This is a genomic window from Bacillus sp. NPDC057893, from assembly GCF_042796455.1.
In the GTDB taxonomy this organism is placed as follows: Bacteria; Bacillota; Bacilli; order Bacillales; family Bacillaceae_G; genus Bacillus_A.
Map to the genome: position 1 here is coordinate 1,125,342 of NZ_JBHVNG010000001.1, position 43,184 is coordinate 1,168,525.

The window sequence follows — 43,184 nt, forward strand, 5'->3', positions numbered from 1 at the left end:
GTTGCAATCGCTAATGTTTTTTTGTTACCTGTTTTCCAAAAATCGTTCCACATCGTTTCCATAAATGTAGAAACATTTAGGTGAGGGAGAAGGTGAAATAGCCTTTGTGATCTTTTTACACTTTGTTCATATAGCAAAAATTGAGGATATACATCTTGGAAAATGAGCCAATTTCCTCTTTCTAAGAAAGAAAAAAATGTAATTTGATCTTTCTCAGATAAAATTCTCGTATATAAATCTCCCTTTAAATCGGTCATATTCCAACCACCGTTACGTGATACCATATGCCCAAGTAGTGCCCAATGTATTTCTGGATATTGAATGTAAAATTGGTAGTATGCACGTGTTCTTGTTACATTATTTTTATTTAGTTGTTTTGTTTGTGCTTTTATGTTGTCGATGATGAGTTGCTCTTCTTTCGTTAATTTACACATTGTATCAGAATGGATGAGGTCGCTTTTTTGTATTAACTCATTTTTCACGTCGAATAGGGAGAGAGGGAGTACTTTGGAAGGTTCGTTATTTGTGTTGCTTGAATTGCTTCGGTACATTCCATTACCTCCCTTTGCCATGAATTTAAATGTGGTATTGGTTATGAATCATTCCATTTATTTTATTACGAGTATGAGAAATAAATGAACGGTGTTTTTTAAACAAGTATTATAGTTATGATTCAAACAGTATAAAGAAAATCGTATCGTTAAGAAGTAAGATAAAAAAACAGAAACTATGTTTAATAGTTTCTGTTTTTTTATTTTGTCAATTTAATGTAACAAACGACGATTATGATTTGAATCAATTGAAAATAATTCAATAGCTTTGGTAAGTACAATTTTTATTGAAATATATGGTAGGAGGAAAAGGAATGCTTAATAAAATAATTTTAATTACTGGTGGCACAGGTTCGTGGGGACATGAACTTATAAAACAACTATTAGAAAAATCGCCGAAAGAAATTAGGGTTTTTTCAAGGAATGAAACAGTTCAGTTTGAAATGCAGCAACAGTTTATAAATGACGATAGATTAAAATTTATTATTGGAGATATTCGTGATAAAGACCAACTAGTCTATGCTTGCCAAGGTGTACATTATGTATTCCATCTTGCAGCTTTAAAACATGTTCCAGTATGTGAGTATTATCCTTATGAAGCTATAAAAACAAATATACATGGTACGCAAAATGTGATTGAAGCATCAATCCAGAAGCAAGTTGAGAAAGTTATATATGTTTCAACTGATAAAGCGGCCGACCCATCAAATACGTATGGGATGACAAAAGCAATTGGTGAAAAGTTAATGGTTCATGCGAATGTGCAAACAAAGAAAACAAAATTCATTTGTGTTCGTGGTGGAAATGTTTTAGGGACGAGTGGAAGTGTGGTACCGCTTTTTAAAAAGCAAATTAAAAAGTCTTCACAGGTAGGGATTACTGATGAAAATATGACTAGATTTTTCTTAACAATTGAAGATGCTGTTGGATTGTTATTTAAAGCAGCATCTGAAGGAAGAGGAGGGGAGATCTTTGTTATGAAAATGCCAGCGTGTAAAATAACGGATTTAGCAAAAGTGTTGATTGAAGATTCGAAAAAAGAAAACGTGAAGATAAAAGAGGTAGGGATAAGACCTGGTGAAAAATTAAGTGAAATGCTTTTATCTGAGGTAGAGAGTAAAACAAGTATAAGTTTTGATCAAAATTATTTTGTGGTACTACCGACTATTCCCATAGAAGGACTTCAAGAATATTATGCTAGTTATCCGCTTGTGGATGTGAAGAGTTTTAGTTCTCAACAAGACTTACTTGCAAAACATGAGGTGAAACAAATGTTAGAAAAAGGAGGATTTTTACTATGAAAAAAAATGCGAGCCTTTTAATAACTGGTGCAAATGGCTTTACAGGACGCCATGCTTGCCAATATTTTTTAGACAAGGGCTTTCATGTAATTCCCATGTTTCAAAATCGTTCACATAGAGAAAAATGCAGGAATGGAATTACTTGTAATTTAACTAATAAGAGCGAAGTAATGAAGGTAATTAAACAAATAAAGCCAGACTATGTATTGCATTTAGCAGGAAGGAATTCGGTCATAGAGTCTTGGACAGCTGCTCTTGAATACATGGAGATTAATGTAATAGGGACGTTATATTTATTAGAAGCAATTAAGCAAGAAGCACCACATTGTAGAACATTAGTTATAGGATCTGCATTGCAAGCAGATAGTATGAACAACATAAAAGTTTCAAATCCATATAGTTTAAGTAAAACTATGCAAGTAATCGTCGCAGAGGCTTGGGGTGGATTAATGAATTCAAATATTATCATTGCAAAGCCCTCGAACTTAATTGGTCCAGGAGTATCGAATGGTATTTGTTCTATTCTTGCAAAAAAAATGATAGATATAGAGTCGGGTAAAAGTGAACCAATTATTGAAGTAAACAGTTTGAAAGATAGTAGGGACTTTCTAGATGTACGTGATGCAGTTATAGCGTATCATGTGTTATTGCGTGATGGTATAAATGGAAAAGAATATAATATTGGGTCAGGAGTAAAACGATCTTTATTAGATGTATTAGAACAATATAAAGGATTAACACAGCAGAACTTTACTATAAAAGAAACAGAGAATTTTGAGGATGACTCAAATAAAAGTTTAGTGTTAGAGGATATAAAAAAGTTAGGTTGGGTCCCAAAAATCCAATTTCATCAATCATTAAAAGATGTACTTGAGTATGCGAAGCGCAGTGACATCTGCATTCAATGAAAAATAAAAAAGGGTGTAAGAAGTATATGAATGGTTATGAAGCAATAGATAATCAAAATACGCTATTACTTTCGATTGTTGATACGCTGGATTGGAAAGATGAAGAAGCGCATGTGTTGCACCTCTATGAGGCAATAAATCAATATCGAGCGTATGTGGAAGGAAAAAAGGTTGATCGAATAAAGCCAGCACTAGAGACAAGAACTAGGCATGTGATTCAAGTTTTTGCTCAGTATGAGTGTAGTGAGTATGGAAATGATTTTTATGAACTCATCAAAGATCTTTTACAAGATATAGGACTTGAGTTGAAGATATATATAAATAATAGTAAGCATATTTACATTTGAAAGATTAATATAAAGCTAGATTTTTAATGATAAAGGTGGATATAGGTTATGAGCAAAACGATTCTTTTTACTGGGGGCGGTACAGCCGGACACGTTATGATTAACATTGTATTGATTCCTAAATTTATAGAAAAGGGATGGAGAGTCGAGTATACTGGATCTCAAAATGGGATTGAAAAATTATTAGTTCAAAATGTTAAGTATAATAGTATTTCAACCGGGAAGCTTAGGAGATATTGGGATTGGGAGAACTTTAAAGATCCTTTCAAAATTATACAAGGTTGTTTACAAAGTTATAAATTAATTAAGAAAATGAAGCCTGACGTTATCTTTTCTGCAGGAGGATTTGTTTCAGTTCCTGTAGTTATAGGGGCATGGTTAAATCGTGTACCTATAATAATACGTGAACCAGATAGTACGTTAGGGTTGGCAAATAAAATAGCATTACCTTTTTCTAAAAAACTATGTACAACATTTCCTCAAACAGGGGGTAATGTAAGTAATGAGAAGAAGGTTTATGTAGGGCCAATTGTAAGGGAAGAAATTGAGAGAGGTAACGTATTACGAGGAAGAGGCTATTGTAAATTTCAGCAAAATAAACCGGTATTGTTAATAATGGGTGGGAGTCAAGGTGCTAAGTGGATAAATGATATGGTAAGGAAAAGTTTAGATACATTAATATTAAATTTTAATATTGTTCATATGTGTGGTAAAGGGAAGGTGGACTCAGCTATTGGAATGGAAGGTTATATGCAATTTGAATATATAGGGGAAGAGTTACCGCATATACTGAATATGGCAAGTGTTGTAGTTTCCAGAGCGGGTTCTACTGCTATTTCTGAATTGTTATTTTTGAAGAAACCGATGTTGCTTATTCCTTTAACTAATGGTTCCAGTAGAGGGGATCAAGTTTTAAATGCTGACCATTTTTCTAGGCAAGGATATGCGGAAGTTTTACTTCAAGATAGAGTAAACACTAGTACATTTACACATGCAGTAAACCAGCTATATGCAAATAAGGAGAAATATGTTCAAAACATGAATGGATATAAGAAAACAAATGATGAGGGGATTCATCAATTAATAGATTTAATAAATGAAGTGGTGAAATAATAGGGGGTTAAATGGAAAAACAAAAGGAAAGAAGGTATCTTCTTTCCTTTTGTTTTTCAAATTTATTATTATGTAGCCTATTATATTCTGTATAGAGCTATATACTATGGACGAATACCGTTTTCTAGCAGCTTAGTAAATGCATTTGTATAAATAGGTTTACTGTAATAATAACCTTGAATAAACTGACATTTATTTTTTTGAAGGAAATTCACGTGTTCTTTCGTTTCTACACCTTCAGCAATGACAGACATTCCTAATGTATGTGCTAATGTGATGATCGTTTTAATGATTTCCATTCCATCTTCACACGTTTCAGACATTGTAATAAATTCTCTCGGGATTTTTAACGTATCGATGGGATATAAAGGTAAGTAGGCTAGCGAAGAATAGCCTGTACCAAAGTCGTCGATTGAAATGTAAATCCCTAAGTTTTTTAGTGTACGCAGTTTTATCAATGTTTCTCGCTCATCCATCATTGCAATTCGTTCTGTTAATTCAAGATCGAGAGAACTTGCTGGTAAACCTGTAGTTGCTAAAGTAGAAGAAATAGACTTTACAAAACCTTCTTGTTCAAATTCTTTAGCAGATAAATTTACTCCTATTTTTAAATGTGAATATCCGAGTGCGTGCCAACGTTTCATTTGCTGACAGGCTTGCTGTAATGTCCATTTTCCTATTGGAATAATTTGTAGTGTTTCCTCGGCAATCGGAATAAATTCATATGGAGAAATAACACCTAATTCGGGATGGTTCCATCTGATTAAAGCTTCAGCACCGATAATTTTATTAGATTCACTATCAACCTGAGGTTGATATAAAAGGAATAATTCTTCATTTTGAATTGCATTTGGTAAATCTTTCTCTAATTTTAATCGTCTTTCAATTTTTTTAGCGATTACATCGTCATAAATAGAGACAGAGTTAAGCTCTTTTTCCTTAGCATCATACATTGCAACATTAGCGTTTTTTAAGAGTGTAGCAGTATCGATTCCACCAGATGGATATATAGCAATCCCGATACTAAGTGATAAAGTTAATTTATGCTCATGTATGACAAACGGTTTTTTCATGCTTTCAAATAGTTTGTTACATAAATGTAATAAGGAATCTTGGTCTATATAGTTTTCGATTAAAATTGTAAATTCATCGCCACCGATTCTTGACACATGAGTATGTGATGGAAGACATGATTGGAAACGTTTTGCTACTTCTTCTAATATGTAATCACCTGACGAATGTCCTAGTGTATCGTTAATTACTTTAAAGCGGTCTAAATCTAAATATAATAATGCGAACTCACTTTGTGCTGTTTTAGCATTTTTTATAACTTTTCTTAATTTCTTATGGAAAAAGGCACGGTTCCCAATTTTCGTTACCGTATCATGGAATGCTAAATATTTTATTTCTTCTTGTTGTTTTTTGAGCGCAGTAATATCCTTTACCATAATATAGCTTCCTGAAATTTGTCCATCTATCATAATAGGAACGATGGTAACGTATAAAAAATAAGTAAAGCCATCTTTATATTGAGAACTAAGTTGTAAAGATGCTGATTCTTGTTGTTTAACCTTTTCTAATGCAGATGCTAGTTTATGTTTATCTTCTTCTAAAATAATCGAAAAACATGTTTCACCAAGTAACTCGTTCGTTGGTGCTCCAAGTAGTATACTCCCAGCTTTATTTACATTTAAGAATATTCCATTTAAATCAATCGTAAAAATAGGATCAGGGTGATACTCATATAAAGATTTGAATTTTTGTTGTTTTTGAGATAAAGCCTCTGATTTTTGGACTAAATCAGAGGTTCTTAAAGTAACTTTTTCTTCTAGTTGAGCATTAAATGCCTGTAAACGTTTTGTTAGGGAATTATTTTGCATATGTACAATAGAATGACGGATGAGTACGAAAACAAAAGTAATACAATTTCCTGTAATGAGAGTTGAAGATGATGTTTGTTCTTTTAAGGTAAACCAGATTAGTATTGCAACAGCAAGATAGGGAAATACGACTAATACTTTTTTTCCTAGTATAGGGTTTACAATGAAATAATTTTTATGACTATTATAATCTTCTGAAATAGCCCCAGCTATTGCGATAAGTAATATAGGTATTCTATATAAAAGACGTAATGATGTTATCGTGTCAGTTGATAAATGGTTATGTAAGTAAAAATAAATATAGTTAAAAGTTGCAGAACTTATTAATACAAAAATAAAAATATAAATTTTCCGCTTGGACTTAAAAATTGTTGGACGGAAAAAGAGACTAACACCTAGTAGAAGAAATAATAGATCTGCAATTGGATATAGAAATGAAAGGAAAACATCTCCGAGTGAAAGTGAGAATATATTTAAATCTGGCTGATTAAATAAATACCATTCTAATGTGAATATGGAAGTAAGTACTATACATATATCACAAATAAAGAACGCCTTTTCCCATTTATTGCATTCTTTTAAGATTTTATAGCAGAAAGCGATAAGACAGAAGAATAGAAAAAACATGTAAAATACATCAGAAACAGTAAAATGATGTAATGGAAATTCGAAAAAGTTAGCTTGATACGTATATACTATTTTTCCTAATAAAAAACTACCAATTGCTATTGTAATACATATCCAAAAAGGATTTGAACTAACTCTTTTAGAATATATAGAGTATATTAGTGATACAAATGTAATGGCTTCAACGATGAGTGAAGCGAAGCGTACATTGAAATTTGAAAAATGAGTAGGGAACAGAAAGAAAAACATAAAATAGATTGAATAGCATATTAATGTTGTGATTAATATACATAGTTGTAAATTTTTATTTAATTTCAATAAAATCACCTTCTTTAAGTATGTACTATATTCGTAATATCTATACATATTAATATTACTTAAGGATTGTATCAGATTTCCTTATAAAAAACATGATTATAAGGAAAAAATGAAGAGTATGATACTTCTTAAAATTGAAAAAGTATTGAGTTCAATAATTTTTAGTTTATAAGGAATGCAGATAGAATTTGTATATTTAGTCATCCTTTAGATTTTAAAGGTTTTTTAGTGATTTGCAAGCGGAGATGTAAAATTGCATATAAAGTGATGGGAACTTCTCTCTAGATGAGGGGAGTTTTTCGTTATTATAGAGTATTAAGTAAGACCTTTGTATGTACCTATTCTCATACTAATGAGGGATTAAAGAAACGTGTTAATTATATACAATAATATGTAATACAGTAATTAATTTTTAATATGGAGGGAAAATCATCATGAAATGGGTGAAGTTTAGAATAGCACGTCCAACTGATAAATTTGAAGAGGTTATAGCATTCTATGAAAAAGGGTTAGGTTTAAAACGTATAGGTGAATTCTACGATCATGAAGGCTATGATGGGATCATGTTCGGTCTACCAGATGAAGAGTATCATTTAGAATTTACAAGACATATAGATGGGAGCCCTTGTCCGGCTCCAACAAAAGACAATTTACTTGTATTTTACATGCGTGAAGATAGTGAAATGAAAAAATTGAGTAAAAGGCTGCATGCAATGGGATACGATGAAGTAGAACCAGAAAATCCATATTGGAAAGATAAGGGGATAACGATAGAGGATCCGGATGGTTGGAGAATTGTGTTAATGAAAATAGACGAACAGCTTAGCAAAGTTCATAAAATAGTTTAAAAGAAGAATTAATATTTTGATTGTACGCAAGTTTTGAGACGGCAAAGATTAAAATAAGTAATTAACTTATAAATATTTTCAAGGAGGACTTATGAATACATACATCTATATGGTTAGACATGGTGAATCACCAAAATTAGAAGGAAATGAAAGAACACGTGGATTAACTGAGAAGGGAACTTTAGATGCCCATAAAGTAACTGAGATATTAAAAACAGAGGGGATTGATACTTTCATTTCAAGTCCGTATAAGAGGGCTATGTTAACAATAGAAAAGTTAGCTAATTTCCATGAAAAAGAAATAGTAGTATATGAAAATCTCAAAGAGTGTAGGTTTTTAAGTGAGGATAAGATTATATCAGATAAGGAAGTGTATCCACTCGTAAAGAAGATGTTCTCTAATCCAGATTTCACACTAACTGGAGGAGAGTCGTATGTGGATTGTCAGAGAAGAGTAGTGAAAATATTAAAAGAAATATTAATAGATTTTCAAGGACATAAAATTGTAATTGGTACACATGGGCTTGTCATGACATTGATGATGAACTATTTTGATAACCAATATGGGCTTGAATTTTTAATGAATACATCAAAGCCAGACGTATATAAGCTGGAATTTAAAGACGAGCAATTAATAAATATAGAGAGAGTATGGAGAGAGAAATGAAATGGATTATATGGAGTGTGTTTTAAAAATTACTTTTAAAACACACTCTTTTTTTGAAGAGAAATAGTTTTTATCAACTATTTTTAGAATGTTAAATTAATAAGTAATTATTCAGCTTTTGAATAATCCATTGGAAAATTGGTTTAGAGAAACAATTTTAAATGTGACAAAACTCCAAACGCTGGATTTATATTCAATAGGAGAAAAAAATGTAGAATTTTGTCTTACTGTACACGTTTACTTTTCATTTCTTAACATATAGGCTTTGTGGTGTAAGGGGGGACACCGCCTTTACACTAAAATTATAAGGAGGTCATTGTGATGAAAAAAATGAAAAAATTTGCAGGAGTAGCTCTAGCGGGTTCAATTGGATTAAGTGGATTACTTTTTTTAGAACCAAGTGTAAGCGCTGCAGAAACAATGCAAGTGAAAGAGGAGAAGTTCAATGCTATTAATGTAGCGATGAATCAAAGTGAATCTTATTTATTGAGTGGTAGAAGTATTGATATTCTTTCAGGAGATAAAGAAGCGGTACAATTAAGTAATTATACAGTTCAGTTCAATAAACCAGGTAAGTATGTTATTAGAGTAAATGGTTGTATTTATAATGATGTATATACTTTTATTGTGAATGAGTAGTATATGCTCTTGATGTTTAATTAAATATATATTATCGGATGAAAAAAGAAACACCCTATTTGCGGTGGGAATCGTAAATAGGGTGAATTATTTGTAAGAAAGTTAATGAAAAGAGTAATTGGTATTAAGTTATGTTTTATATATTTTCATTAATTTGCTCTTTGTTTTTGCTATGTAAAGTATGTAAGAGTGTTTGAAATACTTTAAATGATTGCTGAAAGATTGGACTTTGAATAAAAGTGTATAGAAAAGTTACGATGAAAACAGGACCTCCTAGCATATATCCAATAACTAGTACAACGCATTCTACAATGATTCGAGCCCGGCTAATAGACAATCCAGTTTTGTCAGAAATAGTAAGCATGAATCCATCGCGTGGTCCAGCACCAATTCCAGCCGCAACGTACATACCGCCCCCAATACCTGTAATTACAATACCAGAAAACAAAATGAATAAATTTATCCATAAATAATCAGTAGCGTTTGGAAGGATGTTTGATTGTAAGAAAAAGTCCATAATAGGGCCGATAAGCATTGCATTTAAAAATGTGCCTACGTTTATATATTTTGGATCTACTAGTAAAGAAATAAGTACGAGGCATAACCCGCATATAACACTCCAAGTACCAAGTGTCCATCCGAATCGTTCATAGAGAGCCATATTTAAAACTTCCCAAGGATGTAACCCGAGGAATTTAACTTTGACTGCAAGAGCATTTCCAAGGCCAAAGAAAATTAATCCTAAGAAAAAAAGAAAATAGCGAAAGAGAGTTAGCCTCATCTTTAAAACCTCCCATATTTTATAATTATGTATGTTACCTGTTAAGGTTTTAATGTACAAATATTATGTCTTTTTATAATTCGTTTAAAATTGTTAACAATGTAAATGAATTATACATCTTCACAGTCAAAAAAGTTAAAATATTTCGTATTAAGGATTATAATGGAGAGAGAAACATAAAAGGGAGTGAACGAACTTGAAACAAGAACTTATTGAAAGATTTACGAGATATGTAAAAATTGATACACAATCAAATGAAGAAAGCCATACAGTGCCAACAACACGAGGACAGATTGAATTTGGTAAGTTATTAGTAGAAGAGTTACAAGAGATTGGATTATCAGAAGTGACGATGGATGACAATGGTTATGTAATGGCGACACTTCCTGCTAATACGGACAAGGATGTTCCTGTAATAGGATTTTTAGCACATTTAGATACAGCGACAGACTTTACAGGGAAAAATGTAAAACCACAAATCCATGAAAATTTTGAGGGTAATGCGATTACGTTAAATGAAGAATTAAATGTTGTGTTAACACCTGAACAGTTCCCAGAATTACCATCATATAAAGGACATACAATTATTACAACTGATGGTACAACACTTCTTGGAGCAGATGATAAAGCTGGTCTTACAGAAATTATGGTGGCAATGAATTATTTAATACATAGTCCGCAAATTAAACACGGGAAAATAAGAGTAGCATTTACGCCGGATGAAGAAATTGGCCGTGGACCATCGCATTTTGATGTAGAAGCGTTTGGTGCATCCTTTGCCTATACGATGGACGGAGGTCCATTAGGTGGTTTAGAATATGAAAGTTTTAATGCTGCAGGTGCTAAGTTAACGTTTAACGGAACGAATACACATCCTGGAACAGCGAAAAATAAAATGCGTAACGCAACTAAACTTGCTATGGAGTTTAATGGACATCTACCGGTGGAAGATGCACCAGAATATACGGAAGGTTATGAAGGATTTTATCATTTACTTTCTTTAAATGGTGATGTTGAGCAAAGTAAAGCGTATTATATTATTCGAGATTTTGATCGTGAAAATTTTGAGGGACGTAAAAATAACGTTGAAAATATTGTGAAGCAAATGCAAGAAAAGTATGGGCAAGATGCGGTCGTTTTAGAAATGAATGATCAATACTATAACATGCTTGAAAAAATTGAACCAGTGAGAGAAATTGTTGATATTGCATATGAAGCGATGAAAAGTTTAAATATCGAACCGAACATTCACCCGATTCGTGGTGGAACAGATGGATCACAATTATCATATATGGGATTACCGACGCCAAATATTTTCACTGGTGGTGAAAACTACCACGGTAAATTTGAGTATGTTTCGGTAGATACTATGGAAAAAGCTGTTCAAGTTATTGTAGAAATCGCAAGACGATTTGAAGAACAAGCCTAAAAAAGAACCGAGTAGTACGAATGTGCTACTCGGTTCTTTTTAATATAGCACGCGCCACAAATAAAAAGTTGCATAAGATTCCCAATTTGTCCAATTTGTCGCAAAGTCTTTTATTTCATTTTTAGTCGGTTTATTTTCGGAACCTTTTATAAATTTAATTGCATTATGTAGACCAACATCATCAATTGGAAAGGCTGAAGGGAAGCGTAAACAGCGCATTAAAACATAGTGGGCAGTCCATGGTCCTATACCATGGATAGCGGTTAATTGTTTTTCAGCAAGCTTTACATCTTGTGTTTGTAGTAATGATTCTTTTGATAGTTTCCCTTCTGTAATAAGCTTCGCAATACCGATTAAATATTCACATTTTTTAGTCGTCATTTTTAATTTTTTAAGATCCTCTACATGTAAATTTGCAATTGTTTCAGGTGATGGAAATATCCTATGTTTTTTATCGTTCCATTTTACGTAACTTCCAAATTGTTCAACCAATCTTCTTTTTAGCGTATAAGCATATGCGAGGTTAATTTGTTGACCGATAATTCCCCAGGAAAGTGCTTCAAATAAATCTGGAATACCTAATGTGCGAAGCCCATAATACTCTTGAATAGGGCCTTGAAGGAGTGGGTCATGTTTAGCTAATGTATAAAAGGGAGCTAAATCGGTAGTTAAATCAAACCACTCTTTTACATAGTTAACTACAGCATCGCATACCCATTTTTCAGAGTTATAGGATTCTTCTAAAAAACGTATTTGAATATTTCCGTCAGTATTTATACTAATTTTAACTAAAGGATTTACATGTTCAACAGGGATGACTTTATAAATTTTGTTATCTTCAATGTGAAACATACATTCATTGTTAGAACGTGATAGATAGCGTAAGTTTTCTTGGAAATTAAATTCTTTTGGAGCTGCTAAAGTCAATGCGCTATTATATTCTGCTGTCATATGAATTCCACCTGTAACTTTTCTAATGTAAGCAATTCCTCCTTCATTTCTAATCCCCCTCTAAAACCAGTTAATTTTCCATCTTTTCCTATAACGCGATGGCAAGGAATTGTAATAAGAAGTGGGTTGGCAGCAATAGCAGAAGCAACGGCGCGTACAGCTGTAGGTTTTTGGGTTTTTTCTGCAATTTCTGAATAAGAATATGTTTTTCCGTAAGGGATTTCACGTATCGTATTCCAAACAGATAATTGAAATTCAGTTCCGTAAGCATCAATAGGCAATGTGAAGGTTTCTCGCTTATTTTCTAAATACTCGATAATTTCTTTCGTATATGTTTGCAGGTAATATGGATTGCGAGTCAATATATGTTGTGGCAGTTTTTTTCTAGCCCACACATTTAGTTCTTCAAAATTTTCGTCTTGAGATCCAATGAAACATAGTCCATTTTCAGTTGCAGCAATATGCAAGCGCCAATTTTCATGTGTAAGTAGCATCCAATATAAAGATTTATTTTTATAGGAATTCATTATTGTATCCCTCTTTCATTTCGTTCTTTTTTCGATATTCAGTAGGAGTAAATCCGGTTTTCTTTTTAAATAAAGTTGCGAAATACTCCGAGTTTTCTATCCCGACAGCAGTACTAATTTTCTTAACAGATTGATTTGTATGTGAAAGATATTCTGCCGCTTTAACAATCCTAAATTGTTGTATATATTCTATTGGACTTATTCCTGTCATTCTTTTGAAAGTGCGTTGTAAATGAAAAGGGCTACCGTGACAAACTTCCGCAAGTATGTCGAGAGTTAGTGCGTTGTCATAATGCTTTTCGATATAGTCTTTAATTTGTTCTACCCACTCCTCATTAGGTAAAATGATCCCATTTGGTTTACAACGTTTGCACGGACGAAAGTGTTCATGTAATGCTTGCTCTGCATTTAGAAAAATTCGTACGTTGTTTTTATTCGGTATTCTTGATTTACACGATGGCCGGCAAAAGATCCCGGTTGATTTCACAGCATAAAAGAATTTGTTATCATATGAAGAATCATTATGAATAATTGCTTGCCAATACTCACTCGTTAGCGTAAATCCTTCATTGTGCAAAGAACATCACCTCTGAAATTAGTATAACCTGAATAAAGTGCGTATGTACGTATTCAAAAATGTAAAAGCAAGATTACAAAGATGAAAATATGCTTGTTTTTCTATTTTGTGATAGCATGAAATTTGGAAGTGAACATCAAGAGGAGGACTATAAGTGAAGTTAATTTCATGGAATGTAAATGGTTTGCGAGCAGTTATCGCAAAAGGTGGATTTTTAGAATATCTAGAAGAATCCAATGCAGATATATTTTGTTTACAAGAGATTAAATTACAAAGTGGACAAATTGATTTAAATCCAGAGGGATACTATACATACTGGAATTACGCTGTGAAAAAAGGCTATTCAGGAACGGCTATTTTTACGAAACAAGAACCAATTTCTGTTACATACGGTTTAGGAATTGAAGAGCATGATCAAGAAGGACGAGTTATTACATTGGAATTCGATGATTTTTATTTGATAACACTGTATACACCAAACTCCAAACGAGGATTAGAACGTTTAGATTACAGAATGAAATGGGAAGACGATTTCCGGGCGCATATTAAGCGATTAGATGAAAAGAAACCGGTTATTTTCTGTGGAGATTTAAACGTTTCTCATAAAGAAATAGATTTGAAAAATCCAAAAAGTAATCGCAAAAACCCTGGATTTTCTGATGAAGAAAGGGAGAAGTTCACACTTGCTTTAGAAGAAGGGTTTGTTGATACGTATCGTTATCTTTATCCTAACCAGGAAGGAGCATACTCTTGGTGGTCATATCGTATGGGAGCAAGAGCGAAAAATATTGGATGGCGTTTAGATTATTTTGTTGTCTCGGAAAGAATAAAAGGTCAAATAATAGATGCGAAAATTAACAGTGAAGTAATGGGATCAGACCATTGTCCAGTTGAATTGCATATAAATTTCTAAAAAAAGAAGTATCTTCCTGATAGCAGGGATACTTCTTTTTTTATTCAATTTGTTAAAACTTTTCAAATCATTCTTGAAATAATTTAATATTAAATATATACTTAGTAACGATAATCATTATCACTGAAAGTGATTATCAACGGATGGGGTGTAAAAAAGAATTATAGTTTAGGGGAAGTGAACGAGAATGAGTTCCGGATAAAATCATTAATCTAATGAAATATATGTATGGGACAAGTTTCATGTAGTTAAGTTTTTATATAAAAATAATCTATTTACAGATTTCGAGAGGAGATATATAAAGATGAACAAGAAATTATTTACATTAGGGATGGTAACAGTTTTAAGTGTAGGTTTAGCAGCATGTAATAGTGCAGATAAAACTTCAGGAGAACAAAAACAACAAACAAAGGCTAGTGAGACGAAAAAAGACGAAAAACGAAAAATTACATATTTAGGTAAAGAATATACAGTGCCAGCAAAAGTAGATAAAATTGCGACAGCTAGTTTAGAGTCAATGGAAGATGCGGCAGTACTTGGAATTAAACCAGTTGGAGCGATTACTGTAGGTGGTAAATTACCAAAGTATCTTGAAAAAGATTTAGAAGGTGCAAAATCTGTAGGAGAGAAAATGGAACCGAATTTCGAAACATTACTTCAATTAAAACCAGATGTTATTACATCAAGTACGAAATTCCCAGCAGAAACAGCTGAGAAGTTTACGAAAGTAGCTCCTACATTCCCGGTATCACACGTTTCAACAAATTGGGAAGATAACTTAAAGTTAATGGGAGAACTAACTGGTAAAAAAGATAAAGCAGAAAAAATTATTAAAGACTATAATGCGGACGCTGAAAAAGCAAAAACAAAACTTGGAGATAAGTTAAAAGATAAAAAAGTACTTGTCATTAGACTAAGAGCAAACGACCTATTCCTATACCCAGAAGGAGTATACTTTAATCCTGTCATTTATAAAGATCTTGGATTAACTGCTCCAGAACAACTTAAAACTGTAAAAGCACAAGAAAAGATTTCTTTAGAAAAACTTGCTGAAGTTAATCCGGATTATATCTTCTTACAATACGAGGCAAGCGAAAATAATAAACCAAAAGTGCTAGAAGACATTGAAAAAAATCCAATTTGGCAAAGTATGAATGCTGCGAAGGAAAAGAAAGTATTTGTAAACGTTGTAGATCCGATGGCGCAAGGTGGTACAGCTTGGAGTAAAACAGCATTCTTAAAAGAAGCAGTAAAAAATTTATCTAAATAATACAATAGGTAAGGTGCGTTGAATGATATGCAGAAAACTAATGCAGTACCAGTAACTATATTATGTATAGCACCCATATTCATCTTATTTACAGTTATACTTTCTATTTTGTATGGGGCAAAAAGTATTGATGTTGAAACAGTGTGGAACGCATTATTTCATTTTGATTCAAGCGATGTAGATCATAATATTATTATTACTTCACGTTTACCAAGGGTAGTTGCAGCTCTTTTAGTCGGAGCATTTCTAGCCATATCAGGAGCACTTATGCAGGGGATGACAAGAAACTATCTTGCATCCCCTTCTATTATGGGTGTGACGGATGGTGCAGCTTTTGTTATTACACTTTGCATGATTTTTCTTCCGGGAATGTCATCGATTGGTATGATTTTATGTTCAATGATTGGTTCTGCACTAGGAGCCGGTATCGTGTTTGGTTTTGGTTCGCTCCTTCAAAATGGCTTATCCCCTGTTAGGTTAGCGATTATAGGAACAGTTATTGGAACATTTTTAAGCAGTGTATCGGCTGCTATGGCCTCATATTTCCAAATCTCTCAAAATGTTAGTTTTTGGTTTAATGCAAAATTAGATCAAGTGGACCCTAATATAATTAAAATCACGATACCTTTTGGGATAATTGGGATAGTTTTAGCGCTGTTAATATCAAAATCTATTACCATTCTTTCTTTAGGAGAAGAGGTTTCTATTAATCTAGGGCAGCGTACAAAATTAGTTAAAGCGATGGCCATTTTATCAGTAATTTTTTTAACAGGAACGGCAGTCGCTTTAGTGGGGAAAGTTGGTTTTGTAGGCTTAATTATTCCACACATTACTCGTTTTATAATTGGGGTAGACTATAAATGGATTTTGCCATGTGCAGGCGTTATTGGTGGAGTTTTCTTAGCATTATGTGATGTTTTAAGTAGGTTTGTAAATTATCCATTTGAAACGCCAATTGGAGTTGTTACATCTTTAATTGGAATTCCTTTCTTCCTTTATTTAATCCGTACAAGAGGAGGAGAGAGACATGCCTAAAAGTTCAAGTAGGCGTTTTGGAATGACGATGGGGATTATTATATTTTTAATTTTTGGTGCTATCTATATTAGTTTAACGAATGGTACGTTCGATATTACGATTACAGATGTATTTAAAACACTTTTTCGAATTGATCCAGTACCAGAACATGATTTAGTTATTTTTGATTTTCGTCTTCCGCGCATTGTAATTGCTGGATTAGTAGGATTAGGCCTCGGCGTTGCGGGTGCTGTAATTCAAGGGATTACGAGAAATGGATTGGCGGACCCAGGTATTTTAGGAGTGAATGCCGGGGCAGGTACAGCAATCGTAATTTTTATGTTTTTCTTTCAAGGGCAATTAAAGAGCACAGACTGGGTTTCTATAATGATGATGCCGATGTTTGGCTTAATAGGTGGATTAGGTGCAGCGATAATAATTTATCTGTTTTCTTGGAAAAACGGTAAGCTAGACTCGCAGCGACTTTTATTAACAGGGATTGCAATTGGATCAGGATTTGGAGCCTTTTCTATGTATTTATCACTCAAAATGAAGTCAACTGATTTCGAGATGGCTGCAGTGTGGGTGTCTGGAAGTATATATAGTGCAAACTGGAAATATATTGTTGCTATGTTGCCGTGGCTTATTATCTTAATTCCTCTTATACAAAGGAAAGCTTATTTATTAGATTTATTCCAATTGGAAGAAACGAGTATTACAAGTTTAGGTGTTTCAGTAGAAAGAGAGAAGTCTGTTTTACTATTAAGTAGTATCGGACTTGTGAGCGCATGTGTTGCTGTTTCAGGAAGTATTGGTTTCATCGGATTAATGGCACCGCATATAGCGAAAAGACTTGTCGGAATTCAGCATAAGCACATAATACCTACGTGCGGAGTAATTGGAATGTTTCTCGTAATTGCTTCAGACTTTATTGCAAAAACAGTTTTCACACCTGTAGAGTTACCAGTTGGAATTGTTATTTCTATTGTCGGTGTACCGTATTTCTTATATTTACTTTATAAGGCGAAAGCGTAAGAGGGGGAATAAAAGTGAGTATTTTAAGTGCAAAAAACTTAGAAGCAAATTATGAAAAACTTACAGTGTTTCGCGATTTAAATGTGGAAATACAAAAAGGAAAAGTAACGACAATTATCGGTCCAAATGGGTGTGGGAAATCAACACTATTAAAAACGATGGGACGAATTTTAAAACAAAAAAGCGGTAAAGTATATTTACAAGGCCAAGATTTAAACACGATTTCAACGAAAGAAATCGCGAAACAGTTAGCTTTACTTCCGCAAAATCCAATTGCCCCGGGAGAGATTAAGGTAGAAGAGTTGGTTTCTTATGGGCGTTACCCACATCGAAATAACGTAAATAAGCTAACAGCAAAAGATAAAGAGATGATTGATTGGGCATTAGATATAACGAAAACATCTGCGTTTCGAACGAGACAAATTGCAAACTTATCAGGTGGACAAAGACAAAAGGTGTGGCTAGCGATGGCTTTAGCACAAGAGACTGAAGTTTTATTATTAGACGAGCCAACGACATACCTTGATATGTCACACCAATTAGATGTACTGCAAATCGTGGAGAAATTAAATAAAGAACATAATTGTACGGTCGTAATGGTACTGCATGATATTAACCATGCAGCGAGATTTTCAGATGAAATTATTGCAATGAAAGAAGGGGAAATTGTTACAACTGGTAGCCCAGAAGAAATAATTACAAATGAAGTATTAAAAGAAGTATTTCATATTGATGCGCGTGTCATGATTGATCCGTATAATGGGTCTCCTGTTTGTTTCGGCTACGATAGCGTTGTATCTCACGAAGAGAAAGTAGAAATATATGTAACAAGTTAACAAAGGGGGATTTACAATGAATACTACTATTGAAAAACAGCAGATTGTTACATCTAATACAGAACAGTGGAAAATGTATTCAAAATTAGAAGGTAAGGAATATCAAATTCATATTTCAAAACCGAAGCAGCCAGCACCGGATTCAGGTTATCCTGTCATATATGTATTAGATGGAAACGCATTTTTTCAAACATTCCACGAAGCGGTTAAAATACAGTCAGTTAGAGCGGAAAAAACAGGTGTTTCACCAGCTATTATAGTAGGTATTGGTTATCCAATTGAAGGGGCATTTTCAGGAGAAGAAAGATGCTATGATTTTACGCCTATTGTAATTTCAAAAGATGCTCCTTTAAAACCGGATGGCAAACCGTGGCCTAAAACAGGAGGGGCACCTAACTTCTTTACATTTATTGAAGAAGAATTGAAACCACAAATTGAAAAAAGTTTTGAGATTGATAAGGGAAAGCAAACGTTATTTGGGCATTCTTTAGGTGGTCTATTTGCTTTACATATACTGTTTACAAACGTAAATGCCTTCCAAAATTATTTTATTAGTAGCCCATCTATTTGGTGGAATAACCAATCCGTGCTTAAAAAAGAAGAGAACCTTATAAATGAATTAAATAATGCTAAGTTTGAAACAGGGGTATTCCTTACAGTTGGATCATTGGAGCGAGAGCATATGGTTGTAGGTGCAAATGAATTATCAGAGCGCCTTCTCCAAGTAAAACACGATCAGTTTAGATTTAAGTTTTATGAAGCTGAAGGGGAGAATCATGCATCTGTTGTGCCGACTTCTTTAAGTAAAGGATTAAGATTTATTAGTCATTTATAGAAGAATTAATAGCATAAAAAAGAATCCCATATTATGTGGGATTCTTTTTGTTATATAGACATATTTAAAGTATTAACCAAAAACATTCAAATAAACATTTGAATGTTTTTGGTTAATAAGGTATACTGTATACATAATCAAATATATACTTGAATAAGAGGTGTTACTTATGAAAGAAGAACATTGTGAACTTTGTTATCACGATGAGCAAAAAGTAAAGCATGCAAGTGACATGTTGGAGAAAGAAAATATAAGTAGTGTAGCGAAAATGTTTAAGGCACTTGCAGATGAAACACGTTTGAAAATTGCTTATGCGCTGTATACGGAAAATGAGCTTTGCGTACGAGATGTCGCAAGTATTATTCATAGCAGTATTGCAACGGCATCGCATCATTTAAGACTGTTACAAACAATAGGATTAGCAAAAAAGCGTAAAGAAGGAAAACTTGTTTTTTATTCATTAGATGATTCTCATGTAAATGGATTAATTGAATTGGCGTTTAGTCATAGTAGTGAAATGAACAAGAAAGAATTCAATAAGTAATCGTGCATTTTCATAAAGATATTTCTTTATGAAAATGCAACTTTAAAAGGAGAGGAGATAATAAGTATGATTAAGCTCGTTTTAATAAGACACGGACAAAGTGAATGGAATGTTGAAAATCGGTTTACAGGCTGGACAGATGTAGACTTATCAAATGCTGGTCTTCGAGAAGCAAGAGAAGCTGGAGAGATTTTGAAAGCCGATGGATTTTCATTCGATATAGCATATACATCTGTTTTAAAAAGAGCGATGCGTACTTTGTGGATTACTCTTGAGGAAATGGATTTGATGTGGATACCTATTCATAAAACCTGGAAATTAAATGAGAGACATTACGGTGCACTTCAAGGATTAAATAAAGAAGAAACAGCGAGAAAATATGGTGATGAGAGAGTAACTTTATGGAGACGTTCAACAAATGTACGCCCACCAGCTCTTACAAAAGATGATGAGAGATATGAAGCGGCACATCCGAAGTATAGAGATTTAAAAGAAAATAAGTTTCCCCTTACAGAAAATCTAGAAGATACAGAAAAACGAGTTGTTTCATATTGGGATGAAGAAATAGCCCCTAATTTAAAAGATGGAAAAAAAGTGATTATTGCAGCGCATGGAAATACAATACGAGCTTTAGTAAAACATTTAGATCAAATTTCAGATGAAGATATAGAATATGTAAACATTCCAACAGGAACACCATTAGTTTATGAATTAGATAACGATTTAAAACCGATATGTCATTATTATTTAAGGGGAAAAGGAGAAGTGATGGAAAGAAAAATAGTGTAAAATAATCATTTTGATATACCCTACCTTAGTATTGTATGAGATTAATGGAGGTAACAAATATTGTTACATTATACTGTTGTAAATAAAGAAACTTGTGAATCATGTGGATTATGCCGCTCTATAGCACCAGATATATATCAATTGGATTGTAAAAGTAAAGCATTTGGTGCATTAGATCACAATGAAGGAATAATTGGAATTCCAACTACATTTTTGAATGCAATGGTGGCAGCATATGAAAGTTGTCCGACAAATTCGATTCGAGTAGGAAAAGAGTCGTTTGAAAATCAAAAATTAGAAAATGGTATGAGAATGGATTAAAGCCGCATTTCTATATTAATAAAAGCAATAGACAGATAGAAGTGGTGAACTTCAGAACAAATGTTAATAGATTAATAAAAGGAGGAATTTATATGGGACATCATCACGGTCACCAACATCATGGGCATTCCCACGGACATCATCATTTTGAAGAGAGTAGAGAAGGGAATAAGAAAGGTTTAATTACGGCATTAGTAATTACGGCAATTATTATGTTTCTTGAATTTTTTGGAGGACTAGTTACAAATAGTTTAGCCTTATTATCTGATTCAGGACATATGTTAAGTGATACAAGCTCGTTATTATTAAGTTTAATTGCCATTGGATTAGCAGCTAGAACAGTTACTTCTACAAAAACGTATGGATATTATCGTTTTGAAATTTTAGCTGCATTAATTAATGGAATTACATTATTTGTTGTGGCGGGACTTATCGTGTGGGAAGCAATCGGAAGGTTTTTTGAACCACCAACTGTAGCGAGTGGTCCAATGATGTTAATCGCATCAATTGGTTTACTAGCAAATTTAATTAGTGCATGGGCTCTTATGAGACAAGGTGATGTGAAAAATAACGTCAATTTACGTAGCGCATATTTACATGTTCTTGGAGATGCTTTAGGTTCAGTTGGTGCGTTAGTAGCTGGTGCACTTATGTCTTTATTTTCATGGTATATTGCAGATCCAATTATCTCAGTAATTGTAGCGCTATTAATTTTAAAGAGTGCATGGGGAGTAACAAAACATTCCATTCATATACTTATGGAGGGTACACCTGTTTCAATTGAGATAGAACAAGTTAAGCAAGCTATTAAAGAAGTAGATGGTGTACGTGATATACACGATCTCCACATTTGGACAATTACATCAGGATTAGATGCATTAAGTGTCCATGTAATGATCGATAAAAAACAGGACGATCAAGAAGTGCTTCAAAATATTATTACTATGTTAAAACAGGAGTTCCATATTGAACATGCTACAATTCAAATTGAAACGCTTAAGATTAAGCATAGTGAAATGGTCATTTAATAAAATTCAACAAAAAGGCTATGGAGGAAATTCTCCATAGCCTTTTTGTTCACGTAAGTAGAATTGTCCTTTTTGAACGTTTTGTTTCAACTTTTCGTCTAAAGAGACAAAAAGTTGTCACAATTCCGTCGCAATTAGCATAAACATAAAATAGACGAAATGAACTTACTTCCAAAAGGCTTGGTTAATTCAATTTATGATTAGTAAAGCTGAAAAAGCGCGGATTAAAAGTTCACTATATTCTCAAGGAGGTAGATCGTATGAAAACTATTCTTGCTATCGCTGGGCTTATTTGGGTTTTATCACATGGCATTCCAATTTATGAAGGAGAACAAATTCGCAGTGCTCTGAATAAAAATTTTAATGAATATCATATCATTGATCGGCAAGATAATGTTGTGACAGTTCGAGTGAATGATTGTTTTCATACGGTAACCGTTGAAGGAACTTCTGTAGTGAATGATACAAAAGTATGCGATCAACAATAATTATATATAGGAAGAAAAAAGTCTCAATTTAGATATGTAAAGATTGAGACTTTTATATTTGTGAAACATTAATAAGCGGGGACGGACAATCCCCGCTTATTGATGTTTCATTTTATTGAATTTTGAGGGGAGATGTAATGCTTTTTTGAGAAAAAGGGAAGGGTATAATGATAATTGGGACTGAGAAGCTAATAATGTGTTAAGAATAATCATAAAGAGGAAATATACTCATATGGGGTATCATACATAGATATTTAATGCTATAATTGGTATACTCGTAAAAGTAATTGTTTTATTGGATGAAGAGAAACTTTGAGAAGGTGATAATATGGATCATAAAGAGCATGAATCAGTAACACATAGATCAGAAAAAGAAAAAGAACAAATTATAAATAGATTAAAGAGGATTGAAGGCCAAGTCCGTGGTATTCAAAACATGATTGAAAATGATCGTTATTGCGTTGATATTTTAGTTCAAATTTCTGCGATTAATGCAGCGATGAAAAAAGTAGGAATGGGTGTCTTAAAAAACCATACAAGTCATTGTGTTTCAGGAGCTATTAAAGATGGTAATGGTGACGAAGCAATTGAAGAATTAATGACAGTATTTGAACGTTTTTCAAAAGCATAAAGGCCAAGCTAGTATTTAATTAGCTTGGCTTTTTCTTTATATAGGGGAAGGGATTACAAATTCATAATTGGAGCAAAGAAATAAAGAGTTTAGAAAAAATTTAAAATCATGATACAAAACCATTGATTACCTTAGGGGGGTATGGTAAGATGTAGTTGTGATAAACAAACAATGAAGAAACAAGAGGAGGATTTTAAATGGAACAGTTAACATTACAAGTTGAAGGTATGTCTTGTGGCCATTGTGTAAATTCTATTGAAAGTAATGTGAAAGAACTAAATGGTGTTGAACAAGTAAAAGTACAATTAGCAGAAGGAACAGTTGAAGTTACCATTGACTCATCAATCATTACTTTAAAAGATATTGTTAGTGTAATCGAAGAGCAAGGATACGATGTTATATAAAAATTTTTAAATACTGGAATAAATCGTACTTTAAATAAAGTGCGATTTATTTTGCTAAAAAATATACCTCTTGAGGGTATATGGTAGGGGTGAATGAAATGAATGAGAAAAAAGAGGCCAATCTTCAAATATCAGGAATGACATGTGCCGCATGTGCGAATAGAATTGAAAAAGGTCTTAAAAAAGTAGAAGGTGTTCAAGCGGCAAATGTAAATTTTGCGCTTGAAAAAACAAAAATTTTGTACGATCCCACTCAAACAAATCCGCAACAATTTAAAGAAAAAGTTGAATCGTTAGGATATGGAATTGTAAGTGATAAAGCTGAGTTTACTGTTTCGGGAATGACATGTGCAGCATGTGCGAATAGAGTAGAAAAGCGTTTGAATAAGCTAGAAGGTGTGAATAAAGCGACAGTAAATTTTGCTTTAGAATCGGCTACAGTTGACTTTAATCCTGATGAAATCAGTGTAAATGAAATGAAGAGCGCGATTACAAAGTTAGGATATAAATTAGAAGTAAAATCAGATGAGCAGGATGCATCAACTGATCATCGATTACAAGAAATTGAGCGACAAAAGAAGAAATTTATCATTTCATTTATTTTATCATTCCCGTTATTGTGGGCAATGGTGAGCCACTTCTCATTTACATCGTTTATTTATTTACCTGATATGCTTATGAATCCTTGGGTGCAGCTAGCTCTTGCAACTCCAGTACAGTTTATAATTGGAGGCCAGTTTTATATTGGTGCTTATAAAGCGTTACGCAATAAAAGTGCCAACATGGATGTTCTCGTGGCACTTGGAACCTCTGCAGCGTATTTCTACAGTGTGTATTTAAGCATTCAATCAATTGGTTCTTCGGAACATATGACAGATTTATATTTTGAAACGAGCGCAGTACTTATTACATTAATTATTTTAGGTAAATTATTTGAGGCAAAAGCAAAAGGACGTTCATCAGAAGCTATTAAAAAATTGATGGGATTACAGGCGAAAACTGCTACAGTTGTACGAGATGAAACAGAAATAAAAATTTTAATCGAAGAAGTGGTAGCAGGTGATATCGTCTATGTAAAACCTGGTGAAAAAATCCCGGTAGATGGGGAAATTGTAGAAGGAAAATCAGCGATAGATGAATCGATGTTAACAGGTGAGAGTATTCCAGTTGATAAAACAATTGGGGATGTAGTAATCGGTTCTACAATGAATAAAAATGGATTTTTAAAAGTTAAGGCAACTAAAGTAGGAAGAGACACTGCATTAGCACAAATTATTAAAGTAGTAGAAGAGGCTCAAGGTTCGAAAGCTCCTATTCAAAGGGTAGCGGATCAAATTTCAGGTATTTTCGTACCTGTTGTAGTTGGGATTGCTATTATCACTTTTGTAGTATGGATGGTATTTGTTACACCTGGTGATTTTGGAGGAGCACTTGAGAAAATGATAGCAGTACTTGTTATTGCTTGTCCATGTGCTTTAGGTCTTGCAACACCTACATCTATTATGGCGGGATCAGGAAGATCAGCTGAACATGGTATTTTATTTAAAGGTGGAGAGCATCTAGAAGCGACACATCGATTAGATACGATTATTTTGGATAAAACAGGTACAGTTACAAATGGAAAACCAATATTAACAGACGTAATTGTAGTAGATGGATTCCATGAAAAAGAAATACTATGTTTAGTAGGTGCGGCAGAAAAAAACTCTGAACACCCACTTGCAGAAGCGATTGTAGAAGGAATTAAAGAAAAGGGAATTGATATCCCAAGTTCAGAAACGTTTGAAGCAATTCCTGGATTTGGTATTGAATCGGTTGTCGAAGGAAAACAATTATTAATTGGTACACGCCGATTAATGAAAAAATTCAATATTGATATTGAAGAAGTTTCTAAATCAATGGAAGAACTAGAGCGAGAAGGAAAAACAGCAATGCTTATTGCGATAGATAAGGAATATGCTGGGATTGTTGCCGTTGCAGATACAGTAAAAGATACTTCAAAAGCAGCAATTGCAAGGCTTAAGAAAATGGGTCTCGATGTCGTTATGATTACAGGTGATAATACACAAACTGCTCAGGCAATTGCCAAGCAAGTTGGTATTGATCACGTAATTGCAGAAGTATTACCAGAAGGAAAAGCAGAAGAAGTGAAAAAACTTCAAGCTAGTGGTAAGAAAGTAGCGATGGTTGGAGATGGAATTAATGATGCTCCTGCTCTTGCTACAGCAGACATTGGAATGGCAATTGGAACAGGGACAGATGTAGCAATGGAAGCAGCGGATATTACATTAATCCGTGGTGACTTAAATAGTATTGCCGATGCCATCTTTATGAGTAAAATGACGATTAGAAATATTAAGCAAAATCTATTCTGGGCGTTAGCCTATAACGGCCTAGGAATCCCAATTGCAGCACTTGGTTTCTTAGCTCCTTGGGTTGCGGGTGCAGCGATGGCGTTTAGCTCTGTATCAGTCGTATTAAATGCATTAAGATTGCAAAGAGTTAAATTAAAATAATAAAAATTTTAATTTATAGAGTAATTGAATATGCTTTTATACAAAAAACAATACTTTGAATAAGTATTGTTTTTTGTTCGTATAGAAAGAAAAAAGATATAATATAGCAGAAATAGAAGTGATAGCTTGATGAGGAGATTTATATATGTTTAAAGATATTATAATTAGAACATTTCAGAAAGAGGATTTAGAACAAGTATTGCAATTATTCTATGAAACGGTTCATACGGTTAATGCAAAAGATTATAATACGCTACAGTTAAATGCCTGGGCACCAGAGCGACTAGATAGAGAAAGTTGGCTACAATCTTTAGAAAAGAATATTTGTTATGTTGCAGAGTATAAAGGTGTGATAGTAGGATTTGGGGATTATAATGAGGAACATTACGTAGATCGCTTATTTACGCATAAAGACTATCAGGGGAAAGGGATAGCTTCTTACATACTACAGAAGTTAGAAAAAGAAGCGGTGAACTTGCAGCATAGAGATATATTTACAGAAGCGAGTATTACAGCAAAACTTTTCTTTGAAAGTAAAGGTTTTATTTGCATAAAGGAACAAAATAAGCAGCATAATGGTCAGATTTTTATTAATTATATCATGAAAAAATAGCCTTCTCATAAACGAGAAGGCTATTTTTCATTATTTTACAGCTTCTTTTAGTTCTTTACCAGCTTTAAAAGCAGGTACTTTAGAAGCTGCGATTTGCATTTCTTCACCCGTTTGTGGGTTACGGCCTGTACGAGCAGCTCTTTCACGAACTTCGAATGTACCGAATCCGATAAGTTGTACTTTTTCGCCAGCAGCTAAAGAGTTAGTGATTGATTCTACTACAGTTTGTAAAACTACAGTAGCTTCTTTTTGAGAAATCTCAGCATTTTGTGCTACGTTTTTAATTAATTCTGTTTTATTCATGTTTTTCACCTCATATGTAAATAATGCTATTTAAGTTGTTATTATAACGTATAAAACATTCGAGAACAAGTGTACGTACATATATTCGCAAAAAAAATGGAATTTGTAATATTTTTTAGGGCCACTTTATAGACATTTAATTTAAGCGGATACAGATTTGTTCTTTATTTCAGTCTTCTCTTTATTTAGAGGCAGTTTCTTATTATAAGATATGAAATAAGGTAATGCTACAAATAACATACCTCCTACTAAGTTTCCAAAGAAAACAAAAATGAAGTTTGGAAAATATTCAATCCAAGTTAAATGACCGGCAAAAATTGCAGCTGGGATAACAAACATATTGGCTACAACGTGTTGAAATCCGATCGCAACAAAAGTCATAACTGGGAACCAAATGCCGATAATCTTTCCGATAAATTCTTTACTTCCCATACTAAGCCAAACAGCTAAACAAACAAGCCAATTGCATCCGATTGCAGAAATGAAGGCTTGTAGAGGTGTATCTTGTAGTTTAGCTTGTGCAATGGAAACTGTTTTCGTTAAAAAAGCTCCCTCTGTTAATCCAACAATATGGCCGAAAAAATAAGCAACGAATATAGCGCCGATGAAATTGCTAAACGTAACAATAATTAAATTGCGTATGAAGTGAAATAGGGTGATTTTCTTTTGAAGCCAAGCCATTGAAACTGTCATCATGTTACCAGTTACTAATTCACCGCCCGCAAGAATAACGAGTATAAGACCGATAGGGAATACAGCTGCACCTAAAAAACTATTAAATGATCCCCAAGATTTTGGCATTGTCCCAATAACATGAATATCGAGTAAATACCCTAATGCTATGAAAGCACCACCAAAAAAACCGAGAATTAGCATAGGGAGTAATGATAAATGAGCTTTTTTTCTTCCGGAATTAGCAGCAAGTTCCGTAACTTCTTCTGGTGTAAATACAGACATGATTAACCCCTCCATAAATATTGTGATGGAACGAATAGAAGGAACATTTTTGGAAATCTATGTATTATAAAAATATGTTATGGGTTATGTATAAATTTGTCAAATTGAAATAGGGATAAAATCGAATATAGCTAACATTATTTCATGTTGTCACATCAATGTAACAAAAAGGTTTTAAACTACTTCTAGAGGTGAAAACATGAATACGCATCATGTAAAAAAAGAGCAAAAAAAATCAATCTTAAAGAAATTTATTATTAGTTTAATAAGTATATTAATGATTCCAATAAGCTTCTATTTCTATGCAACAGAAATAGAACGAAGGTTAGTATCGGTCACGTGGAATGAAATAGAAGCTCCTACGATTCCTAAAGAGTTTAACAATAAAAAGATATTGCAATTCTCAGATGTGCATTTAGGGCCAGAGTTTACATTGAAGCAACTAGATAATTTGGTGGAGAAAATGAATGAGTTATGTCCAGATATAGTAGTTTTCACAGGGGATTTAATAGATAAGTTCGGATCTTATAATGAGGAAAGAGAAGAGGCAAAAGAAATTTTGAGGAAAATTCATGCTCCTCTCGGAAAGTATGCTGTGTTTGGGAATCATGATAGAGGCGGGGGCGGTAGTTTATTTTACAAAAGGTACATGGAGGAAGCTGGTTTTTCTGTTTTAGTAAATGACGTGCAGAAAATTAAAGTGGAAAATGGCAAGTATATTACAATATCAGGTTTGGATGATTTGTTATTAGGGAAACCACAAATAGATTCGACTTTAAAAAACTTAAGACAACAAGATTTCAATATGCTATTAGTACATGAGCCTGATGTTGTAGATAAAGTAGCTGGTTATCCAGTTGATTTTCAAATCTCAGGACATAGTCATGGAGGACAAGTTCAGATTCCTTTTGTAGGTCCTTTAATTACCACAAAATTAGCAGAGAAGTATGTTGAAGGAATGTATGAATTAGAAGGAAAGAGTAAGTCGTTATATTTATATGTAAATCGCGGTATTGGAACGACTCGAATGCCTGTTAGGTTTTGGAGTGTACCTGAACTTTCAGTTTTTGTATTGAAGCAAAGTAGTAACTAAAGTAGAACGTTTCATATTTTGGAGAATTAAGAGTACTTTTAAAGAAAGTTCTCTTTTTTATTGATTAAGTGCAGAATATTATGTACTTTTATGTAAAGTGTTAAAAAGAAAGGAGAATTTCTATGATAGAAACATGGCATAAAGAATTGGAAAGTATATATAACCAAATGGTTTCATGGCGAAGAGATTTTCATCAATACCCAGAGCTATCGTTTCAAGAAATAGAAACACCGAAAAAAATAGCTGAAATCTTAAAAAGTTTTCATATTGATGTGACAACAGATGTCGGGGGAAGAGGGGTAATCGGCGTAATTGAAGGTGGAATACCTGGGAAGACGATAGCGCTGCGTGCTGATTTTGATGCACTACCTATTCAAGATGAAAAACAAGTTTCATATAAATCAAAGGTTCCCGGCGTAATGCACGCTTGTGGCCATGATGGACATACAGCAACACTTTTAGGTGTTGCAAAAATATTAAGTGACCATAGAGACCAGCTCTCTGGAAAAATAGTTCTGATACATCAACATGCAGAAGAGAAAGAGCCTGGCGGAGCAATTGCTATGATTGAGGATGGTTGTTTAGAAGGAGTAGATGTTGTATTTGGAACACATTTATCTTCTCAAATGCCTTTAGGAATGGTTGGGGCGAAAGCTGGAGCAATGATGGCGGCAGCTGATACTTTTGAAGTAAAGATTCAAGGGCGAGGCGGTCACGGCGGTATGCCGCATCATACTGTTGATGCTATTATCGTTGCAACACAAGTAATTAATCAGTTACAACTTTTAGTGAGTCGAAAAATAGATCCGCTTCAATCTGCGGTATTAACAGTCGGTACATTCCATGCTGGTCAAGCGGATAATATTATTGCGGATACTGCTGCATTTACAGGGACCATTCGAACGTTAGACCCTGAAGTGAGAGGATATATGGAGAAGGAATTTAAACGAGTTGTTGAGGGGATTTGTCAGTCTCTTCATGCTGAAGTTAATATTCAATATAAACGAGGTTATCCAATATTAATAAATCATGTAGATGAAACACATCATTTTATGACGGTTGCGGAACATGATCTTGGCAAAGAAAGGGTCATGGAAGTACCACCTATTATGGGTGGGGAAGATTTTGCATACTACTTAGAACATGTTCCAGGAGCATTTTTCTTCACAGGTGCGGGTAATGAAGAAATAGGAGCAACATACCCACATCATCATCCTCAATTTGATTTTGATGAACGTGCGATGTTGGCTGGTGGGAAGTTGCTTTTAAGTCTTGTGAATAGTTATTTAAGAGATGGAAAAGAATTTCTTCATCATATAGAAGTGAAAAAGTAATTTACATAAATAAAAAACAACAATAGGTCATATAAAACCTATTGTTGTTTTTTATTATTTTTGCAAGGAAAGACTATCAAAATATGTTCTATAGTTACTAGAGAATTCAAAGTTGTTTTTTGCATCCCAATTAATGGACCAAGACATTAGACCACGAAATGCAGGGTAGCCACTCTGATTAGAAAGTTTATACTTTCCTCCGAAGGGAACGCCTTTAATAATATAATCTAAAGCTTTTTTCATTTCAGTTGGAGAAATATATCCACCGCTTGGAGCTGCTGCCGGTGCTGCAGGAAGCCCAATCATTACTTGATCTGAACGAAGAGCCGGGAAAATGTTATTTGGATTACCACCTACAAAATCCATGTAAGAGCATATCGGCCATCGCGACCTCGTAGTCTGCGTTTCCTTGATTATAATTATTACCGTCCATCCCAATGCCGCCACCAGCATTGTAATGTTGAACGTGAATGTACGTTAGTTTGTCTTTCACTCCGTAAATAATTGGTAAATACGCACCCCATATGCTTCCATATGCACTATAACCGCCCTGAACATAAGCTGTTTCAGGTGCCATGCTTAATAGAAGATCTGGACCGTAATGGTCTGAAATTGTTCGAATAGCTGAGATAAGATTCACGATTTGAGGAGTTGACGGGTTTTTAAAATTAGTGTCATTTCCGTTTAAGTAAATACCTGATTCAAGGTCAATATCTATTCCATCAAAACCGTATTTATCGATAAGAGATTGTATGGAATTAATAAAACGTTGCTTAGCGGCATTGTCAGGAAGTAAAACGACCCCATTTTGTCCACCTATTGAAAGAACCACTTTTTTTCCTTTACCTTTTAAATAGGAAATATCAGATTTGAACGCTGCATCTGTACCATACACAGGGGAAAATTCAACAGTGGAACGATCACCACCAGTTTCACCGAAAGATATATTTATTACATCCCATTTTGGTGAAACGTCTTTTAATTTAATAATGCCAGTACCGTTATCAAAGTTATGCCAATATCCAACGAGTAGTTTTGATCCTAAATTGTTTGCAGCTTGTGTTTGGAAGGGGACTAGTGGTAGCAGTAAGAAAATTACTAACAGACAACAAATGAATTTGAACTTGTTTAACATATCAACACTCCTATACAAAAAGTTGTCTAGATGTATAATCTTGTTTATTTAATTGCATCTGAAAATTCGTTCTTTTTTTAAGGTGACTATAATTTTCTCAACAATTTTGTATGGAAAATTATTAAACCTAATGTAATAATTTCTGTAGGAGGTTGAATTACAATTATCGAATTCAGAATATTTTGATATACCTTAAAGTGTAGGACAAGATTTTATGCATAATACTCTTACATAAATTTCAAAATTAAGTTTGGAAGGGGATGTACAAGAGTTGGATAAAAATCTAAAGAAAGATCTCAAAATACGTCACATTACAATGATCTCAATTGGCGGCGTAATAGGGGCTGGTCTGTTTGTTGGAAGTGGTGCAGTTGTGCATTCAGCAGGACCAGGTTCTATCGTTTCATATGCATTAGCAGGACTTTTAGTCATTTTCGTCATGAGAATGTTGGGGGAAATGGCAGCAATTAACCCGACAAGTGGTTCATTTGCAACATATGCACGAGAAGCAATTGGTCCATGGGCGGGTTATACAATTGGGTGGCTATATTGGTTCTTCTGGGTAATTGTTATTGCAATAGAAGCTACAGCAGGTGCTGGTATCATTCAATACTGGATTCCACAAATTCCACTATGGTTATTAAGCTTACTATTAACAATTTTATTAACGTTGACGAATGTTTTTTCGGTGAAATCATTTGGAGAATTTGAATATTGGTTTTCTTTTATTAAAGTAATAAGTATTGTCTTATTCCTTTGTCTTGGACTTGCTGTTATTTTAGGGTTTGTACCAGGAACGGAAGCACCTGGCACTTCAAATTTAGTAGGGCAAGGGGGATTTATGCCAAATGGGATAAGTTCGGTTCTGCTTGGAATAACCGTCGTTATATTTTCATTTATGGGGTCAGAGATTGTTGCAGTGGCGGCTGGTGAGTCTGCTGAACCTGTAAAAGCAGTAAAAACAGCAACAAATAGCGTAATTTGGCGTATTCTCGTATTTTTCATTGGATCTATTGCTGTAGTTGTTACACTCCTTCCATGGAATTCAGCAAACATACTAAAAAGTCCGTTTGTAGCTGTACTTGAACATATAGGAATACCAGCAGCAGCACAAATTATGAATTTTATCGTTTTAACAGCTGTACTTTCTTGCTTAAATTCGGGCTTATATACAAACTCAAGAATGCTTTTTTCGATGGCAGAAAGAGGAGATGCCCCAAAGGTATTTTTAAAATTGAGCAGTAGTGGTGTTCCAGTTCGGGCAGTTTTATTTGGAACTTTCTTCGCTTATATTGGAGTTGTTTTTAGTTACATATCTCCAGATAAAGTCTTTTTATTTTTAGTGAATGCATCTGGTGGGATCGCATTACTAGTTTATCTCGTTATTGCAGTTTCACATTTAAAGATGCGTAAAAAAATGGGAAAAGTAGAACAACAAAATTTGAAAGTGAAAATGTGGCTTTTCCCGTATGTAACGTATGTTACAATTGCCGCTATAATAGCAGTTTTAGTTGCAATGCTAGCAATTGAATCTTTACGTTCGCAAGCGCTTTTAACGATGCTTGTTACTGTTCTTATAATACTTTCTTATTTTATTCTTAATAGAAATAAAAATAGCACAGTTTTGAAACCTGAAAGTAGAAAGGAAGAATCTGTTCGATTCTAATTTATTGTTTTGGAAGAGAGTTACACCCAATCATTGCTATAAAAGAATCATATATAAACATAGAAACAAGTAATTACTATTGTCATAGTGAATATAAACTTTTTTCTTGACTTTTTATACGAAGGCGAGCAAAATGGTAAAAAAGGAAGGGGGGATGATGATGGAAGAGTACGTATTGGAGCTGTATAACTTTTTATATACGACAGAATGGCAAGATATTGTTTCGTTTCTAGGAATAGTATTTTGTATGAAAATTGTAATTGTATATATGGAAGAGCAAGGTATGTTCTATTCCTTCTCATCTCCGTTCGATGTGCAGCGCGAGCCGTTGCTGAACTATGCCAAGGTAAATTACGAACAATTTCCTTTTGTGATTTTCTTTATGATTCGTTTTATAACAGCGATTGTGAAGAGGAAAGAAAGTGATGAAGAAGAGTGCCACTTAACTTGTAAGATAGCTAACGTTTTTTAAGCTAAATACAAGGAGGAGATTTATATGTGGTTTCGATTTCTTATGATTGGTTTCTTTTCATTAACAGCAATTTCACTAATGGGATATCAAGTGTCTGAAATATATCAAGCGTATAGCAATACGTTTTTTAACAAAAACTAATTGCATTGCTATTAAAATAATAAAGCGATAAAATCCTTCTTAAGAAGTATTGTTAAGAAGGATTTTTTCTTTGTTTTGTCTTACTGTGTCAAACTATTGTCACATTTACACTGTGAATAATATGTTAAAATAGTGAGGTTACGTATACATATTTGAAGGAAGAGGGAGTGACCATTTTGGTGGATCAATCAACAAGTCAGAAAAGCTATGCTCCTATTGTGATAACGCTTTCTGTAATTGTAAATGCGATTATATTATTTTTGTTCTTTGGACCTGTTGGCTATGAAGGAGAAGTACATTTTGATGTAACAATTTTACCAATGTTAAATGCAATCTTTAATAGCTTTACGTTTGTATTCTTATTAGCAGCTTTATTTTCTATTATTAAAAAGAATGTAAAGATGCACCGCGGTTTTATTCTTGCGGCATTTACAACGACTTTATTATTTTGTGTGTCATATTTATCGTATCATTACTTGGCACCGGCAACACATTTTGGTGGAGAAGGATTTATTAAATATGTGTACTTCATCATTTTAATTACACATATTATCCTTGCTGCAATTATTGTACCACTTGCATTGTTCGCACTTGTATTTGGTTTTACGAATCAATTAACACGTCACCGTAAAATTGTACGTTGGACGATGCCGATTTGGTTATATGTAAGTTTATCTGGTGTTATTGTTTACTTAATGATCTCACCTTATTACCAATAAAAAGTCTCAGCCTAAAGGCTGGGATTTTTTTGTTAAGCAAATTTGTTTGTGAAATTAAAAAAGTGTGGTATACAAAAGTATAGTTGCTTTTCATATGGAAGGGATGGTAAAGGTATATGCAAAATTTTGTATTTCGTAACCCAACAAAACTTATTTTTGGTAAAGGACAATTGGAGCAGTTAAAGACTGAAATTCCACAGTTCGGTAAAAAAGTTCTTCTCGTATATGGAGGAGGAAGTATTAAAAGAAACGGTATTTATGAAAATGTAATTTCTATTTTACAGGAAATAAATGCGGAAGTATTTGAATTAACTGGTGTTGAACCGAATCCACGTTTATCAACTGTAAAGAAAGGAATTCAAATTTGTAAAGACAATGGAGTTGAATTTATTTTAGCAGTTGGTGGTGGAAGTGTAATCGACTGTACAAAAGCGATTGCTGCTGGCAGTAAATATGATGGAGATGTGTGGGATATTGTAACGAAAAAAGCATTCGCTGGCGAGGCGTTACCATTTGGTACTGTACTTACTCTTGCGGCGACAGGTTCTGAAATGAATGCAGGCTCAGTAATTACAAACTGGGAAACGAATGAAAAGTATGGATGGGGTAGTCCAGTTACTTTCCCGCAGTTTTCAATCTTAGATCCAGTTCATACTGCGTCTGTACCGAAAGATCAAACAATTTACGGTATGGTCGATATTATGTCGCACGTATTAGAGCAATATTTCCATCACGGCATGAATACAGAATTACAAGATCGTTATTGTGAATCTGTTTTAAGAACAGTAATTGAAACAGCTCCTAAGCTTTTAAGTGATTTAGAAAATTATGAGCATAGGGAAACAATTTTATATTGCGGTACTATGGCGTTAAACGGCATTTTAGCGATGGGAGTAAAAGGAGACTGGGCAACTCATAATATTGAGCATGCAGTTTCTGCTGTTCATGACATACCGCATGGGGGCGGACTCGCGATTCTATTCCCAAATTGGATGAAGCATGTTATAGATGAAAATGTGAGTCGCTTTAAACAGTTCGCTATTCGTGTATTCGATGTAGAAACAGATGGGAAGACAGATAAAGAGGTTGCGTTAGAGGGAATTGAGGCGTTACGTCAATTTTGGACTTCAATTGAAGCTCCAGTAACATTAGCTGATTACGCTATTAGAGAAAGTGAAATTGACTTAATGGCGGATAAAGCGATGGCTTATGGTGAATTCGGTAACTTTAAAAAATTAAATAAAGATGATGTTCTAAATATATATAAAGCTTCTTTATAAGTGAATCGAGAAAAGAAACCTATTTGATTATTGTATCAAATAGGTTTCTTTTTTGTTGTCTATAACCGTTTGTGACTGATTTTGATTATTTGTGAATGTTTATGGTTGATTTTTGTGATCGTTTTCATTATACTGTAATCAAAGAAGAGGTGAATAAAATGTTAACTCCTGAACGTCATCAAATGATATTGCAACTTGTAAAAGAGCAGAAGGTTGTTAAATTACAACAATTAGTGGAAAGAACAGAAAGCTCTGAATCAACAATTCGTCGTGATTTAGCACAATTGGAAAAGCAAAGGTTATTAAAAAGAGTTCACGGTGGTGCTGCTGTTTTAACAGGAAAAGGACAAGAGCCAACGATGGTTGAAAAATCATCCAAAAACATTCAAATAAAACACCAAATTGCGAGGTATGCGGCTAACATTGTTGAACAAGGTGATTGTATTTATTTAGATGCAGGAAGTACAACATTTGAAATGATTCCATTTTTAATAAATAAAGATGTTACAGTCGTTACGAATGGACTTATGCATATTGAAGCTTTAGTTGAAAATAATATTCGTGCATATTTACTGGGCGGGATGATGAAGAGTAGGACGAAAGCTTTAATTGGTGCAATGGCGCAAGAAAGTATGCAGAAGTATCGCTTTGATAAATGTTTTTTAGGAGCGAATGGTGTACATGAACAGCTTGGTTTTACAACGCCAGATCCAGAAGAGGCACTCTTAAAACAAATGGCATTAACATTAGCAAACGAAGGATATTTCTTAATTGATGAAAGCAAGTTTTCAGAAGTTGCGTTTGCGAAAATTGCAAATGTTGAAGATGCAAGCATTATTACAAACCATATAGAAATTGATTTAGAAAAATATAAAAGACAAACCAATGTAATTGAGGCTGATAAACAATGATCTATACAGTTACTTTAAACCCATCTATTGATTATGTAGTACAAGTTAATTCTTTCGATTTAGGAACAGTAAACCGAGCAGAGAAAGATATGAAGTTTCCTGGAGGAAAAGGGATTAATGTTTCTCGTGTTCTTCATCGTTTAAGTGTTGAAAATGTAGCGCTTGGATTTACGGGTGGATTTACAGGCCAATTTATTAAAGATGTATTGCATGATGAAGGTGTAACAACAAACTTCGTCCAAGTAGATGGAGATTCTCGAATTAATGTGAAAATAAAAGGGCAAGAAGAAACAGAATTAAATGGACAAGGTCCTATTGTGACAAATGAGCAATTTGAACAATTGATGAAAAAAATCGAAAGTATGCAATCTGGAGATTGTGTTGTACTAGCTGGAAGTGTACCTTCTTCTATTCCAAATACATTTTATGAATCAATCGCAGAGTTTGGAGCGGAAAAAGGTATTCGTGTAGTGGTAGATGCAAGCGGTAGTGCACTGCAGCATGTAATTAAAAATAAGCCGTTTTTAATAAAGCCAAATCATCATGAACTTGGTGAGTTATTCGGAGTGGAGCTTTCAACCGTAGAAGACATATTACCGTATGGAAGAAAATTAATCGAACAAGGTGTAGAGCACGTTATCGTATCAATGGCAGGAGATGGAGCTTTATTATTTACGGCAGAAGGTATATATGAAGCAACTGTTCCAAAAGGTGTTGTAATTAATTCAGTTGGGGCAGGAGATTCTCTCGTTGCTGGATTTGTAGGTAAATATGAACAGATAAAAGATATTGAAAAAGCATTTCAATATGGTGTTGCAACGGGGAGTGCAACAGCATTTTCAGCAGATTTATGTACAAAGGAAAAAGTAGAAGAATTATTGTCGCAAGTAGTTGTAGTTAAGCGATAGGGGGAAACAGCATATGAAAATTACAGAACTATTAAAAAGGGATACAGTCATTATGAATTTGACAGCTTCAAATAAAGAAGCTGTCATAGATGAATTAGTTGAGAAATTAAATGGTGCTAATCGTTTAAATAGTAAAGCTGAATTTAAAGAAGCTATTTTAAAGCGAGAGTCACAAAGTACAACAGGAATTGGTGAAGGTATTGCAATACCTCATGCGAAGACGAAGGCTGTTAAACAACCATCGATTTGTTTCGGTAGAAGTGTAAGCGGTATCAATTATGAATCGCTTGACGGACAGCCTGCACATTTATTCTTTATGATTGCTGCAAGTGAAGGGGCGAATAATACTCATTTAGAAACGTTGTCGCGTCTATCTACATTATTAATGGATGAAGGTTTTCGTAAACAATTATTAGAAGCAAAGGATGAAGAGGAACTTCTTCGTTTATTTGATGAAAAAGAGAAGGAAAAAGAAGAAGAAGCTGAAGTAGCAAAGCCAGAAGGGGATGAACCATACGTATTAGCTGTTACAGCTTGTCCAACTGGAATCGCTCACACATATATGGCTGCGGATAGTTTAAAGGCAAAAGCAGCAGAGTTAGGGATTGCGATTAAAGTTGAAACGAACGGATCAACAGGTATAAAGAATGGTTTAACGAAAGAGGATATTGAGCGTGCAACAGCGATTATCGTTGCGGCAGATAAACAAGTTGAAATGAAGCGTTTTGCTGGAAAACATGTCATTCAAGTGCCGGTCGCTGATGGTATTAGAAAAACTGAAATCCTTCTTAATCGAGCTGTAAAACAAGATGCACCAATCTTTAAAGGTGAAAAAGAGGATGGGAAGGCAGAAAGTATAGAGAAAGAAAAAGGATTAGGAATTTATAAGCATTTAATGAGCGGTGTAAGTAATATGCTTCCATTCGTTGTTGGTGGCGGGATTTTAATCGCGCTAGCGTTTATGTTCGGTGGAATTAAGGCAAAAGGTCCTATTGCTGAAATATTAATGGCTATTGGCGGTGGAGAAAAAGGAGCCTTCTTATTCCTTGTACCAATTTTAGCTGGATTTATTGCGAGTTCCATTGCTGATCGACCTGGTTTTATGCCTGGTGTTGTAGGTGGGTTTTTAGCAGCACAAGCGAATGCGGGATTTTTAGGTGGATTAATCGCTGGTTTCTTAGCTGGATATGTTGTTTTAGGGTTGAAAAGATTATTTTCAGGATTACCAGTACAGTTAGAAGGAATTAAACCTGTTTTGTTATATCCAGTCTTTGGATTGTTGATTACAGGAGTTGTTATGCAAAAAGTAGTAAACCCGCCTGTAGTAGCATTAAATGAAATGTTAACAGGGTGGTTAAATGGTTTGAGTGGTACGAATGCTATATTATTAGGCCTTATTTTAGGTGGTATGATGGCAATTGATATGGGTGGTCCAATTAATAAAGCTGCATTTACATTTGGTATTGCTGCAATAGAAGCAAAGAATTTCGGAGTGCACTCTGCTGTTATGGCTGGTGGTATGGTACCGCCACTTGCGATTGCATTAGCAACTACATTCTTTAAAACAAAATTTACAGAAGCGGAACGTAAATCTGGTTTAACAAATTATATTATGGGAGCGTCGTTTATTACAGAAGGTGCTATTCCATTTGCAGCTGCCGATCCGGTGCGTGTAATTGTAAGCTGTGTTGTTGGTTCAAGCATCGCGGGTGCCTTATCTATGTTATTCCAAATTACATTGCCGGCACCGCATGGTGGATTGTTTGTTATCGCATTAGTGAATAAACCGTTGCTATATATTTTCTCTATATTAATTGGGACGATTGTTTCAGCTATTATGATAGGGGTTTGGAAGAAGAAAGTTAAATAAAAGATAAAAAGGGACAGCTAATAGGAGTTGTTCCTTTTTCATTACAAAAAGTAATTTAATAATTGGATTATGATTGATTTTGGTAAAAGATGTAATAAAAAGTGATTTTTTTGTAACAAAAGAGTAATACTGTAATTTTTTTTGGAAAAAAATTCTTATACTAATGTGTGAGAAATATATGAAAACTATTGCTAATTTTGGTGGAAATACAATTCTTTAATATGGAAATTTATGTTACAAATCATTAATCGTTTATTACGAATGCTTTGTAATTGTGTGATTTTCGAAATTCTACAAAAAACTGTTGCTATAATGAGAACACGAAAACAAAGCAAATGGAGGCTATTCATGAAAAAATTATTAGGTATAGCAACAGCAGCAGTTTTTGGTCTTGGGATTTTTGCAGGTTCTGCTAAAGCAGAAACGATTGTAACAACAGATGTATTAAACGTTAGAGAAAACCCAACTGTAGAATCAAAGCTTGTAGGTAAAATGTTAAGTGGAAATAAATTAGATGTTATAAATACAGAAAACGGATGGTCCAAAATTAAATTAGATGGCAAAGAAGCGTTTGTAAGTGCTGAGTTTACGAAAAGTTCTTATTATGTAACAGCAAACGTATTAAACGTTCGTGCTGGAGCGAATACTGATTCAGAAATTCTGGGCACGCTTAAAAAAGATGACTTGATTGAAACGACAAATCAAGTACAAAACGAATGGTTACAATTCGAATATGGTGGGAAAGCGGCGTATGTTCACGTACCATTTTTAACAGGTACAGCACCTGTTATTGAAAGAAAAGAAGTTCCAGCTCAAGCTGAAGCGCCAACTAAGGTGAAAACGGCGGTTAAAAATGATACATCAGTTAAGGAGAAAACTCCGGCTAAAAATGATACGGCAGTTAACGGAAAAGAATCTGTTAAAAGTGGAGCATCAAGTAAACCAGTAGCACAAGCGAAGCCAGCAGCGAAATCTACTGAAACAAGTGCACCTGCTGGTGGTCGTGAAATAACAGTAGAAGCGACAGCTTACACAGCGAATCCGGGTGAAAATGGCACATATGGTGGTCGTGTGTTAACTGCGATGGGGCATGATTTAACAGCGAATCCAAATATGAAAGTTATTGCTGTTGATCCGAAAGTAATTCCTCTCGGATCAAAAGTGTGGGTGGAAGGATATGGAGAAGCGATTGCTGGAGATACTGGTGGTGCGATTAAAGGAAACCGTATTGATGTTTTAGTTGGTTCAGATAGCACTGCTGATAGTTGGGGTCGTAAATCTGTTAAGGTGAAAGTTATAAAATAATTTATTAAAATAAAAAACGGCTGCTTGAAAATGTCTAAGCGGCCGCTTTTTTTATATAAGAATTATTGAAAAGGGTAAATTGTTTTGCCTGTAATAATTTTATACGCGGTGCAAAATTGAGTTTGCATATACTCTGTATTTTTATTTTCTGGATGTAACGCTGTTTCTTGAAGAGTAGAATGAAAGGAACGTAGTAAACAATTTAGTGCGAAGTATAATTCTTCTTGTGAACAATTTTGTTCTTTTGTAGCAGTAGCTAAAATAAGGTCTTTTATTAATAATGGAAAATCGATAGTCGCTTGTTTCATAGTCATTGCACCCTCTCCGAGCTATTTTTATCATGTATATGCAGAATTGGACAAGCTATGCTCTTTTTTTATGTGTAATTTCATGTGCTAGATTCAAAGAACTTGCAATCATGCCGTTAAAATTGGTAAGATTGGGTATAATCAATAGATGGAGTATATTACATAAAGAGAGTTGAATGATATGGGAGAAGTGCAACGCGAAAAAGTTGCTGTCATCATTGGGCCAACTGCTGTCGGAAAGACGAAATTAAGTATCGATCTTGCAAAAGCGTTGAATGGTGAGATTATTAGTGGTGATTCCATGCAAATTTATCGTACGATGGATATCGGGACTGCAAAGGTGACGATAGATGAGATGGACGGAATTCCGCATTATATGATTGATATAAAAAATCCGGAAGATTCATTTTCTGTGGCGGAATTTCAAGAACGTGTCCGTAAGTGCATTCGAGAAATTACAGAGCGCGGGAAATTACCAATTATTGTTGGTGGAACCGGTCTCTATATACAATCTGTTCTATTCGATTACCAGTTTACAAATGAGGCTGGGGACGCTACATACCGAGAACAGATGGAAAAGTTAGCATTAGAACACGGTGTGGAATATGTACATAAAAAGTTGCAAGAAGTAGATCCAGAAAGTGCGGAGCGTATTCATGCCAATAATGTAAGGCGTGTTATTCGGGCGTTAGAAATTTTTCACACGACGGGTGAAAAAATGAGTAACCAGCTCGAAAAACAAGAAAACGAGTTACTGTACGATGTTTCATTAATTGGCTTGACAATGGATCGAGAAATGCTATACGATCGCATTAACTTGCGTGTTGACCTAATGATTGAACAAGGTTTATTAGAGGAAGTAAAAGGTCTGCATGAAAGAGGAGTGCGAGAGTGTCAATCTATTCAAGCGATTGGTTATAAAGAGCTATATGATTATTTTGAGAATCGTGTCTCTTTAGAAGAATCGGTATCACAATTAAAGACGAATTCACGCCGTTATGCCAAACGTCAATTAACGTGGTTCCGTAATAAAATGGATGTCGCGTGGTTCGATGTTACTGATGGTGAAAAAACGTCAGAAATTTTACGATACATAGAAGGAAAGTTACAACTAAAGTCGAATAATAGTTAAGTAGAGAAAAAGAGGAGGATTCGACATGAAGCAATCAATCAATATTCAAGATCAGTTTTTAAATCAACTCCGTAAAGAAAATACGTTCGTTACGCTGTACTTATTAAATGGTTTCCAGCTTCGTGGATTAATTAAAGGTTTTGATAACTTTACAGTCCTACTGGAAACAGAAGGTAAGCAACAGCTTATTTATAAACATGCAATTTCTACATTTGTACCACAAAAGAATGTTTCAATTGAATTAGAGTAGTAATGAATTATTGTACATAACAAAAAAAGAGCGAGTTTCTCGCTCTTTTTTTATTTGTCATAAACAATAAATAGTGAAATTTAAGCGATTCTAAATACAGTTAGCCTGATGTTAGTGTTTCCGGTTGCAGGAATTGTAATCTCGTTAAGAGTAGATTGGACAGAAAGATTTGTGCCAGCCGCTAAAGTTTCAATTGTTGTAAAGGAAAGTGAGTCGCCTATTAGATTTGAAGAGAAGTTGTCAGTTGCGACTGCCCCATTAATTGAAATTCCTACTCCAAGTGGAGCACATCCTGGCGCAGTTGTAGAAATGGATACGCTAATTACATAAATACCAGCGTTGATAACAGTAACTGTATTTGTGCCGTTAAAGATAATATTGTTTACGTTAATTGCAGTACTAAAGATAAAGTTATTAAATTGGAGTACTGTTTGTTGAATGTTGTTTGTAACGACAATTGTTGCTACTGGGAAGCCAGTTCCAATCGGTCCAGTCGGTCCAGTCGGTCCTGTAACGCCAATTCCAGTAGCACCAGTTGGTCCTTGAGCGCCTGTATTACCTTGAGGCCCAGTAGCGCCAGTAGCCCCTGTATTGCCTTGAGGTCCAGTAGCGCCAGTAGCCCCTGTATTGCCTTGAGGTCCAGTAGCGCCAGTAGCCCCTGTATTGCCTTGAGGTCCAGTAGCGCCAGTAGCCCCTGT

Annotated in this window: 45 protein-coding genes and 1 pseudogene (1 of these 46 only partly in view); 35 read left to right on the forward strand and 11 right to left on the reverse strand. The window is 34.2% G+C overall.

What is annotated here, in order from left to right; translation table 11 throughout:
- Positions 1 to 551, reverse strand: partial view of a DUF2515 domain-containing protein gene (locus ACFVQC_RS06115; RefSeq protein ID WP_377897678.1) — the start only. 628 nt of this gene lie to the left of the window's left edge; only the first 551 of its 1,179 coding nucleotides appear in the window; it begins with the start codon at positions 549 to 551; its stop codon lies off the left edge, out of view.
- 314 nt (positions 552 to 865) lie between these two features.
- Between ACFVQC_RS06115 and ACFVQC_RS06120 the strand changes: the two genes are divergently transcribed.
- From ACFVQC_RS06120 to ACFVQC_RS06135, 4 genes are read left to right on the forward strand one after another with little or no spacing between them, the layout of a single operon-like run.
- A complete protein-coding gene (locus ACFVQC_RS06120; protein WP_105585393.1) occupies positions 866 to 1,852 on the forward strand; it encodes a UDP-N-acetylglucosamine 4,6-dehydratase family protein in 987 nt (328 codons plus the stop codon).
- On the forward strand, positions 1,849 to 2,760 hold the full coding sequence (locus ACFVQC_RS06125) for an SDR family oxidoreductase (protein ID WP_377897680.1): 912 nt from the start codon (positions 1,849 to 1,851) through the stop codon (positions 2,758 to 2,760). Before ACFVQC_RS06120 ends, ACFVQC_RS06125 begins: the two co-directional genes overlap by 4 nt.
- Entirely contained in the window at positions 2,757 to 3,107 is a 351-nt protein-coding gene (locus tag ACFVQC_RS06130; protein WP_377892147.1) for a DUF6572 domain-containing protein, read from the forward strand. Before ACFVQC_RS06125 ends, ACFVQC_RS06130 begins: the two co-directional genes overlap by 4 nt.
- Before the next feature lie 48 nt (positions 3,108 to 3,155).
- Complete coding sequence (locus tag ACFVQC_RS06135; protein WP_377897683.1) at positions 3,156 to 4,220, forward strand: undecaprenyldiphospho-muramoylpentapeptide beta-N-acetylglucosaminyltransferase; 1,065 nt, start codon at positions 3,156 to 3,158, stop codon at positions 4,218 to 4,220.
- Positions 4,221 to 4,324: 104 nt separating this feature from the next.
- On the opposite strand, the gene ACFVQC_RS06140 is transcribed toward ACFVQC_RS06135, so the two are convergent.
- Positions 4,325 to 7,045, reverse strand: coding sequence for a sensor domain-containing protein (locus tag ACFVQC_RS06140; protein WP_377897684.1), 2,721 nt, complete (start codon positions 7,043 to 7,045; stop codon positions 4,325 to 4,327).
- Between the two features lie 431 nt (positions 7,046 to 7,476).
- Between ACFVQC_RS06140 and ACFVQC_RS06145 the strand changes: the two genes are divergently transcribed.
- The 3 genes from ACFVQC_RS06145 (at position 7,477) to ACFVQC_RS06155 (ending at position 9,199) form a co-directional block, all read left to right on the forward strand.
- On the forward strand, positions 7,477 to 7,893 hold the full coding sequence (locus tag ACFVQC_RS06145) for a VOC family protein (protein ID WP_377892154.1): 417 nt from the start codon (positions 7,477 to 7,479) through the stop codon (positions 7,891 to 7,893).
- Between the two features lie 91 nt (positions 7,894 to 7,984).
- Positions 7,985 to 8,560: a histidine phosphatase family protein gene (locus ACFVQC_RS06150; protein ID WP_377897686.1), complete on the forward strand. Its 576-nt coding sequence runs from the start codon at positions 7,985 to 7,987 to the stop codon at positions 8,558 to 8,560.
- Positions 8,561 to 8,881: 321 nt separating this feature from the next.
- Entirely contained in the window at positions 8,882 to 9,199 is a 318-nt protein-coding gene (locus ACFVQC_RS06155) for a hypothetical protein (RefSeq protein WP_002146163.1), read from the forward strand.
- A gap of 136 nt (positions 9,200 to 9,335) precedes the next feature.
- On the opposite strand, the gene ACFVQC_RS06160 is transcribed toward ACFVQC_RS06155, so the two are convergent.
- Complete coding sequence (locus tag ACFVQC_RS06160) at positions 9,336 to 9,980, reverse strand: YczE/YyaS/YitT family protein (protein WP_377892158.1); 645 nt, start codon at positions 9,978 to 9,980, stop codon at positions 9,336 to 9,338.
- 196 nt (positions 9,981 to 10,176) lie between these two features.
- Here ACFVQC_RS06160 and pepT point away from each other — a divergent pair, with 196 nt between their 5' ends.
- The gene (gene pepT, locus ACFVQC_RS06165) at positions 10,177 to 11,409 is read left to right on the forward strand and encodes a peptidase T (RefSeq protein ID WP_377897688.1); all 1,233 of its coding nucleotides are present in this window, start codon (positions 10,177 to 10,179) and stop codon (positions 11,407 to 11,409) included.
- Positions 11,410 to 11,448: 39 nt separating this feature from the next.
- Here the strand turns inward: pepT and ACFVQC_RS06170 are convergent, their stop codons facing one another.
- The 3 genes from ACFVQC_RS06170 to ACFVQC_RS06180 are packed head-to-tail and all read right to left on the reverse strand — an operon-like array spanning position 11,449 to position 13,464.
- On the reverse strand, positions 11,449 to 12,360 hold the full coding sequence (locus tag ACFVQC_RS06170; protein ID WP_377897689.1) for a DNA-3-methyladenine glycosylase 2: 912 nt from the start codon (positions 12,358 to 12,360) through the stop codon (positions 11,449 to 11,451).
- A complete protein-coding gene (locus tag ACFVQC_RS06175; RefSeq protein ID WP_377897691.1) occupies positions 12,357 to 12,887 on the reverse strand; it encodes a methylated-DNA--[protein]-cysteine S-methyltransferase in 531 nt (176 codons plus the stop codon). Before ACFVQC_RS06175 ends, ACFVQC_RS06170 begins: the two co-directional genes overlap by 4 nt.
- Positions 12,874 to 13,464: a bifunctional transcriptional activator/DNA repair enzyme AdaA gene (locus ACFVQC_RS06180; RefSeq protein WP_377892168.1), complete on the reverse strand. Its 591-nt coding sequence runs from the start codon at positions 13,462 to 13,464 to the stop codon at positions 12,874 to 12,876. The genes ACFVQC_RS06175 and ACFVQC_RS06180 overlap by 14 nt, the downstream gene beginning before the upstream one ends.
- Positions 13,465 to 13,618: 154 nt before the next feature.
- On the opposite strand from ACFVQC_RS06180, the gene ACFVQC_RS06185 reads away from it, so the two are divergent.
- The 15 genes from ACFVQC_RS06185 to ACFVQC_RS06255 all read left to right on the forward strand — a co-directional run bounded on the left by ACFVQC_RS06185 (position 13,619) and on the right by ACFVQC_RS06255 (position 26,702).
- A complete protein-coding gene (locus ACFVQC_RS06185) occupies positions 13,619 to 14,377 on the forward strand; it encodes an exodeoxyribonuclease III (protein ID WP_377892171.1) in 759 nt (252 codons plus the stop codon).
- 304 nt (positions 14,378 to 14,681) lie between these two features.
- Entirely contained in the window at positions 14,682 to 15,647 is a 966-nt protein-coding gene (locus ACFVQC_RS06190) for an iron-hydroxamate ABC transporter substrate-binding protein (protein WP_002146170.1), read from the forward strand.
- 27 nt (positions 15,648 to 15,674) lie between these two features.
- Positions 15,675 to 16,682 (forward strand): FecCD family ABC transporter permease, encoded by a 1,008-nt coding sequence (locus tag ACFVQC_RS06195; RefSeq protein WP_377892175.1) that lies wholly within the window; start codon positions 15,675 to 15,677, stop codon positions 16,680 to 16,682.
- A complete protein-coding gene (locus ACFVQC_RS06200; RefSeq protein ID WP_002146172.1) occupies positions 16,675 to 17,697 on the forward strand; it encodes a FecCD family ABC transporter permease in 1,023 nt (340 codons plus the stop codon). The genes ACFVQC_RS06195 and ACFVQC_RS06200 overlap by 8 nt, the downstream gene beginning before the upstream one ends.
- A gap of 14 nt (positions 17,698 to 17,711) precedes the next feature.
- Positions 17,712 to 18,533 carry an ABC transporter ATP-binding protein gene (locus tag ACFVQC_RS06205; RefSeq protein ID WP_377897692.1) on the forward strand — a complete coding sequence of 274 codons (822 nt, stop codon included), beginning with the start codon at positions 17,712 to 17,714 and terminating at the stop codon, positions 18,531 to 18,533.
- Between the two features lie 16 nt (positions 18,534 to 18,549).
- A complete protein-coding gene (locus tag ACFVQC_RS06210) occupies positions 18,550 to 19,368 on the forward strand; it encodes an alpha/beta hydrolase (RefSeq protein WP_002146175.1) in 819 nt (272 codons plus the stop codon).
- Positions 19,369 to 19,537: 169 nt separating this feature from the next.
- Entirely contained in the window at positions 19,538 to 19,912 is a 375-nt protein-coding gene (locus tag ACFVQC_RS06215; RefSeq protein WP_377897694.1) for an ArsR/SmtB family transcription factor, read from the forward strand.
- Between the two features lie 66 nt (positions 19,913 to 19,978).
- Positions 19,979 to 20,701, forward strand: a complete 723-nt coding sequence (gene gpmA, locus ACFVQC_RS06220) for a 2,3-diphosphoglycerate-dependent phosphoglycerate mutase (protein WP_002146179.1) — start codon at positions 19,979 to 19,981, stop codon at positions 20,699 to 20,701.
- 60 nt (positions 20,702 to 20,761) lie between these two features.
- Positions 20,762 to 21,022, forward strand: a complete 261-nt coding sequence (locus ACFVQC_RS06225; RefSeq protein ID WP_002066749.1) for a ferredoxin — start codon at positions 20,762 to 20,764, stop codon at positions 21,020 to 21,022.
- A gap of 92 nt (positions 21,023 to 21,114) precedes the next feature.
- The gene (locus tag ACFVQC_RS06230; protein ID WP_377892191.1) at positions 21,115 to 22,050 is read left to right on the forward strand and encodes a cation diffusion facilitator family transporter; all 936 of its coding nucleotides are present in this window, start codon (positions 21,115 to 21,117) and stop codon (positions 22,048 to 22,050) included.
- A gap of 260 nt (positions 22,051 to 22,310) precedes the next feature.
- On the forward strand, positions 22,311 to 22,538 hold the full coding sequence (locus ACFVQC_RS06235; protein ID WP_000849103.1) for a hypothetical protein: 228 nt from the start codon (positions 22,311 to 22,313) through the stop codon (positions 22,536 to 22,538).
- A 328-nt stretch (positions 22,539 to 22,866) separates the two neighbouring features.
- Positions 22,867 to 23,169, forward strand: a complete 303-nt coding sequence (locus ACFVQC_RS06240; RefSeq protein WP_000349641.1) for a metal-sensing transcriptional repressor — start codon at positions 22,867 to 22,869, stop codon at positions 23,167 to 23,169.
- Positions 23,170 to 23,366: 197 nt separating this feature from the next.
- Positions 23,367 to 23,573 (forward strand): copper chaperone CopZ, encoded by a 207-nt coding sequence (copZ, locus tag ACFVQC_RS06245; RefSeq protein ID WP_377897696.1) that lies wholly within the window; start codon positions 23,367 to 23,369, stop codon positions 23,571 to 23,573.
- Between the two features lie 98 nt (positions 23,574 to 23,671).
- Positions 23,672 to 26,089 carry a heavy metal translocating P-type ATPase gene (locus tag ACFVQC_RS06250; protein WP_377897698.1) on the forward strand — a complete coding sequence of 806 codons (2,418 nt, stop codon included), beginning with the start codon at positions 23,672 to 23,674 and terminating at the stop codon, positions 26,087 to 26,089.
- Positions 26,090 to 26,234: 145 nt separating this feature from the next.
- Positions 26,235 to 26,702 (forward strand): GNAT family N-acetyltransferase, encoded by a 468-nt coding sequence (locus ACFVQC_RS06255; protein ID WP_377897700.1) that lies wholly within the window; start codon positions 26,235 to 26,237, stop codon positions 26,700 to 26,702.
- 30 nt (positions 26,703 to 26,732) lie between these two features.
- Here ACFVQC_RS06255 and ACFVQC_RS06260 read toward each other — a convergent pair whose 3' ends face one another.
- Both ACFVQC_RS06260 and ACFVQC_RS06265 read right to left on the reverse strand, forming a co-directional pair.
- Positions 26,733 to 27,005, reverse strand: a complete 273-nt coding sequence (locus ACFVQC_RS06260; protein ID WP_002033657.1) for an HU family DNA-binding protein — start codon at positions 27,003 to 27,005, stop codon at positions 26,733 to 26,735.
- A 141-nt stretch (positions 27,006 to 27,146) separates the two neighbouring features.
- Positions 27,147 to 27,962 carry a formate/nitrite transporter family protein gene (locus ACFVQC_RS06265; RefSeq protein WP_377897702.1) on the reverse strand — a complete coding sequence of 272 codons (816 nt, stop codon included), beginning with the start codon at positions 27,960 to 27,962 and terminating at the stop codon, positions 27,147 to 27,149.
- A 199-nt stretch (positions 27,963 to 28,161) separates the two neighbouring features.
- Between ACFVQC_RS06265 and ACFVQC_RS06270 the strand changes: the two genes are divergently transcribed.
- Positions 28,162 to 29,055: a metallophosphoesterase gene (locus ACFVQC_RS06270; RefSeq protein ID WP_002137850.1), complete on the forward strand. Its 894-nt coding sequence runs from the start codon at positions 28,162 to 28,164 to the stop codon at positions 29,053 to 29,055.
- Positions 29,056 to 29,177: 122 nt separating this feature from the next.
- On the forward strand, positions 29,178 to 30,389 hold the full coding sequence (locus ACFVQC_RS06275) for an amidohydrolase (RefSeq protein ID WP_377897705.1): 1,212 nt from the start codon (positions 29,178 to 29,180) through the stop codon (positions 30,387 to 30,389).
- 54 nt (positions 30,390 to 30,443) lie between these two features.
- On the opposite strand, the pseudogene ACFVQC_RS06280 reads toward ACFVQC_RS06275, so the two are convergent.
- A pseudogene (locus tag ACFVQC_RS06280) lies at positions 30,444 to 31,524 on the reverse strand (chitinase).
- Between the two features lie 271 nt (positions 31,525 to 31,795).
- Here ACFVQC_RS06280 and gabP point away from each other — a divergent pair.
- From gabP to entD, 8 genes are all read left to right on the forward strand, one after another.
- The gene (gabP, locus tag ACFVQC_RS06285) at positions 31,796 to 33,190 is read left to right on the forward strand and encodes a GABA permease (protein WP_377897707.1); all 1,395 of its coding nucleotides are present in this window, start codon (positions 31,796 to 31,798) and stop codon (positions 33,188 to 33,190) included.
- A gap of 133 nt (positions 33,191 to 33,323) precedes the next feature.
- The gene (locus ACFVQC_RS06290; protein ID WP_377897708.1) at positions 33,324 to 33,662 is read left to right on the forward strand and encodes a hypothetical protein; all 339 of its coding nucleotides are present in this window, start codon (positions 33,324 to 33,326) and stop codon (positions 33,660 to 33,662) included.
- A 317-nt stretch (positions 33,663 to 33,979) separates the two neighbouring features.
- The gene (locus ACFVQC_RS06295; RefSeq protein ID WP_219919617.1) at positions 33,980 to 34,522 is read left to right on the forward strand and encodes a DUF420 domain-containing protein; all 543 of its coding nucleotides are present in this window, start codon (positions 33,980 to 33,982) and stop codon (positions 34,520 to 34,522) included.
- 116 nt (positions 34,523 to 34,638) lie between these two features.
- On the forward strand, positions 34,639 to 35,802 hold the full coding sequence (locus tag ACFVQC_RS06300) for an iron-containing alcohol dehydrogenase (protein WP_377897710.1): 1,164 nt from the start codon (positions 34,639 to 34,641) through the stop codon (positions 35,800 to 35,802).
- A 158-nt stretch (positions 35,803 to 35,960) separates the two neighbouring features.
- Positions 35,961 to 36,713: a DeoR/GlpR family DNA-binding transcription regulator gene (locus ACFVQC_RS06305; RefSeq protein WP_377897712.1), complete on the forward strand. Its 753-nt coding sequence runs from the start codon at positions 35,961 to 35,963 to the stop codon at positions 36,711 to 36,713.
- Complete coding sequence (gene pfkB, locus ACFVQC_RS06310; protein ID WP_377897714.1) at positions 36,710 to 37,621, forward strand: 1-phosphofructokinase; 912 nt, start codon at positions 36,710 to 36,712, stop codon at positions 37,619 to 37,621. Before ACFVQC_RS06305 ends, pfkB begins: the two co-directional genes overlap by 4 nt.
- A gap of 13 nt (positions 37,622 to 37,634) precedes the next feature.
- On the forward strand, positions 37,635 to 39,491 hold the full coding sequence (locus tag ACFVQC_RS06315) for a PTS fructose transporter subunit IIABC (RefSeq protein ID WP_377897715.1): 1,857 nt from the start codon (positions 37,635 to 37,637) through the stop codon (positions 39,489 to 39,491).
- A gap of 348 nt (positions 39,492 to 39,839) precedes the next feature.
- Positions 39,840 to 40,796, forward strand: a complete 957-nt coding sequence (entD, locus tag ACFVQC_RS06320) for a cell wall-binding protein EntD (RefSeq protein ID WP_204208192.1) — start codon at positions 39,840 to 39,842, stop codon at positions 40,794 to 40,796.
- 62 nt (positions 40,797 to 40,858) lie between these two features.
- On the opposite strand, the gene ACFVQC_RS06325 is transcribed toward entD, so the two are convergent.
- Positions 40,859 to 41,104 (reverse strand): hypothetical protein, encoded by a 246-nt coding sequence (locus tag ACFVQC_RS06325; RefSeq protein WP_002199601.1) that lies wholly within the window; start codon positions 41,102 to 41,104, stop codon positions 40,859 to 40,861.
- Between the two features lie 181 nt (positions 41,105 to 41,285).
- On the opposite strand from ACFVQC_RS06325, the gene miaA reads away from it, so the two are divergent.
- Both miaA and hfq read left to right on the forward strand, forming a co-directional pair.
- A complete protein-coding gene (gene miaA, locus ACFVQC_RS06330) occupies positions 41,286 to 42,236 on the forward strand; it encodes a tRNA (adenosine(37)-N6)-dimethylallyltransferase MiaA (protein ID WP_377897717.1) in 951 nt (316 codons plus the stop codon).
- A gap of 25 nt (positions 42,237 to 42,261) precedes the next feature.
- A complete protein-coding gene (gene hfq, locus ACFVQC_RS06335) occupies positions 42,262 to 42,486 on the forward strand; it encodes an RNA chaperone Hfq (protein ID WP_000813896.1) in 225 nt (74 codons plus the stop codon).
- A gap of 80 nt (positions 42,487 to 42,566) precedes the next feature.
- On the opposite strand, the gene ACFVQC_RS06340 is transcribed toward hfq, so the two are convergent.
- A partial coding sequence (locus ACFVQC_RS06340) for a Gly-Xaa-Xaa repeat protein (RefSeq protein ID WP_377897719.1) occupies positions 42,567 to 43,184 on the reverse strand: 618 nt, incomplete at its 5' end.

What these genes read in the sequence shown, in the direction of transcription:
- ACFVQC_RS06120 (WP_105585393.1), top strand. Translation starts at nt 866, where the DNA reads ATGCTTAATAAAATAATTTTAATTACTGGTGGCACAGGTTCGTGGGGA.
- ACFVQC_RS06125 (WP_377897680.1), top strand. Translation starts at nt 1,849, where the DNA reads ATGAAAAAAAATGCGAGCCTTTTAATAACTGGTGCAAATGGCTTTACA.
- ACFVQC_RS06130 (WP_377892147.1), top strand. Translation starts at nt 2,757, where the DNA reads ATGAAAAATAAAAAAGGGTGTAAGAAGTATATGAATGGTTATGAAGCA.
- ACFVQC_RS06135 (WP_377897683.1), top strand. Translation starts at nt 3,156, where the DNA reads ATGAGCAAAACGATTCTTTTTACTGGGGGCGGTACAGCCGGACACGTT.
- ACFVQC_RS06150 (WP_377897686.1), top strand. Translation starts at nt 7,985, where the DNA reads ATGAATACATACATCTATATGGTTAGACATGGTGAATCACCAAAATTA.
- ACFVQC_RS06155 (WP_002146163.1), top strand. Translation starts at nt 8,882, where the DNA reads ATGAAAAAAATGAAAAAATTTGCAGGAGTAGCTCTAGCGGGTTCAATT.
- ACFVQC_RS06160 (WP_377892158.1), bottom strand. Translation starts at nt 9,980, where the DNA reads ATGAGGCTAACTCTCTTTCGCTATTTTCTTTTTTTCTTAGGATTAATT.
- ACFVQC_RS06170 (WP_377897689.1), bottom strand. Translation starts at nt 12,360, where the DNA reads ATGACAGCAGAATATAATAGCGCATTGACTTTAGCAGCTCCAAAAGAA.
- ACFVQC_RS06175 (WP_377897691.1), bottom strand. Translation starts at nt 12,887, where the DNA reads ATGAATTCCTATAAAAATAAATCTTTATATTGGATGCTACTTACACAT.
- ACFVQC_RS06190 (WP_002146170.1), top strand. Translation starts at nt 14,682, where the DNA reads ATGAACAAGAAATTATTTACATTAGGGATGGTAACAGTTTTAAGTGTA.
- ACFVQC_RS06195 (WP_377892175.1), top strand. Translation starts at nt 15,675, where the DNA reads ATGCAGAAAACTAATGCAGTACCAGTAACTATATTATGTATAGCACCC.
- ACFVQC_RS06200 (WP_002146172.1), top strand. Translation starts at nt 16,675, where the DNA reads ATGCCTAAAAGTTCAAGTAGGCGTTTTGGAATGACGATGGGGATTATT.
- ACFVQC_RS06210 (WP_002146175.1), top strand. Translation starts at nt 18,550, where the DNA reads ATGAATACTACTATTGAAAAACAGCAGATTGTTACATCTAATACAGAA.
- ACFVQC_RS06215 (WP_377897694.1), top strand. Translation starts at nt 19,538, where the DNA reads ATGAAAGAAGAACATTGTGAACTTTGTTATCACGATGAGCAAAAAGTA.
- gpmA (WP_002146179.1), top strand. Translation starts at nt 19,979, where the DNA reads ATGATTAAGCTCGTTTTAATAAGACACGGACAAAGTGAATGGAATGTT.
- ACFVQC_RS06230 (WP_377892191.1), top strand. Translation starts at nt 21,115, where the DNA reads ATGGGACATCATCACGGTCACCAACATCATGGGCATTCCCACGGACAT.
- ACFVQC_RS06235 (WP_000849103.1), top strand. Translation starts at nt 22,311, where the DNA reads ATGAAAACTATTCTTGCTATCGCTGGGCTTATTTGGGTTTTATCACAT.
- ACFVQC_RS06240 (WP_000349641.1), top strand. Translation starts at nt 22,867, where the DNA reads ATGGATCATAAAGAGCATGAATCAGTAACACATAGATCAGAAAAAGAA.
- copZ (WP_377897696.1), top strand. Translation starts at nt 23,367, where the DNA reads ATGGAACAGTTAACATTACAAGTTGAAGGTATGTCTTGTGGCCATTGT.
- ACFVQC_RS06250 (WP_377897698.1), top strand. Translation starts at nt 23,672, where the DNA reads ATGAATGAGAAAAAAGAGGCCAATCTTCAAATATCAGGAATGACATGT.
- ACFVQC_RS06255 (WP_377897700.1), top strand. Translation starts at nt 26,235, where the DNA reads ATGTTTAAAGATATTATAATTAGAACATTTCAGAAAGAGGATTTAGAA.
- ACFVQC_RS06260 (WP_002033657.1), bottom strand. Translation starts at nt 27,005, where the DNA reads ATGAATAAAACAGAATTAATTAAAAACGTAGCACAAAATGCTGAGATT.
- ACFVQC_RS06265 (WP_377897702.1), bottom strand. Translation starts at nt 27,962, where the DNA reads ATGTCTGTATTTACACCAGAAGAAGTTACGGAACTTGCTGCTAATTCC.
- ACFVQC_RS06270 (WP_002137850.1), top strand. Translation starts at nt 28,162, where the DNA reads ATGAATACGCATCATGTAAAAAAAGAGCAAAAAAAATCAATCTTAAAG.
- ACFVQC_RS06275 (WP_377897705.1), top strand. Translation starts at nt 29,178, where the DNA reads ATGATAGAAACATGGCATAAAGAATTGGAAAGTATATATAACCAAATG.
- ACFVQC_RS06290 (WP_377897708.1), top strand. Translation starts at nt 33,324, where the DNA reads ATGGTAAAAAAGGAAGGGGGGATGATGATGGAAGAGTACGTATTGGAG.
- ACFVQC_RS06300 (WP_377897710.1), top strand. Translation starts at nt 34,639, where the DNA reads ATGCAAAATTTTGTATTTCGTAACCCAACAAAACTTATTTTTGGTAAA.
- ACFVQC_RS06305 (WP_377897712.1), top strand. Translation starts at nt 35,961, where the DNA reads ATGTTAACTCCTGAACGTCATCAAATGATATTGCAACTTGTAAAAGAG.
- pfkB (WP_377897714.1), top strand. Translation starts at nt 36,710, where the DNA reads ATGATCTATACAGTTACTTTAAACCCATCTATTGATTATGTAGTACAA.
- ACFVQC_RS06315 (WP_377897715.1), top strand. Translation starts at nt 37,635, where the DNA reads ATGAAAATTACAGAACTATTAAAAAGGGATACAGTCATTATGAATTTG.
- entD (WP_204208192.1), top strand. Translation starts at nt 39,840, where the DNA reads ATGAAAAAATTATTAGGTATAGCAACAGCAGCAGTTTTTGGTCTTGGG.
- ACFVQC_RS06325 (WP_002199601.1), bottom strand. Translation starts at nt 41,104, where the DNA reads ATGAAACAAGCGACTATCGATTTTCCATTATTAATAAAAGACCTTATT.
- miaA (WP_377897717.1), top strand. Translation starts at nt 41,286, where the DNA reads ATGGGAGAAGTGCAACGCGAAAAAGTTGCTGTCATCATTGGGCCAACT.
- hfq (WP_000813896.1), top strand. Translation starts at nt 42,262, where the DNA reads ATGAAGCAATCAATCAATATTCAAGATCAGTTTTTAAATCAACTCCGT.